At 67.4% G+C, this 54,591-nt stretch carries 60 protein-coding genes and 1 pseudogene (1 of these 61 only partly in view); 32 read left to right on the plus strand and 29 right to left on the minus strand.

What is annotated here, in order from left to right; all coding sequences use genetic code 11:
- Positions 1 to 173: 173 nt before the first annotated feature.
- Positions 174 to 731, minus strand: a complete 558-nt coding sequence (locus EJK91_RS12995; RefSeq protein ID WP_024441350.1) for a YceI family protein — start codon at positions 729 to 731, stop codon at positions 174 to 176.
- A 125-nt stretch (positions 732 to 856) separates the two neighbouring features.
- Between EJK91_RS12995 and EJK91_RS13000 the strand changes: the two genes are divergently transcribed.
- From EJK91_RS13000 to EJK91_RS13035, 8 genes are all read left to right on the plus strand, one after another.
- Positions 857 to 1,279: a hypothetical protein gene (locus tag EJK91_RS13000; RefSeq protein WP_024441349.1), complete on the plus strand. Its 423-nt coding sequence runs from the start codon at positions 857 to 859 to the stop codon at positions 1,277 to 1,279.
- A gap of 99 nt (positions 1,280 to 1,378) precedes the next feature.
- Positions 1,379 to 2,794: a glucose-6-phosphate dehydrogenase gene (locus EJK91_RS13005; RefSeq protein ID WP_125079169.1), complete on the plus strand. Its 1,416-nt coding sequence runs from the start codon at positions 1,379 to 1,381 to the stop codon at positions 2,792 to 2,794.
- 12 nt (positions 2,795 to 2,806) lie between these two features.
- On the plus strand, positions 2,807 to 3,826 hold the full coding sequence (gene gnd, locus EJK91_RS13010) for a phosphogluconate dehydrogenase (NAD(+)-dependent, decarboxylating) (RefSeq protein WP_125079134.1): 1,020 nt from the start codon (positions 2,807 to 2,809) through the stop codon (positions 3,824 to 3,826).
- Positions 3,827 to 3,945: 119 nt separating this feature from the next.
- A complete protein-coding gene (locus tag EJK91_RS13015; protein WP_125079135.1) occupies positions 3,946 to 4,887 on the plus strand; it encodes a DUF4129 domain-containing protein in 942 nt (313 codons plus the stop codon).
- The gene (locus tag EJK91_RS13020) at positions 4,884 to 5,372 is read left to right on the plus strand and encodes a hypothetical protein (RefSeq protein WP_125079136.1); all 489 of its coding nucleotides are present in this window, start codon (positions 4,884 to 4,886) and stop codon (positions 5,370 to 5,372) included. Before EJK91_RS13015 ends, EJK91_RS13020 begins: the two co-directional genes overlap by 4 nt.
- Positions 5,369 to 6,352, plus strand: a complete 984-nt coding sequence (locus EJK91_RS13025; protein WP_046301598.1) for an AAA family ATPase — start codon at positions 5,369 to 5,371, stop codon at positions 6,350 to 6,352. The genes EJK91_RS13020 and EJK91_RS13025 overlap by 4 nt, the downstream gene beginning before the upstream one ends.
- Positions 6,353 to 6,387: 35 nt before the next feature.
- On the plus strand, positions 6,388 to 7,623 hold the full coding sequence (locus EJK91_RS13030) for a DUF58 domain-containing protein (protein WP_125079170.1): 1,236 nt from the start codon (positions 6,388 to 6,390) through the stop codon (positions 7,621 to 7,623).
- Positions 7,620 to 8,087, plus strand: a complete 468-nt coding sequence (locus tag EJK91_RS13035) for a hypothetical protein (protein ID WP_046301597.1) — start codon at positions 7,620 to 7,622, stop codon at positions 8,085 to 8,087. The genes EJK91_RS13030 and EJK91_RS13035 overlap by 4 nt, the downstream gene beginning before the upstream one ends.
- Positions 8,088 to 8,091: 4 nt before the next feature.
- On the opposite strand, the gene EJK91_RS13040 is transcribed toward EJK91_RS13035, so the two are convergent.
- Both EJK91_RS13040 and EJK91_RS13045 read right to left on the minus strand, forming a co-directional pair.
- The gene (locus tag EJK91_RS13040) at positions 8,092 to 9,222 is read right to left on the minus strand and encodes a nitronate monooxygenase (RefSeq protein ID WP_024441341.1); all 1,131 of its coding nucleotides are present in this window, start codon (positions 9,220 to 9,222) and stop codon (positions 8,092 to 8,094) included.
- A gap of 143 nt (positions 9,223 to 9,365) precedes the next feature.
- The gene (locus EJK91_RS13045; RefSeq protein WP_046301596.1) at positions 9,366 to 10,157 is read right to left on the minus strand and encodes an HAD family hydrolase; all 792 of its coding nucleotides are present in this window, start codon (positions 10,155 to 10,157) and stop codon (positions 9,366 to 9,368) included.
- 117 nt (positions 10,158 to 10,274) lie between these two features.
- Here EJK91_RS13045 and EJK91_RS13050 point away from each other — a divergent pair, with 117 nt between their 5' ends.
- From EJK91_RS13050 to EJK91_RS13065, 4 genes are all read left to right on the plus strand, one after another.
- Positions 10,275 to 10,511 carry a hypothetical protein gene (locus EJK91_RS13050; RefSeq protein ID WP_036457435.1) on the plus strand — a complete coding sequence of 79 codons (237 nt, stop codon included), beginning with the start codon at positions 10,275 to 10,277 and terminating at the stop codon, positions 10,509 to 10,511.
- Positions 10,512 to 10,642: 131 nt separating this feature from the next.
- The gene (locus EJK91_RS13055; protein WP_125079137.1) at positions 10,643 to 11,140 is read left to right on the plus strand and encodes a hypothetical protein; all 498 of its coding nucleotides are present in this window, start codon (positions 10,643 to 10,645) and stop codon (positions 11,138 to 11,140) included.
- Between the two features lie 24 nt (positions 11,141 to 11,164).
- Positions 11,165 to 12,439, plus strand: a complete 1,275-nt coding sequence (locus tag EJK91_RS13060) for a competence/damage-inducible protein A (RefSeq protein WP_125079138.1) — start codon at positions 11,165 to 11,167, stop codon at positions 12,437 to 12,439.
- A 48-nt stretch (positions 12,440 to 12,487) separates the two neighbouring features.
- Positions 12,488 to 13,945, plus strand: a complete 1,458-nt coding sequence (locus tag EJK91_RS13065) for a lipase maturation factor family protein (RefSeq protein WP_125079139.1) — start codon at positions 12,488 to 12,490, stop codon at positions 13,943 to 13,945.
- 55 nt (positions 13,946 to 14,000) lie between these two features.
- On the opposite strand, the gene EJK91_RS13070 is transcribed toward EJK91_RS13065, so the two are convergent.
- Together EJK91_RS13070 and dtd are read right to left on the minus strand one after the other, a co-directional pair.
- Positions 14,001 to 14,426 carry a DUF2834 domain-containing protein gene (locus EJK91_RS13070; RefSeq protein WP_024441335.1) on the minus strand — a complete coding sequence of 142 codons (426 nt, stop codon included), beginning with the start codon at positions 14,424 to 14,426 and terminating at the stop codon, positions 14,001 to 14,003.
- A gap of 46 nt (positions 14,427 to 14,472) precedes the next feature.
- A complete protein-coding gene (gene dtd / locus EJK91_RS13075; protein WP_024441334.1) occupies positions 14,473 to 14,904 on the minus strand; it encodes a D-aminoacyl-tRNA deacylase in 432 nt (143 codons plus the stop codon).
- A gap of 53 nt (positions 14,905 to 14,957) precedes the next feature.
- On the opposite strand from dtd, the gene EJK91_RS13080 reads away from it, so the two are divergent.
- Positions 14,958 to 15,272 (plus strand): MTH1187 family thiamine-binding protein, encoded by a 315-nt coding sequence (locus tag EJK91_RS13080; protein ID WP_024441333.1) that lies wholly within the window; start codon positions 14,958 to 14,960, stop codon positions 15,270 to 15,272.
- Here EJK91_RS13080 and EJK91_RS13085 read toward each other — a convergent pair.
- From EJK91_RS13085 to EJK91_RS13105, 5 genes are all read right to left on the minus strand, one after another.
- A complete protein-coding gene (locus EJK91_RS13085) occupies positions 15,265 to 15,924 on the minus strand; it encodes a M15 family metallopeptidase (protein WP_125079140.1) in 660 nt (219 codons plus the stop codon). The genes EJK91_RS13080 and EJK91_RS13085 overlap by 8 nt on opposite strands.
- 17 nt (positions 15,925 to 15,941) lie before the next feature.
- Positions 15,942 to 16,688, minus strand: coding sequence for a peroxide stress protein YaaA (gene yaaA / locus EJK91_RS13090; RefSeq protein ID WP_125079141.1), 747 nt, complete (start codon positions 16,686 to 16,688; stop codon positions 15,942 to 15,944).
- A complete protein-coding gene (locus tag EJK91_RS13095; RefSeq protein WP_241178694.1) occupies positions 16,685 to 17,191 on the minus strand; it encodes a phosphatase PAP2 family protein in 507 nt (168 codons plus the stop codon). The genes yaaA and EJK91_RS13095 overlap by 4 nt, the downstream gene beginning before the upstream one ends.
- Before the next feature lie 61 nt (positions 17,192 to 17,252).
- Positions 17,253 to 17,699 carry an STAS domain-containing protein gene (locus tag EJK91_RS13100; RefSeq protein ID WP_125079143.1) on the minus strand — a complete coding sequence of 149 codons (447 nt, stop codon included), beginning with the start codon at positions 17,697 to 17,699 and terminating at the stop codon, positions 17,253 to 17,255.
- Positions 17,700 to 17,798: 99 nt separating this feature from the next.
- Positions 17,799 to 19,754: a neutral/alkaline non-lysosomal ceramidase N-terminal domain-containing protein gene (locus tag EJK91_RS13105; protein ID WP_125079144.1), complete on the minus strand. Its 1,956-nt coding sequence runs from the start codon at positions 19,752 to 19,754 to the stop codon at positions 17,799 to 17,801.
- Positions 19,755 to 19,948: 194 nt separating this feature from the next.
- Between EJK91_RS13105 and EJK91_RS13110 the strand changes: the two genes are divergently transcribed.
- From EJK91_RS13110 to EJK91_RS13125, 4 genes are all read left to right on the plus strand, one after another.
- Complete coding sequence (locus tag EJK91_RS13110) at positions 19,949 to 21,229, plus strand: acyltransferase family protein (protein WP_125079145.1); 1,281 nt, start codon at positions 19,949 to 19,951, stop codon at positions 21,227 to 21,229.
- Between the two features lie 22 nt (positions 21,230 to 21,251).
- On the plus strand, positions 21,252 to 21,965 hold the full coding sequence (locus EJK91_RS13115; protein ID WP_024441327.1) for an Rv0518 family GDSL lipase: 714 nt from the start codon (positions 21,252 to 21,254) through the stop codon (positions 21,963 to 21,965).
- Between the two features lie 53 nt (positions 21,966 to 22,018).
- Positions 22,019 to 22,996, plus strand: a complete 978-nt coding sequence (locus EJK91_RS13120; RefSeq protein ID WP_024441326.1) for an NAD-dependent epimerase/dehydratase family protein — start codon at positions 22,019 to 22,021, stop codon at positions 22,994 to 22,996.
- Between the two features lie 70 nt (positions 22,997 to 23,066).
- Positions 23,067 to 24,038, plus strand: coding sequence for a GlxA family transcriptional regulator (locus tag EJK91_RS13125; protein ID WP_024441325.1), 972 nt, complete (start codon positions 23,067 to 23,069; stop codon positions 24,036 to 24,038).
- 16 nt (positions 24,039 to 24,054) lie between these two features.
- Here EJK91_RS13125 and EJK91_RS13130 read toward each other — a convergent pair whose 3' ends face one another.
- Entirely contained in the window at positions 24,055 to 25,647 is a 1,593-nt protein-coding gene (locus tag EJK91_RS13130) for a UbiD family decarboxylase (RefSeq protein WP_046300423.1), read from the minus strand.
- Positions 25,644 to 26,285 carry a UbiX family flavin prenyltransferase gene (locus EJK91_RS13135; RefSeq protein WP_125079147.1) on the minus strand — a complete coding sequence of 214 codons (642 nt, stop codon included), beginning with the start codon at positions 26,283 to 26,285 and terminating at the stop codon, positions 25,644 to 25,646. Before EJK91_RS13135 ends, EJK91_RS13130 begins: the two co-directional genes overlap by 4 nt.
- A 249-nt stretch (positions 26,286 to 26,534) precedes the next feature.
- On the opposite strand from EJK91_RS13135, the gene EJK91_RS13140 reads away from it, so the two are divergent.
- Positions 26,535 to 27,251 carry an SDR family oxidoreductase gene (locus EJK91_RS13140; protein ID WP_036457404.1) on the plus strand — a complete coding sequence of 239 codons (717 nt, stop codon included), beginning with the start codon at positions 26,535 to 26,537 and terminating at the stop codon, positions 27,249 to 27,251.
- Positions 27,252 to 27,283: 32 nt separating this feature from the next.
- Positions 27,284 to 27,931 (plus strand): HD domain-containing protein, encoded by a 648-nt coding sequence (locus EJK91_RS13145; protein ID WP_024441321.1) that lies wholly within the window; start codon positions 27,284 to 27,286, stop codon positions 27,929 to 27,931.
- 31 nt (positions 27,932 to 27,962) lie between these two features.
- Here EJK91_RS13145 and aceA read toward each other — a convergent pair whose 3' ends face one another.
- Positions 27,963 to 30,263 carry an isocitrate lyase ICL2 gene (aceA, locus tag EJK91_RS13150; protein ID WP_125079148.1) on the minus strand — a complete coding sequence of 767 codons (2,301 nt, stop codon included), beginning with the start codon at positions 30,261 to 30,263 and terminating at the stop codon, positions 27,963 to 27,965.
- A 230-nt stretch (positions 30,264 to 30,493) separates the two neighbouring features.
- Here aceA and EJK91_RS13155 point away from each other — a divergent pair, with 230 nt between their 5' ends.
- A complete protein-coding gene (locus EJK91_RS13155; protein ID WP_241178695.1) occupies positions 30,494 to 30,859 on the plus strand; it encodes a hypothetical protein in 366 nt (121 codons plus the stop codon).
- An 86-nt stretch (positions 30,860 to 30,945) separates the two neighbouring features.
- The gene (locus EJK91_RS13160; protein WP_125079149.1) at positions 30,946 to 32,778 is read left to right on the plus strand and encodes a fatty acyl-AMP ligase; all 1,833 of its coding nucleotides are present in this window, start codon (positions 30,946 to 30,948) and stop codon (positions 32,776 to 32,778) included.
- Between the two features lie 68 nt (positions 32,779 to 32,846).
- On the opposite strand, the gene EJK91_RS13165 is transcribed toward EJK91_RS13160, so the two are convergent.
- The 3 genes from EJK91_RS13165 to EJK91_RS13175 all read right to left on the minus strand — a co-directional run bounded on the left by EJK91_RS13165 (position 32,847) and on the right by EJK91_RS13175 (position 36,865).
- On the minus strand, positions 32,847 to 35,720 hold the full coding sequence (locus EJK91_RS13165) for an MMPL/RND family transporter (protein ID WP_125079150.1): 2,874 nt from the start codon (positions 35,718 to 35,720) through the stop codon (positions 32,847 to 32,849).
- Positions 35,717 to 36,148 (minus strand): MmpS family transport accessory protein, encoded by a 432-nt coding sequence (locus EJK91_RS13170; protein ID WP_024441316.1) that lies wholly within the window; start codon positions 36,146 to 36,148, stop codon positions 35,717 to 35,719. Before EJK91_RS13170 ends, EJK91_RS13165 begins: the two co-directional genes overlap by 4 nt.
- Positions 36,149 to 36,253: 105 nt before the next feature.
- The gene (locus tag EJK91_RS13175) at positions 36,254 to 36,865 is read right to left on the minus strand and encodes a TetR/AcrR family transcriptional regulator (RefSeq protein ID WP_125079151.1); all 612 of its coding nucleotides are present in this window, start codon (positions 36,863 to 36,865) and stop codon (positions 36,254 to 36,256) included.
- A gap of 81 nt (positions 36,866 to 36,946) precedes the next feature.
- Here EJK91_RS13175 and EJK91_RS13180 point away from each other — a divergent pair, with 81 nt between their 5' ends.
- The 3 genes from EJK91_RS13180 to tpx are packed head-to-tail and all read left to right on the plus strand — an operon-like array spanning position 36,947 to position 39,573.
- Positions 36,947 to 37,873 (plus strand): metal-dependent hydrolase, encoded by a 927-nt coding sequence (locus tag EJK91_RS13180; protein WP_024441314.1) that lies wholly within the window; start codon positions 36,947 to 36,949, stop codon positions 37,871 to 37,873.
- Positions 37,873 to 39,018 (plus strand): hypothetical protein, encoded by a 1,146-nt coding sequence (locus tag EJK91_RS13185; protein WP_125079152.1) that lies wholly within the window; start codon positions 37,873 to 37,875, stop codon positions 39,016 to 39,018. The genes EJK91_RS13180 and EJK91_RS13185 overlap by 1 nt, the downstream gene beginning before the upstream one ends.
- A gap of 57 nt (positions 39,019 to 39,075) precedes the next feature.
- Positions 39,076 to 39,573, plus strand: coding sequence for a thiol peroxidase (gene tpx / locus EJK91_RS13190; protein WP_024441312.1), 498 nt, complete (start codon positions 39,076 to 39,078; stop codon positions 39,571 to 39,573).
- An 80-nt stretch (positions 39,574 to 39,653) separates the two neighbouring features.
- On the opposite strand, the gene EJK91_RS13195 is transcribed toward tpx, so the two are convergent.
- Positions 39,654 to 40,436, minus strand: coding sequence for an enoyl-CoA hydratase/isomerase family protein (locus tag EJK91_RS13195; protein ID WP_125079153.1), 783 nt, complete (start codon positions 40,434 to 40,436; stop codon positions 39,654 to 39,656).
- A 23-nt stretch (positions 40,437 to 40,459) separates the two neighbouring features.
- Here EJK91_RS13195 and EJK91_RS13200 point away from each other — a divergent pair, with 23 nt between their 5' ends.
- Complete coding sequence (locus EJK91_RS13200) at positions 40,460 to 40,834, plus strand: NYN domain-containing protein (protein ID WP_125079154.1); 375 nt, start codon at positions 40,460 to 40,462, stop codon at positions 40,832 to 40,834.
- Positions 40,834 to 41,220, plus strand: coding sequence for a hypothetical protein (locus tag EJK91_RS13205; protein ID WP_125079155.1), 387 nt, complete (start codon positions 40,834 to 40,836; stop codon positions 41,218 to 41,220). Before EJK91_RS13200 ends, EJK91_RS13205 begins: the two co-directional genes overlap by 1 nt.
- On the opposite strand, the gene EJK91_RS13210 is transcribed toward EJK91_RS13205, so the two are convergent.
- Positions 41,217 to 42,803, minus strand: coding sequence for an FAD-binding protein (locus tag EJK91_RS13210; RefSeq protein ID WP_125079156.1), 1,587 nt, complete (start codon positions 42,801 to 42,803; stop codon positions 41,217 to 41,219). The genes EJK91_RS13205 and EJK91_RS13210 overlap by 4 nt on opposite strands.
- Positions 42,804 to 43,048: 245 nt before the next feature.
- Between EJK91_RS13210 and EJK91_RS13215 the strand changes: the two genes are divergently transcribed.
- A complete protein-coding gene (locus tag EJK91_RS13215; protein ID WP_444850819.1) occupies positions 43,049 to 43,837 on the plus strand; it encodes a transglycosylase SLT domain-containing protein in 789 nt (262 codons plus the stop codon).
- 4 nt (positions 43,838 to 43,841) lie between these two features.
- Here EJK91_RS13215 and EJK91_RS13220 read toward each other — a convergent pair whose 3' ends face one another.
- The 5 genes from EJK91_RS13220 to EJK91_RS13240 form a co-directional block, all read right to left on the minus strand.
- Entirely contained in the window at positions 43,842 to 44,207 is a 366-nt protein-coding gene (locus EJK91_RS13220) for an RNA-binding S4 domain-containing protein (protein ID WP_125079158.1), read from the minus strand.
- 12 nt (positions 44,208 to 44,219) lie between these two features.
- On the minus strand, positions 44,220 to 44,822 hold the full coding sequence (locus EJK91_RS13225) for an FKBP-type peptidyl-prolyl cis-trans isomerase (protein ID WP_024441305.1): 603 nt from the start codon (positions 44,820 to 44,822) through the stop codon (positions 44,220 to 44,222).
- Positions 44,823 to 44,879: 57 nt separating this feature from the next.
- Positions 44,880 to 45,893 carry an NADP-dependent oxidoreductase gene (locus EJK91_RS13230; RefSeq protein ID WP_125079159.1) on the minus strand — a complete coding sequence of 338 codons (1,014 nt, stop codon included), beginning with the start codon at positions 45,891 to 45,893 and terminating at the stop codon, positions 44,880 to 44,882.
- Between the two features lie 74 nt (positions 45,894 to 45,967).
- Complete coding sequence (locus EJK91_RS13235; RefSeq protein WP_125079160.1) at positions 45,968 to 46,618, minus strand: maleylpyruvate isomerase family mycothiol-dependent enzyme; 651 nt, start codon at positions 46,616 to 46,618, stop codon at positions 45,968 to 45,970.
- A 6-nt stretch (positions 46,619 to 46,624) separates the two neighbouring features.
- Positions 46,625 to 47,164, minus strand: a complete 540-nt coding sequence (locus EJK91_RS13240) for an FKBP-type peptidyl-prolyl cis-trans isomerase (protein ID WP_125079171.1) — start codon at positions 47,162 to 47,164, stop codon at positions 46,625 to 46,627.
- A 113-nt stretch (positions 47,165 to 47,277) separates the two neighbouring features.
- Here EJK91_RS13240 and EJK91_RS13245 point away from each other — a divergent pair, with 113 nt between their 5' ends.
- Entirely contained in the window at positions 47,278 to 48,315 is a 1,038-nt protein-coding gene (locus EJK91_RS13245) for a TIGR03617 family F420-dependent LLM class oxidoreductase (protein WP_125079161.1), read from the plus strand.
- A gap of 11 nt (positions 48,316 to 48,326) precedes the next feature.
- Positions 48,327 to 49,214: a hypothetical protein gene (locus tag EJK91_RS13250; RefSeq protein ID WP_125079162.1), complete on the plus strand. Its 888-nt coding sequence runs from the start codon at positions 48,327 to 48,329 to the stop codon at positions 49,212 to 49,214.
- Here the strand turns inward: EJK91_RS13250 and EJK91_RS13255 are convergent.
- The 3 genes from EJK91_RS13255 to EJK91_RS13265 form a co-directional block, all read right to left on the minus strand.
- Positions 49,211 to 50,041: a DUF6498-containing protein gene (locus tag EJK91_RS13255; protein ID WP_346773467.1), complete on the minus strand. Its 831-nt coding sequence runs from the start codon at positions 50,039 to 50,041 to the stop codon at positions 49,211 to 49,213. The genes EJK91_RS13250 and EJK91_RS13255 overlap by 4 nt on opposite strands.
- Positions 50,042 to 50,111: 70 nt before the next feature.
- Complete coding sequence (locus tag EJK91_RS13260) at positions 50,112 to 51,035, minus strand: NAD(P)H-dependent flavin oxidoreductase (RefSeq protein ID WP_125079164.1); 924 nt, start codon at positions 51,033 to 51,035, stop codon at positions 50,112 to 50,114.
- 50 nt (positions 51,036 to 51,085) lie between these two features.
- Positions 51,086 to 51,886, minus strand: a complete 801-nt coding sequence (locus tag EJK91_RS13265; protein WP_024441298.1) for an alpha/beta fold hydrolase — start codon at positions 51,884 to 51,886, stop codon at positions 51,086 to 51,088.
- A 196-nt stretch (positions 51,887 to 52,082) separates the two neighbouring features.
- Between EJK91_RS13265 and EJK91_RS13270 the strand changes: the two genes are divergently transcribed.
- Entirely contained in the window at positions 52,083 to 52,511 is a 429-nt protein-coding gene (locus EJK91_RS13270) for a cellulose-binding domain-containing protein (protein WP_024441297.1), read from the plus strand.
- Positions 52,512 to 52,637: 126 nt separating this feature from the next.
- On the opposite strand, the gene EJK91_RS13275 is transcribed toward EJK91_RS13270, so the two are convergent.
- Entirely contained in the window at positions 52,638 to 53,204 is a 567-nt protein-coding gene (locus EJK91_RS13275) for a dihydrofolate reductase family protein (RefSeq protein ID WP_125079165.1), read from the minus strand.
- A 135-nt stretch (positions 53,205 to 53,339) separates the two neighbouring features.
- On the opposite strand from EJK91_RS13275, the pseudogene EJK91_RS13280 reads away from it, so the two are divergent.
- Positions 53,340 to 54,008, plus strand: a pseudogene (locus tag EJK91_RS13280) (aromatic alcohol reductase); the annotation flags it as partial.
- Between the two features lie 49 nt (positions 54,009 to 54,057).
- Positions 54,058 to 54,204 carry a hypothetical protein gene (locus tag EJK91_RS13285; RefSeq protein WP_125079167.1) on the plus strand — a complete coding sequence of 49 codons (147 nt, stop codon included), beginning with the start codon at positions 54,058 to 54,060 and terminating at the stop codon, positions 54,202 to 54,204.
- A 56-nt stretch (positions 54,205 to 54,260) separates the two neighbouring features.
- Here EJK91_RS13285 and EJK91_RS13290 read toward each other — a convergent pair whose 3' ends face one another.
- Both EJK91_RS13290 and EJK91_RS13295 read right to left on the minus strand, forming a co-directional pair.
- Positions 54,261 to 54,470, minus strand: a complete 210-nt coding sequence (locus tag EJK91_RS13290; protein ID WP_024441294.1) for a hypothetical protein — start codon at positions 54,468 to 54,470, stop codon at positions 54,261 to 54,263.
- A 69-nt stretch (positions 54,471 to 54,539) separates the two neighbouring features.
- Positions 54,540 to 54,591, minus strand: the 3' portion of a protein-coding gene (locus EJK91_RS13295) for a YaeQ family protein (RefSeq protein ID WP_125079168.1). 500 nt of this gene lie beyond the right edge of the window; only the last 52 of its 552 coding nucleotides appear in the window; the start codon falls outside the window, past its right edge; its stop codon occupies positions 54,540 to 54,542.

Consider the following 54,591-nt stretch of genomic DNA (forward strand, 5'->3'; position numbering starts at 1 on the left):
CCCTGCGGCCCCCGCGCTCCCGAACGAGACCCCGGAAGAGGCGCCCGCCGACCTCGGTTCGCTGTGGGATGCGCCGCTGGCCGGCCCGGACCTGCAGGAATCATCTCCGGACGGCGTCCCCTCGCGGCTGGAACGCGTGCGGCACCATCTTTACGGCCTGCCCGGCCGCTGAGTCAGGTCCGGTCGGCCGCGACGGTCGCCGCGAAGGACACCGTCACTTCGTCGGCGACCTGCATAGCCCCCATGAGCATCGAATAGCGCCGCACACCGAAGTCGCTGTGGAGCACCGTGCTGTCGCCGCTCAGCTGCCGCGTGCCACCGCCGGCGTCCGTCACCTCAAGCTCGACGACATGCGGCCTGCTTCGGCCGTGGACCTCCAGCTCGCCGGTGAGCCGATAGCCGTCGCCGGTGGGTTCGATGCTGCTGGACCCGAAACGGATCAGTCGATGCTTCTTGCTGTCGAGGCATTTGAGCGCGTTACTGCGGATCAGCGTCTTCTCCGGTGCGGTCAGCGGAGTCATCCCGCCGTCGCCCTGCAACACGCGCAGTGAATCGACCTCGACAACCAGCTCCACCGCGGTCGGTCGGTCACCGGACCACGAGACGGTTGCCTCCCAGCGTTCCATCACGATGGTGAGCCGATGGCCCATCTTTGCCGCGCGCCCCGCCACATCGGTGCGGACCAGCAGCTGGCCGTGCGATGCGTCGAGCTGCCACTGCGTTCCGGTCATCCGCGGCACTCTAGCGGGCCGGGCGCGCGGGGTTTCCACGGATTCGCGCTGACGTGCGACTACCACCCGTTAGGCTCTGACCCGTCGCCGATGGGTGGCCTGGATCGACAGACTGAGGGCGAAGAATGATTCGTGAACTAGCTGCAGCTGTTTTCGTCGCGGGAGCCGCGGGTGCAGTCGCTGTCAGCGCCGCACCGGACGCCGGTGCCTACCCCGGGGACGTGCCGGGCATGGTTGATGGCCAGCGTCAGGGCGACGCCTGCTTCAGCTGGGAGCGCTTCATCTACGGCCACGGCCCCAACGGCCAGGCGCTGGCTTGCCACTTCATCGCCAATCAGTGGCCGCCCAAGGACACCGGGTTCTGGCAGATCTCCTACCCGCTCTACGGGGTGCAGGAAATCGGTTCGCCGTGCCCGAACCCGCAGTCGGCCGCGCAGTCGCCCGACGGCCTGCCGCTGCTGTGCCTGGGCGCCCGAGGCTGGCAGCCCGGTATCTACACCGGAGGTATCGGTCCCTACTTCCCGCCGGGGATCGCCCAGGTCGGGTGATCGTCGCGGCGTGAGCCGCCCGCCCCATCCGGCAACCAGCGTTCGTTCAGGCAGGTCCACTAGCTTCGGTCGGGAAGCTACGTGGGGGAGGTGCCGGAGTTGGCCGGACAGGAGGCGGCGGCGACGGATTCGGTGGTGATCTTCGGGATAACCGGAGACCTGGCCCGCAAGATGACGTTCCGGGCGCTGTACCGGTTGGAGCGTCGCAAGCTGCTGGACTGCGCGATCCTGGGAGTGGCCGCCGACGACATCACGGTCGAGGAACTGATCGACCGGGCCGGTGAGGCCATCCGGGAGTCCGGCGAGCAGTTCGATGACGCGGTGTTTCGCCGGCTGGCGAATCGGTTGTCCTACCTGCATGGTGATGTCACCGATACCGCTCTCTACGAGCAGCTCGCCGAACGGGTCGGCGCCGAACGGCAGTGCCTGTACTACCTGGAGATGCCACCGTCACTTTTCGCTCCCATTGTGGAGAACCTGGGCCGGGCGGGCCTGTTGGAGCGGTCCCGAGTGGCGGTGGAGAAGCCGTTCGGCCACGATCTGGCCTCCGCGCGCGAGCTCAATGCCCGGCTGCGTGCCGTGCTGCGCGAGGACCAGATCCTGCGGGTGGACCACTTTCTGGGCAAGCAGCCGGTCGCCGACCTCGAGTATCTGCGATTCGCCAACACCACGCTCGCCGAGTTGTGGGATCGGAAGAGCATCGCCGAAATCCACATCACCATGGCCGAGAACTTCGGCGTCGAGGAGCGCGGCAGCTTTTATGACGCCGTCGGTGCGTTGCGCGACGTGGTGCAGAACCACCTGTTGCAGGTGCTGGCGCTGTTCGCGATGGAGCCACCGGTCGGTCCCGGCGAGGATGACCTCAACGACAAGAAGGTCGAGGTCTTCCGGGCGATGCCGCCGGCCGATCCGGCGAATTACGTGCGGGGCCAATACCGGGGTTACGCCGACGTCTCCGGGGTGGCCGACGGGTCGCGAACCGAGACGTTCGTCGCGCTGCGTCTGCAGATCGAGAATTGGCGCTGGGCCGGGGTGCCGATCTTCCTGCGGGCCGGAAAGGCACTGCCGCAACGGGTTACCGAGGTCCGGTTGTTCACCCGCCGGGTCCCGGCGCTGGGCTTTATGCCGCAACGCGAACGCGCCCAACGCAATCAGATCGTTTTGCGCATCGACCCCGATCCGGGACTGCGGTTGCACCTGGTGGCCCCGGACGATCAGAACGCGCACTCCTGGCGCGACGTGCACCTCGATTCTTCCTTCGCCCGTGACCTGGGCGAACCGATCCGGCCCTATGAGCGGTTGTTGCATGCCGCGATGATCGGCGATCGCCGGCTGTTCGCCCGGGAGGACAGCATCGAGGAGACCTGGCGCATCGTCGCGCCGCTGCTCGAACATCCAGGAAAGGTCCACCCCTACGAGCGCGGTTCGTGGGGTCCTGAGGCCGCGCAGGCGCTGGTGCGCGGCCATCGGAGTTGGCAGGAGCCATGGCTGCCCGACGGCGGCCCGCCAGGGTAGGAGAGGACAGTTATGCAACTGGGGATGATCGGCCTGGGCCGAATGGGCGCCAATCTCGTTCGCCGCATCGTCGACGGCGGTCACGAATGCGTTGTCTATGACCACAACGCCGACGCGGTCAGCGCTTTGGCCACCGAGGCCAACACCACCGGGGTGTCGTCGTTGGCCGAGCTCGCGGCCCAGTTGTCCGCACCGCGGGTGGTGTGGGTGATGGTGCCGGCCGGTGTCATCACCACGGGGGTGATCGAAGAACTCGCCGGCACCCTGTCGGCGGGCGACATCGTGATCGATGGCGGAAACTCTTACTACCGTGACGATATCGCGCACGCAAAGTTATTGGCCAACAAGGGTATTCATCTTCTCGACTGCGGTACCAGCGGTGGGGTGTGGGGCCGCGAACGGGGCTACTGCCTCATGGTCGGTGGGGATCGGGCGGCGTTCGACCAAGCCGAGCCGATCTTTGCGACCGTGGCTCCGGGGGTGGACGCGGCGCCTCGCACCCCGGGCCGCGAGGGTGAGATCTCGCAGGCCGAGAACGGCTATCTGTACTGCGGTCCGTCGGGGGCCGGGCACTTCGTGAAGATGGTGCACAACGGTATCGAGTACGGGATGATGGCCTCGATCGCCGAGGGGCTGAACATCCTGCACCACGCCAACATCGGCAAGCAGGACCAGCAGGGTGATGCCGAGACCGCACCGTTGAGCAATCCCGAGTTCTATCGGTACGACATCGACATCGAGCAGGTCACCGAAGTTTGGCGGCGGGGCAGCGTAATCGGCTCCTGGTTGCTGGATCTGACCGCCGGTGCGTTGCAGAAGTCGCCGGCGTTGGAGGAATTCGCCGGCCGGGTCTCCGATTCGGGCGAGGGCCGGTGGACCGTTATCGCGGCCATCGATGAGGGCGTTCCCGCCCCGGTGCTCACCACCGCGCTGTACGCGCGATTCGCCTCGCGCCAGCTGTTCGAGTTCGGTGCGAAGGTGCTCTCGGCCATGCGCAAGCAGTTCGGCGGCCACGACGAGAAGTCCGGGTGACCGGCCCGGCCTGAACGACGCCGGCCGTCCGCGCGATCCTGGCCGCTTCCAGCCTTAGCGTGCCAGGATGGGGAATGCCGCGGCGACGGCGGGAAACCCGGGTAACTGATGCTCCGGTGATGGCCGGTAGCGACAGGGCGACCGTGCGAGTGATCGCCCTGGGCGCGCTGCTGCTCGCGGCCGGCGCCACCACCCGCGGGTACCTTCCCGGTGCCCCGCCCGAGCAGCGCCGCATGAGCGCCGCAAGCACGCTGGAGCCGATTGTGTTGGCGGCGCTGTTGGCGGTGTCGGGCACGATCATCGCCGTCGCTGTCGTGCATCGGGCACGGCATCAACGCGTAGGGCCCGGAAGTGTCGGCCAGTTGTCCCTGACCGCTGGAGCACGAGGAGGACCGGTCTGGCGCGCGGTGCTGATCGTCGCGGCGGCGCTGGTGTTGTGGCTGCTGACGGTCCTGATGCTGGCGAAGCTCGGTGGCGGGCTCCGCGTCGAGCTCGCCACAGAGGTGCCCGGGACGGGTGAGACGCCGCCGGGCACGCCGGGAGCACCGGCCGCGCCGCCGCCGGGCGCACCGGGCGGACTGGCCGGTGGCGGACCCGTCTATCTGCTGGCCGTTGCCACCCTGCTGCTGGCTCTGCTGGCGACCGCGGTCGTTGCCGCGCGCGCCCGGCGCCCCCAGTACACAGCTACCGAGGCCAGCGTGATTCCGGCGGCGGCGGACGAACCCGATGCCGGTGAAAACCTGGTTCGTGCGGCCGAACTCGGCCTGGCCCGCATCGTCGATCCCAGTCGTGAGCCACGAGCGGCGATCATCGCCTGTTACGCAGTCATGGAGCGCCACCTGGGCGCCGTTCCCGATATCGCACCCCGCGCCTTCGACACCCCCACCGAAGTGCTGGCACGAGCAGTCGAACACCACGCCCTGCCCGCCGCCAACGCTACCCGGTTGGTGGAACTGTTCACCGAGGCGCGCTTCAGCGCCCACCTGATGTCCGAGCATGATCGTGCCGATGCGATCGCGGCGCTGCAGCAGGTTCTGCAGGAATTGCGGAATCAACGATGAAAACGATTGCGCTGCAGGGTGTCCTGCTGATAGTTGCCGCCGAGCTGGTCGCTTTGATGACCCATCAGCGTCAGCTGTTGTTCGCGACGGCGGGCCTCGCGCTCGCGCTGCCGGTATTCGGCATCCGGCGCCTGCTGACCACCGGAGGTTCCGTACCATCCGCAGACCCGGCGGCTACCGACGAGCCCGGTGAGGAGCTACGCCGGTGGCGCTCGGGCACTGAAGCCCGAATCCGTTGGTCGGAATCGACCAGAGCTGACTGGGATCGGCGCTGGCGACCGATCCTGGCGCGGCGGTTCGAGGTCTCCACCGGGCAGGGGAGGGCGAAGGATCCCGCTGCGTTCGCCGCCACCGGGGCGCTGTTGTTCGGGGACGTGTTATGGCCGTGGGTCGATCCCGGCAACGTCGCGCCCACCGGCGACAGCGGGTCCGGCCCCGGACGTGCTGTGCTGGAAGAGATTCTGTGTCGCCTGGAGCAGCGATGAGCACCGGACTCCCGGGTGCGGCGGCCACCACCGGGGAACGCTGCACCGCGGTGCTCGACGAGATCGAACGGGCCGTCGTGGGCAAGCGTTCCGCGCTCACCCTGATTCTGACCACGGTGCTCGCCGGCGGGCACGTGCTCATCGAGGACTTGCCGGGCCTGGGCAAGACCTTGATCGCGCGGTCGTTCGCGGCCGCGCTCGGACTGGATTTCATCCGGGTGCAGTTCACCCCCGACCTGCTGCCCGCCGACCTGCTCGGCACGACTGTCTACGACATGTCCTCGGGTCGTTTCGAGTTCCGGCGCGGGCCGATCTTCACCAACCTGGTGCTGGCCGACGAGATCAACCGGACGCCGCCCAAGACCCAGGCGGCCCTGCTGGAGGCGATGGCCGAAGGTCAGGTCAGCATCGACGGATACACGCATCGGTTGCCGTCGCCGTTCATCGTGCTCGCCACCGACAACCCGATCGAGTACGAGGGCACCTATCCGCTGCCGGAGGCGCAACTCGACCGGTTCGCGATCAGGCTGCGCCTGGGCTATCTCTCCGAGCAGGGGGAGGCGGCCATGTTGCGCCGCCGCCTGGACCGCGGCGCCGCGCTGCCGACGGTGCGCAAGGTGGTTGACGCCGACGACCTGGTGGCGATGCGGGAGGCGGTGGAACAGGTCAGTGTGCACGACGACGTGCTGCGCTACGTCGTGTCGCTGGCCACCGGAACCCGGCGCCATCCGCAGGTGGCGGTGGGGGCCAGTCCGCGGTCGGAACTCGACCTGGTCCAGCTCGCCCGGGCCCGCGCCCTGCTGCTCGGCCGCGACTACGTGATCCCCGAGGACGTCAAGGCCTTGGCCACGTCGGCGATCGCGCACCGGATCACACTGCGACCCGAGATGTGGGTGCGCCGAGTTCAGGGGGCCGACGTGGTGGAGGAGCTGCTGCGGCGGCTGCCGGTGCCGCGAGCCCCGGAGGCGACACCGACGTGACGCACGACCCCGATCTCTACGAGGCGGATGTTGTGATGCATTGGCGGGCATCCCCGTTCGCCAAGGCGGTGGCCACCGGTGCCGCGCTGGCCCTGGTGCTGGCAGTGGGTGCGTCACGCTGGCAACTGATCGCGTTTGCCGCACCGTTGCTGGCCGTCTTGTGCTCGTTGGGCAGTCAGCGGCCGGTTCCGGGCTTGCGGGTACATGCCACGCCGTCGATACAACGCTGCTTCGAGACCGAGTCGGTCGAATTGACTGTCGGCGCAACGGTATCGGATGCCGACATGGTTCGCGTGGGTCTGGCGGTGTCGGCGCATCCGGCGCTGAGCCTGGAGATCACCGAGTCCAGCGCCGCGGCCGGGAGCCGTAAAGCGGTCACCGCCGTCACCGGGCGCTGGGGCCGGTATCCGATCCGTGCCACCGTGCACGCCGTGGCCCGCGGCGGTCTACTGGCCGGGACCGGAACCGTCGATGTCGCCGAACTCACCGTGTTCCCACTGGCGCCGCCGCAGCCCACGCCGATCCCGCACAGCGACCTGCTCGACCGGGTCGGGACCCATCTGACCCGGCATCCGGGCCGTGGAGTGGAGTACGCCGACATCCGCGCCTACGTTCCCGGCGATCCACTGCGCAACGTGAACTGGCCGGTCAGCGCACGACGCGGCAGCCTGCATGTCACCCAGCGCCTCACCGATCGTGGCGCCGACGTGGTGGTGCTGATCGATGCCTATCCGCAGCCGGCCGGCCCGGCGACCGAGGCGACCGAGCGGTCCGTGCTCGGCGCGGCGCAGGTGGTGCAGACCGCGCTGCGCAATGGCGATCGAGCCGGGGTCGTCGTCCTTGGGGGTCGCCAGCCGCGGTGGGTCGGTGCGGAGATCGGGCAGCGCCAGTTCTACCGCATCGTCGACGCGGTCCTGGGTGCCGGACAGGGAGTCGAGTCGACCACGGGAACGCTGGCGCCCCGGGCCGCGGTCCCGGCCGGCGCCTTGATCTTCGCGTTCTCCACGCTGCTGGACACCGAATTCGCGCTGGCGCTGACCGATCTGCGGAAACGGGGCCACGTGGTGCTCGCGGTGGACGTGCTGGGCGGCTCGCCGTTCGAGGACGACCTGGACCCGCTGGTGGCCCGGCTGTGGACGCTGCAGCGCAGTGCCATGTATGGCGACATGGCCACCATCGGCGTCGATGTCGCCCCTTGGCCGTACGAACAGCCGCTGGAACAGGCGATGCGCGTGGTGACGCAGCGGCGCAGACCTGCGGCGCCGCGATGACGCTTGCACCCGGACTCGACACGCGCCTGTCGCCGGCGCTGTCCGGCGGGTGCGGTCTGGCCGGCCTGTCGATGGCCGCGGTCGCCGGCTCAGGCGCCGCGGGGACAACGAGGATCGTGGCGCTGTTGTCCGCCGGTGCGGTGCTACTCGGGCTGCGGTGGCGCGGGGCGGCGACGATGGCGGTGGTGCTCGCGGTCGTCGGTATCGGCCTGGCCGATCTATCCAACGTGGCGGCGGCGGTGGCCGGTCTGGCCGCGGTCTGCTACCTCGCGCTGCGGCACCTCGGGACGGTGAGTCCACCGACGATGATCTTTGCCCTCGGGTTCACCGTCGCGGGGTTGGTCGCGACGGTGTTCCCGTGGCAGCTGCCATGGCTACCGCTATTGGCGCCGTTCGCGGTGTTCGGCCTTTATGCCGTTGCCGTACAACCGTTCCTGAGCACGTCTTTGAGCGCCGAGCGTTAGCCGATCAGACGCCCGATGCCTCGTTGAGTGCCTCCAGGGTGCCGGTGGCCTCCAGGTACTCCTGAATCCACCGCTCGATGACCGTCGCGGTCTTCTCTACCTTGGTGAACTGGCCGACGACCTGGCCGACCGGGTTGAACGCGACGTCGACGCTCTCGTTCGGGTACTTGTTCGTGGCCCGCACGGCCATGCCGGAGACCATGTACTGCAGCGGCATGCCCAGCGGCTTCGGGTTCTCCGGAGCTTCCCAGGCCTCGGTCCAGTCGTTGCGCAGCATCCGGGCCGGCTTGCCGGTGAAGGAGCGGCTGCGCACGGTGTCGCGGCTGCCCGCCTTGATGTATGCCGCGTGCTGAGCCTCGGTGTTCGACGACTCCTCGACCATCAGCCACTGCGAACCGGTCCACGCGCCCTGTGCGCCCAGCGCGAGGGCCGCGGCGATCTGCTGGCCGCTGCCGATGCCGCCCGCCGCGAGCACCGGTACGGGTGCGACCGCCTTGACGACCTCGGGCCACAGCACGATCGAGCCCACCTCGCCGCAGTGTCCGCCGGCTTCGCCGCCCTGGGCGATGATGATGTCCACGCCGGCCGCGGCGTGCTTCTGCGCCTGGCGCGCGGAGCCGCACAGCGCGGCAACCTTGCGGCCCGCCTCGTGGATGTGCTTGATCATGTCCGCCGGGGGAGTCCCGAGCGCGTTGGCGATCATCGTCACCTTCGGGTGCTGTAGCGCGACCTCGACCTGCGGGGTGGCGGTCGCCTCGGTCCAGCCGAGCAGCTGCAGGCTGTCGGCGTCGGCGCCCTCAACGGGCACGCCATGGTCGGCGAGTAGCTTCTTGCCGAAGTCGAGGTGCTGCTGGGGGACCAGCTTGCGCAGCGATTCGGCGAGTTCCTCGGCGGACTGCCCGGAGTCCATGCCCTCGTATTTGTTCGGGATGACGATGTCCACGCCGTATGGGTGGTCGCCGATGTTCTCGTCGATCCACTTGAGCTCGATCTCGAGCTGCTCGGGGGTGAAGCCCACCGCGCCCAGCACCCCGAAACCGCCGGCCTTACTCACCGCGACGACCACGTCGCGACAGTGGGTAAAAGCGAAGATCGGGAACTCGATGCCGAGTTCGTCGCAGAGGGGAGTGTGCATGACGGACTCCTTCAGGGGGCCTGGGATCGAAATGAAACGTGTTCTAATTAAGTACCAGACGAGGCATCATGAGGCCAGTCGGGCCTAGGTGCGCTGGTGAAACCTAACACTACCGGCAATCGTGTCCTTGGGCGTCGGGTGGTTCAGCGAGTGGAAAAAGCGCGCAGCACCGCCACCCCGAAGCCGGCGGCGCGTCGGAACGATCGCCCGTCGGTGCGGTCGGGGCCGGTGATGCGCAGCACCGGCCACCCGTGTTCGGCGGCCAGCGCGGCCAGCTGGGGCCGGGGGTTGACCGGCCGTGGTCGGCCTACCAGCGCCATCAGCGCGGCATCCTCGTCGCCGTCGGCATAGAAGAAGCTCTGCGTGAGGTCGACCCCGTTGGCCGTGCAGAAATCCTGCACGGTCGCCGCCTTCTGCGCACCCCACACCACGGGTTTGACGATGTCACCGGTAAGGATGCCCCGCTCGTCGAGCTCGAAGCGGTTGCACAGCACCTGCGCGATGCCCAGGAACCGCGCCACCGGTTCGGCGTGGATGGTCAATGCCGAGGAGCTCAGGACCACGGTGTGGCCGCGCTGCTGATGCGCCCGCACGATCTCGTGCATGTGCGGGTAGATCCGGCTGGCGATGTGGTCGGCGAACAGTCGTGCGCCGACGTCGTCGAGTTCGCTGATCGACTCGCCGCGCAGGTAGCCCGCCGCCCGCACCAGCAACCGTTCGAATTGCATACGCCCCAGGCGATACCGCAGAGCGGCCTCGACGACGCCGAACACCTCACCTGCGCGAGCCTGGCGCCGGCGGATCCGGTCGCCGGCATGTGCGGTGGCGGTGAAACCGGAGACCAACGTGCCGTCCAGGTCGAAGAACGCTCCGATTCGCGCGCCCGATTCGGTGCCGGCGACGTCGGCGATCGGATCACTCGGTACTGCGGTCATCGCCGTCGATGTTACGTCGGGCGCCGGCGGGCCGGGGTGGTCGCGCGCCGCGCCACAGGAGAACGTATCTGGGCAGCTGATAGCGTGTTTGGCCTATGCGAAAAGAGGGTCGGCTTCATGACCAGTGAGACAACCGCGACCGACACGAGGGAACCTTTGTCGGAAAAGGCAGAGCAGCAGGGGTGGCAACGTACTCAGCGTGAGCGTGTCGACGTCTACAGCCGCGGGATCTACCAAGTTCACGCGATCTGGCGCGACAGCACCATCCTCAACGGCGGGGCCCATTACGAGGACGGCGTGCTGCTGGCCTACACCACCGAGCTCGCGAAGATTCAGAGTTGGTTGGCTCGCTGAAACCGGCTCGGTAACTGCCGCGGCTCCGGTTCGCAACGGTTGCATAAACGCCCCTCGTGTCACACAGGCATCAGTTTTCACACGGCTAACTTCGGTCCCGACCTTGTAGTTGTTGGGATTGGGGAGAAGCCATGTCACGAATCCGTAAGTACCTGACCGTCGCGGCCGGCGCCGCCGCCGGTCTGTTCCTCACCGCGCTGGCGTCCAGCGCCACCGCGAACGCCGACACCGCGCCGATCAACCCGGGGTTGTCCGGCGTGGTCGAGCAGATGGTCGCGTCCTCGACGAGCCTGCCGCAGCAGTTGCTGCAGACCACGACGGGGGCGCTGAGCGGCACCACCTTCGCGCCGCCCGCGACGCCCGGGCACGCACCGCTGGCCACCGCGACCTTCAACGTGCCGCCGTCGCCGAGCGCGATGCCCCAGCAGCAGGCAGCCACCGGGCTGCCCGGACTGGGGAACCTTCCGGCCAGCCTGAGCTCGGTGCTGCCGTTCCCGCTGCCGAACTTCGGTGGTTCGGCCCCGGTGCCTGCGGCACCGACGGCGTTCGCTCCCACCGGCTACCTGCCGAGCGTTCCGGTTGCTCCGGTGACGCCGATGGAGGTCATGCTGATTCCGGGCTTGCCCTGACGCTGACTGCGTAATCTCGGACCGGTGAGCGCACGCGCAGGAATCGTCGTCACCGGTACCGAGGTACTCACCGGACGTGTGACCGACCGGAACGGACCGTGGTTGGCCGACCGACTCTTGGAACTGGGAGTCGAGTTGGCGCACATCACGATCTGTGGCGACCGGCCCAGGGACATCGAGAGTCAGCTGCGGTTCCTGGCCGCCGAGGGTGTGGACTTGATCATCACCAGCGGCGGCCTGGGGCCGACAGCTGACGACCTGACGGTCGAGACCGTCGCCAGGTTCTGCGGCCGTGACGTGGTGCTCGACGACGAGCTGGAAGCCCGGATCGCCGAGATCATCAAACCGATGATGGCGCGCTACACGGGCCCGGGCGCGCCGGATTTCGCGACGGTCCGGGCGGCCAACCGCAAACAGGCGATGGTTCCGGCCGGCGCGACAATCCTGGACCCGGTGGGCACCGCGCCCGGAGTCGTGGTGCCCGGCTCGCCGACGGTCGTGGTGCTGCCGGGGCCGCCTCGTGAGCTGCAACCGATGTGGCACAAGGCAATAGAGACCGCCGCGGTGCAGGAGGCCTTGGCCGGCCGGACTCACTACGAGCAGCAGATGATCCGGATGTACGGCTTGCCTGAATCCGGCCTGGCCGACACGCTGCGGCATGCGCAAGACGTCATCGGCGATTTCCACCGGCTGGAGATCACCACCTGCCTGCGCCGCGGCGAACTGGAGATCGTCACCCGCTACGAACCGGACGCCGCCGGCGCCTACAAGGAACTGCTGGCATTGCTTCGCGAACGGCATTCCCGGGCGATCTTTTCCGAGGACGGTTCGCAGATCGATGATCTGGTGGCGGCGCTGTTGGCCGGCCGACAGATCGCGACCGCCGAATCCTGCACCGCGGGCCTGCTGGCGGGTCGGTTGGCCGACCCGCCCGGCGCCTCGAACTACCTGGCGGGCGGGGTGGTGTCCTACTCCAACGAGGCGAAGATCGAACTACTCGGTGTCGATCCGGAATTGATCGCCGAGCACGGCGCGGTGTCCGAGCCGGTGGCCGAGGCGATGGCCGCGGGTGCACTGCGCCGCTTCGGCGCCGACACCGCCGTGGCGATCACCGGCATTGCCGGACCTGGCGGCGGAACGCCGGACAAACCGGTGGGCACGGTGTGTTTCTGTGTGGCGCTTGGTGATGGCCGGAAAACCACGCGGACCATCCGACTGCCGGGGGAGCGGGCCGATGTCCGGGAACGCTCGACGACGGTGGCCATGCATCTGCTGTACCGAGCACTGTCAACCGGCTGACTCCTGCCCCCGCCGGTGGTATGAACATCACACCGAGGAGTTGCAGGTGTGAACACACAGTGGGCGTGGCTGAGCGGTTCCGGATATTGGCTGGGGCGGCTGGTCCTCGAACGCGGGATCGCGGCCGTCTACCTGATCGCCTTTGTCGCGGCCGCCCGGCAGTTCCGCGCCCTGATCGGCGAACACGGCATGACGCCGGTGCCGCAGTACGTGCGGCGCCGCCCGTTTCGGCTGACGCCCAGCATCTTTCATCTGCACTATTCGGATCGCTTCTTCGCGTTCGTGTGCTGGCTGGGTGCGGGTCTGGCCGCGGCGCTGGTGGTGGGCGCCGGTGAGTTGGTGCCGCTATGGGCGGTGATGGCGATCTGGCTGCTGCTGTGGGCGCTGTATCTGTCGATCGTCAACGTCGGCCAGACCTGGTATGCGTTCGGCTGGGAATCGATTCTGCTGGAAGCCGGGCTGCTGGCCGTCTTCTTGGGCAACGACCGCGTCGCGCCGCCGGTGCTGGTCATGTGGCTTGCTCGTTGGCTGCTGTTCCGCATCGAGTTCGGCGCGGGGCTGATCAAGTTGCGCGGCGACTCTTGCTGGCGCGACCTGACCTGCCTGTACTACCACCACGAGACCCAGCCGATGCCGGGGCCGCTGAGCTGGTTCTTCCACCACCTGCCCAGACCGTTGCACCGAATAGAGGCAGCGGGAAACCATGTCGCCCAACTGGTGGTCCCGTTCGGGTTGTTCGCCCCGCAGCCCGTCGCCGGTGTGGCCGCCGGGATCATCATCATCACCCAGTTGTGGCTGGTCGCCTCCGGCAATTTCGCCTGGCTGAACTGGATCACCATTGTGTTGGCTGCCGCCGCACTCGACCAATCCTGGCTGACCGGAACGGTTTCGGGCCTGCAACCGCCGGACATGCCGCAGGCGCCGATGTGGTTCGCCGTGCTGGTGATGGGGTACGCGGCGGCGGTCGTGGTACTGAGCTACTGGCCGGTGCGAAACTTGGCGTCACGTAATCAGCGCATGAATGCCAGCTTCAATCCGCTTCACCTGGTGAACAGCTACGGGGCGTTCGGGACTGTCGGGCGTTCCCGTCGGGAGCTGGTGATCGAAGGTACTGCGGCGGCGGAGCTCACCGAGCGAACGCCCTGGCGCGAATACCAGTTCAAAGGTAAACCCGGCGCGGTGGATCGACTTCCAAGTCAATGGGCGCCATATCATCTGCGGCTGGACTGGCTGATGTGGTTCGCCGCGCTCTCGCCGCGGTACGGGCTGCCGTGGCGTGACGCGCTGCTGCAGCGGCTACTGCGCAACGACCGGGACACGCTATGTCTGTTGCGCTACAACCCGTTTCCGGACACCCCGCCGCGCTTTGTGCGGATCCTGCTCTACGAGTACCGCTTCACCACCCGGGCCGAGCGGCAACGAGACGGAGCCTGGTGGCATCGCCGCCTGGTCGGCGTCTACCTGTCGCCGGTAGCGGCCGGCGGGTCACCCCAGATACCCGAGTAGTCACCGGTGAAACGCCCTGGACGGTGCCGACCGGAACGATTGGGCCGGGGCGGGGCTACCGGGTATCGACCCACAGGGTGAAGCCCGCCAGCACCAGTGCGACCACGGCCAGCAGTGCCACATCGAGGCCACCCAGCCGCGGTGCCTCCGATCCCTCGGCGGCCAGTCGTCGTTCGCGGGCGATCAGGAACAACGGAAACGTGAAACTGATCGCCGTGAGGAATCCGCCGAAGATATAGGCCCAGACGAACCGCACGTTGTGCTTGCGGGCTTCGGTGATCATCAAGACCGCCGCCGACAGGAACAGCATCAGGATGTCTGCGGTGATCGAGCGCGACGCGGGTGTCACCGCGGTGTCCGGCAGGAACCGGGAAAGAAAGGCTGATCCGTCGTAGGCCAGATTCTGACTCCAGGTGGCGATGAGCGCAGCGACGGCGATCGCGGCGTACACCCCGCAGCGGACCTTGGCAGCTGTATTCATCCGGCCACGTTAGCGTCCACGATCCTGGCGTAGGCGGGGTTTCGCCTCAAAGCTCGAGCAGCACCGTCACCGGGCCGTCATTGACCAGTTCCACCTGCATATGCGCCCCGAACTGTCCGGTCGCCACCTGGGCGCCCAACCCTCGCAGCGCCTCGGCGAACTCGGCGACCAGGGGTTCGGCGACCGGACCCGGTGCGGCAGCATTCCACGATGGCCGCCGCCCCTTGGCGGTGTCGGCATAGAGCGTGAACTGGCTGACCACCAGAATCGGCGCACCCACATCCGCAGCCGACTTCTGGTTGTCGAGAATCCGCAACTGCCACAGCTTTTCGGCCAGCCGCTGGGCCTTGGCGGAATCGTCGGCGTGGGTCACGCCGACCAGGGCGAGCAGGCCCTGGCCGTCCGGCTCGATCGCGCCGACGGTCTGACCGTCCACTTTGACGCAGGCCGATGAGACACGCTGGACCAGGACTCGCACGGACTCGATGCTAAGTAGGCTTGCCGTGGTGCCTTCCGGGAGGGGTGAGTCGCGTGTCGGTCTTGGTTGCGTTCTCGGTTACGCCGCTCGGCGTGGGGGAGGGGGTTGGCGAGATCGTCGCCGAGGCGGTCCGGGTCGTCCGGGAGTCGGGTCTGCCCAATCGCACCGATTCCATGTTCACCGTGATCGAGAGCGACAGCTGGGCCGAAGCGATGGCCGTGGTGCAACGGGCGGTGGAAGCGGTGGCGGCCCGCTCACCCCGGGTCAGCACGGTGATCAAAGCTGACTGGCGAGACGGCGCGACCGACGCCATGCACACCAAGGTCGAATCGGTCGAACGGCACCTGGCAGCACCGCCGGCTAATTGACCGGCACGTCGAGGATCGGGCGTCCCACGTCGGCGCCGGGGCCGTTGAAATGCCACCATTCCCCGGCGTAGTAGGCCAGGCCACCGGCGCTCATCGCGTCGCGCAGGGCGGCACGCTCGGCTGCGGCACGGGCGCTGATTCCGTCGGCGAATGCCGTTGCGGTCGGCGAGAAGTCATCGAATCCGGTGCCCATCTCCGATAGTCGCCCATTCGAGTCGGCGGTCGTGACGTCGACCGACCGCCCGGTCTCGTGGCTGCGGGCCAGCGAACCCGGCCGGGCCACCCAGTTCGGGTTCGGCACCACCTGGAACATCCGCACCTGCACGTTGTGTGGCCGGTAGCAGTCCCAGAACACCAGAGTCCGGCCTCGGCCGCGCAGTGTGGCGGCCGCGGTCGCCAAACCCGGTGCCAGCGACTCGTGCACGAGGCACCGAGCGTTCGATGGGTAGAGCTGTTCGCCCACGAAGTTGTTCGGGGTGGCATATCGCAGGTCGATGATCGCGTCCGGCACCGCGCTGCGCACGTCGACGAACCCGGCCGCGCGCGCCGGCTCCGACAGCGCCGGCACATCCGATCCCGGCGCGGCGGCCGCGGTACCGGACGTTCCGGCGAGCAGCAGCGCAACAACAAATACGATCCGCAGACTCGGCATCTGCCCATTGTCGCCTGTCAGGCGGCAACCACGATCGTCAGCCGGCTGCCGTCGCGTTCCAGCCGCATACCGGCCCGCCGAGCGACGGCGGCCACCGCGGCGGCATCGTCAGGTTCGGCCCTGGTGGTGGCCAGGGCCCGCGCCAGCTGCCCTTTGTGCGCTTTGTTGAAGTGGCTCACCGAGACTCGCCGGCCATCGGGGTGCTCGGCGACCACATCGACGCGAACCGATCCCGGAACGGCGGCCAGCGCCGCATAGGAGCCGGATCTCAGGTCGACGACCAGCTCGGCTGCGGCGATCTCGGCCAGCACCGGTTCCAGCACCGGCCGCCAGCGTTTTGTTAATCCCGGTTGTCCCGGCAGCTTGGAGGAGGCCGAGAGGCGGTATGCCGGCACCGGATCCGTTGCCCGCAGCAGCCCGAACAAGGCGGAGCCGACGGCGAGGCGGGCGCCGGCCCGGGCGGCCGCGGCACCGCGCAGCGAGTCGACGTCCAGCGCCTCGTACAACACACCGGTGTAGCGGTTGATCGCCGGCGCGGTGGGAGCGGTACGCAGTGCGGCGTTGCGCTCGATCTCAGCATCCTGCGACGCCGACAGCCCCAGTGCGCCGCGGCTGGCCTCCCGATCAGCCGCCAAAGCCACCAGATCGTCGACCAGCTCCGTCCTCAGACCGGTCAGTTGTGGGCACGACAATGCATCCAGGCGCAGTGGTGGTCCGTCGCCGCCGGCGCGTTTGGTCTCCGACGGGGGCAGCAGCACGATCACAGCGCAGACGTTAACCGAGCCGTTCCACACACCAGCGCGGTGGCGAGCATCGCCGCACCGACGGTGTCGGTGGCGTAGTGGTAGCCGCAGGCCACCAACCCGAGCATGCCCAGCAGGCTTACCAGCGTGGCTGCGGTCAGGGCCCAGCCCCGAGCCAGTTTCGAACCGGCTACCACGACCATCATTCCCAGCACCGCGACCAGCAGCGCGGTATGGCCGCTGGGGTACTCCAGGTAGGGCCCGTTACGCCGGTCGAAGAGGTGCTTGAGCGCCATGGTGATGGCGGTGACGGCGAACGGGCAGGCCAGCACCGCGGCTGCCAGCGCCCACTGCCTGCGAGATACGGCCACCACCAGGCAGGCCACGGTGACCGCCAGCACCAGCCAGCCGCTGGTGAAGATCAACAGCCACCGGGGTTGCGCGCCGATCAGGGTGCGGGCGGCGTCACCGAACCAGTTGTCGATCGGTGTCGAGCCGCGGCCCACCGCCCAACCAAGAACCAATGTCGCCAGCACACCGACCAGCGGCCACCAGCGCAGGAAGGTGGCGAGGCCTCGACCTATCTCAGGCCGACTTCTTGAACAACGGCAGCAGCATCTGGCGGCGCTGGTCGTTGCCGTCGGCGAGAGCGTGCAGGGCCTGGTCCACCGAGCGCGACGTGGGGAACATAGCGTCCTCGTCGAAGTCGCCGAGAAGTTCGTGCACCGACGAGCTCTCGATAAGGGTCCACTCCACGCCTGCGGCACGGCAGTCACCGTCGAGGACGCACAGCAACCAGATTCCGGCGGCGGCGAACGACGTGACCCCGCTCAGGTCGAGCACCAGCGGTTCCTTGGCAAGGACGAAGCGCCGGGCATGTTCGCTGAGCTGGTCCACGTTGGTGGCATCGATCCGGCCCCGGATGGCGACCACCGTCGCGAGGTGACGGTAGTGCGCCCGAATCTGCGCCCCGCCGCACTCGATGACCGGGTTGATCCGAGCAGTGCCTCGTGTGGTGATCTCGATTGCCATGCCAGCCCCCGCCTTCCATGTCGATCGCTGTCGGCAGCTGTGCCAACCTCGATGTTTCCCGACGTTATGCGGCGAAGTTAAGGCCTCTTGGGCGTCCGATTAACGCTTTGGTGAGATATCGAACGGCTCGGTCGCTCCGGTGAACGCGCTGATCCGGCCGTCGCGGTCGCGGGCGTCGCCGTCATAGCGAAGCCGGTATCGCCCGGCAGCGGTGTTTTCCGGAATCGCCCAGGTCACGGTGATGGTCGATCCGCGCCGGCCGGCGCGTCGCCAGCGGAACATCGTCGACCAGTCGCTGTCGTCGGCCACGGTGCGCCACTGGCCACCGGTTTGGTGCTCCACCCGCACATAGGTGCCGCCGCGGTGCAGGTCATTGTTCGGGTACGCGCCGGCGAACACCGCCGACACCGTGGCGCCCGGCTGGTACGCCGGCAGGGGGGCTTCTAAGACATCGCCGAACTGCTGGCCGCCGACCGGCGCATCCGGCTTCGCCCGGCGCCGCGAGCGTCGCCGACGGGACGGCTCAGCGGGACGCGTGCCCGGGGGCGCCGGCCGTCGATCGCGCATCGCGGAGGCCAGCTCAGCCACCACCTGCTGCAGTGCCGGCAGCTCCCAGCGGCCGAACAGGGTGCTGCCACCCTCGTAGCGCTGTTCGTCGTATTCCTCCGGCGTCGTCACGTAGTGCAGGTAGCCGTTGCTGTAGCCGGCCACCAGCACATCGCGCAGTTCGGCCCCGACGATCTGCGCCACCGTGCGGCGCAACCGCAGGCCCGCCACGATGGTCACTTCGGCCGGAATGCCGATCAGGTACAGCTGCCCGATGCGCAGCAGCTGCACCGGGCCGCCCTCGGGCATCAGCATCGACAGCGCCTTGTTCAGCCGGATGCCGGGACCCACCGCTCCCTTGGGCGCCTGCGCGTCACGCAGGCGCGGGGAGAGCCGGTACACCGTATTGGCGATCAAACTGTCGAATAACCGGTTGCGGCCCTGCTTGAACACCGGGTATGCCGGACCGAAACCTTCGTCGGTGCCGGCCAGGCAGGAGGCACCCGCGATTGCGGGGCCGGTGCGATGGGCCCGGCCGTCGCCGGTGAACTCGGGCCGCACCTCGAAATCGGTCAGGTCGACGTAGGTGGCGCGGGCGTCGAGACCCCCGGTGACCTCGGTGCCGTGTCCCAGGGTCAGTTCGGTGGCCGCAACGGCTTGGCGGGATCCGATGATCCGGGTGTTCTCGAATTCGTCGTCGGTGGGTCCGCTGCCGGGCCGCTGCCCGATATTGGGTGACATGTCCCCGGAGTTGGTCTGGGCGAAGGCCGCGATGAAGTCCGGTGGCGTGGCGGCCAGGTAGTCGACACCGTGGTCCAGGCGCTCGCACTGATAGGCGGCGTAACCCTTGTTATCCCCGCTGATCAACGTGTTGCGGTTGGTCATGGACGTGCCGTGGGTGGCGAACCAGTTCACCGCGCCGACCAGCCGGCCGTCGCGTTCGATGCGCAGCAAGGTGGTCTGCGGGTCGATCTTGTCGGGGAAGTGGGCGCGCTCGGCTTCGGGGTTGCGGGCGAACGACGACGGGGAACGGTTGCTGCTGGCGTCGTGCAACCGGCCCACGGCAAGGCTCAGGCTGGCGGGAGCCAGGTCGGCATGCGCTCTATCGACGGCTTCGCAGATCCCGTCGACGATCGCGTTGAACGTCTGGTGCCGGAACCCGTTGGTGTTGGAGTTGTAGAGCCGGTGGTCGGAGTAGCCACCGGGGCCGCAATGGGTGTGCGTCGCCGTCAACATCACGTTGTGGAACGTGTACAGCTCGCCATAGGTGGCGGCCAGGCGTCCGAGCACCTCATGGTGCACGCTTTCCAGCAGCAGCGGTATCTCGCAGACCACCAGCAGCAGCCGGGTTCCGGTGGCCGGATCGGCGATGACGAATGCCCGCGCGCGCAGCCGGTTGTGCAGTCCATCGGTCTGCTGTTTGGCCACGCCGTAGCCGAGCATTCCGCACTCGGCCGGCTCGCCGGTGATGTCGGCGATTCCGCGCCCAACCTGATAGTCGTCTGGCATCGCTACAGTATTCACAACGGCCCCGTCGGTATCGCCGCCGACGTGCCCGGCTGGTTACTTCACCGGGGACAGGCCCGCTGCTAGTCTTCGATGGCTGCCGGCAACCGGGTTGCGGCTGTCGATCGCCGTGGCGTCGCGGCGGGCCCGCACCCGAGGCAGCCGTGACATGCGATGCCCACCGGCGAAAGAGTGTTGTGCGCAGCGGAGAGATCAAGGCCCTGACCGGGCTTCGCATCATCGCCGCAGTATGGGTGGTGCTGTTTCATTTCCGGCCCCTGTTGCGACTGGCGTCCCCGGAGCTCAGCGATGCGCTCGCCCCGGTGCTCGACCGAGGCGCCCAGGGTGTCGATCTGTTCTTCATCCTCAGCGGTTTTGTGCTGACCTGGAACTACCTGGAGCGCATGGGGGAGACGTTCTCCCTGCGTGCCACGGTGCACTTTCTGTGGTTGCGTCTGGCCCGGGTCTGGCCGATCTACCTGGTCACCATGCACCTGGCGCTGCTGTGGGTGATCTTCACGTTGCATGTCGGGCACGTCCCGACCGAGGACCTGAGCCGGATCACCGCGATCAGCTATGTGCGGCAGGTCCTGCTGGTGCAGTTGTGGTTCGAGCCGTTCTTCGACGGGTCGAGTTGGGACGGGCCGGCCTGGTCGATCAGTGCCGAGTGGCTGGCCTACCTGTTGTTCGGGGTGCTGGTGCTGGCGGTCTATCGGATCATGCGGGTGACCTCGGCGCGCGGGCTGGCGGTGCTGGCGATCATCGCCTCACTCCCGCCGCTGCTGCTGTTGCTGGCGACCGGTCAGTTCTACAGCCCATGGAGCTGGCTGCCGCGCATCGTCATGCAGTTCACCGCGGGCGCACTGGCCTGCGCCGCGGTCCGCAAGATCAGTCCCGCCGACTCGGCCCGTCGCGCCGCAGGGTATTGCGCCGCGCTGCTCATCGCCGCGATGATCGGTGTCCTCTACTACTTCGACAGCCATCCGATCTCGGGGCTCTACGACAGCGGCGGCCTGGTCGATGTGCTGTTCGTGCCGTTGGTGATGGCCCTGGCGATCGGTATCGGCAGCCTTCCCGCGCTGCTGTCCACCCGCGTGATGGTCTATGGCGGGCAGATCTCGTTCTGCCTGTACATGGTCCACGAGCTGGTGCACACGTCCTGGAATTGGGCGGCCAAGCAGTTCGAGATCGTGCTCGAGGAGGGGGCGACCGCGGCCAAGTGGACGGTGTGCAGCCTCGTGGTGGCGGCGACCCTGCTGTCAATGTTGCTGTTCCACGCTGTTGAAGAGCCCGGGCGGCACTGGATGCGCAAGATGATCGGCGCCCGGCCCGACTCGGCCCAGGTGACGCCGACCGAAGATCCTTTGGCGGTCGAACCGGCAGAGCCGGACAACTCGGATCCTGCCAACCATTCGACCGCCTCGGACGACGGTGTCCTCAACGAACCCAAGGTCGCGGTTCCGGCTAGTCTTCGCTGAAGTTGATTGGGGGGAGGTAGCCGTGAGTCGGGTGATGACGTTCGCCGTCGTGATGGTGGCCGGGGTCGTCGCGGTGGTCGCGGGAACCGGTTACTTGGCGCGCGAGCACGAATCGCCGCGCCACTACGAGACGGTGCCGCTGAGTTCCTCGCCTAATCGGATCGCGGTGATCGGTGACTCCTACACCGCCGGCTACGAGGACACCGGCCGCGGCGCGGCGAACTGGACCGAGCGGGCCTGGCAGAACCTGGCCGGACGCGGTGTCTACGTCAGCGCCGACGTGGCGGCCGAGGGCGGTGCGGGTTACGGGGTGCGAGGCAACCGTGGCGGCCTGTTCGGCGACCTGACCCGCCGCGTGGTGCAGCCCGATGACGCCCTGGTGGTGTTCTTCGGTTCGCGCAACGACCAGGACGTCGAGCCGGGCGAACTGGGCCGACTGATCGCCGACACCCTGGGCTTGGCCCGCCGTACCGCGCCGGGGGCGCGGATGCTGGTGGTCGGCCCGCCATGGCCCACCGCCGATGTCCCGGGCAGCGTGTGGCGGATCCGCGATGTCCTCAGCATCCAGGCGCGCGTCGTCGGCGCCGAGTTCGTCGACCCGCTCGCGGAGCGGTGGTTCGTCGGCCTGCCCGACCTCATCGGACCGGACGGGGTACACCCCACCGACGCCGGTCACGCCTACATGGCAGACAAGATCGCACCGCTGATCGCGGGACAGCTTCCCAAACGGACTTAGCGCAAAACCGGACGAAACCGGGCTAGCCTCAGCAGTATTGGCGCATGGACACCATGCGCGTACTGATCACCGGTGGAACCGGATTCGTTGGCGGCTGGACCGCCAAAGCGATCGCCGATGCCGGGCACCGGCCGCGGTTTCTGGTCCGCAACCCGGCGGGCCTGCACAGCAGCGTGGAGCGGCTGGGTGTCGATGTGTCCGACTACGTCGTCGGTGACATCACCGACGCGGAGTCGGTGCGCGAGGCTCTGCGCGGCTGCGACGCGGTTGTGCACGCCGCCGCGGTGGTGGCCACCGATCCACGCCAGACGGAGCAGATGCTGGCCACCAACTCGGCCGGCGCCCATAACGTGCTCGGTACAGCGGTTGAACTGGGCCTGGACCCGATCATTCACGTCTCCAGCTTCACCGCGCTGTTTCATCCGGGCCTGACGACGTTGCGTGCGGACCTGCCGGTGGCCGGCGGCGCCGACGGCTACGGCCGGTCGAAAGCCCGGGAAGACCTCTACGCGCGCGGGCTGCAGGACGCCGGCGCCCCCGTCAACATCACCTATCCGGGCATGGTGCTGGGGCCTCCGGTCGGAGACCGGCTCGGGGAGGCCGGCGAAGGAGTACGGACGGCGCTGCAAATGCATGTCATTCCCGGGCGTGGCAGTGCGTGGCTGGTGATCGACGTTCGCGACCTCGCGGCAATGCACCTGGCGCTGCTGGAGCCGGGCCGTGGCCCACGCCGCTACATGGCCGGTGGTCGGCGGGTACCACCGGGAGAGTTGGCGAGCCTGCTGCAAGAGCTGTCGGGTTCGCCCATGCTCGCGCTGCCGGTACCGGATATCGCCCTGCGGTGGGCGGGCCGCGTCCTGGATCAGGTCGAGCGCGCGCTTCCGATCTCGACTCCGTTCACCGAGGCCGGGATGCAGTACTACACCCAGATGCCCGAATCCGATGACACTCCCGCCGAGCGCGACCTCGGCATCGTGTTCCGGACCCCCCGGGAAACGCTGGCCGACACCATTGCCGGCATCCGCGGCTAGCCGCCCACCCGGCCCGCTCCGGCCAGGAGTTTGTTGAGGATCGGTGCAGCAGTCGCGACATAATGGCAGCGTGACTGACGCCGGCGCCGGGGCACGGTTGGTGGTGATCGTCGTCTTCGACGAGGTGACGATGCTCGATGTCGCAGGGGCAGCCGAAGTATTCGTCGAAGCCACGCGGTTCGGCGCGAACTACGTGGTCAAGATCGCCTCGGTGGACGGCCGTGACGTGACGAGCTCGATCGGTGCACGGCTGGGTGTCACCGACAGCCTTGCCGCCATCGAGTCCGCCGACACCGTCTTGGTCGCCGGCGGCGACTATCTGCCCCGGCAGCCCATCGATCCCGCACTTGTTGAGGCCGTCAGGTCGCTGGCCGGCCGCACACGGCGGCTGGCGTCCATCTGCACCGGGTCGTTCATCCTGGCGCAGGCCGGCATGCTCAGCGGCCGTCGTGCCACCACGCACTGGCACGACGCCCGGTTGCTCGCGCGGGCATTCCCCGACATCTCGGTCGAGCCGGACGCCATCTTCATCCGGGACGGCGACGTCTACACCTCGGCCGGCGTGTCAGCCGGTATCGATCTTGCGCTGGCGCTGGTCGAAATGGATCACGGCAGCAAGCTGGTTCGCGAGGTCGCGCGATGGCTGGTGGTCTATCTGAAACGCGCAGGCGGACAGTCGCAATTCTCGGCGCTGGTCGAGGCCGATCCGCCTCCGGAGTCTGCGCTGCGCAAGGTCACCGATGCGATCGCGGCTGACCCGGCCGCCGACCACAGCGTGACCGCTCTCGCCCGGCGCGCCGCCTTGAGCAGCCGTCAACTGACGAGGCTGTTTCAGGCCGAGCTCGGGACCACCCCGGCACGTTACGTCGAAACGGTACGTATCGATGCCGCCCGTGCCGCGCTCGATGCCGGCCACAGCGTCACCGAGTCCGCGCATCGAGCAGGTTTCGGCAGTCCCGAAACTCTGCGTCGGGTATTCACCGACCACTTAGGTGTGTCGCCGAAGGCCTACCGGGATCGGTTCCGCACGACGGTCCGTTGAGGCCGTTGCCACGGTTCTACACCGCCGGAAACCGCCTGCTCAGCTTCGCCAGGGTCAGCATTTCGCGACCCTTGTCGTCCAGGTAGGGGATACCGATCCCATACTCTGCCCACCGGGCTGCGATTCGGGCCTCCAGTTCGGGAGCAAGCCGGTCGGTCGGCGGGAACCGGCGCCCACCCCACACTTCCCGGGGCTCGATCTCCCAGCTGCGGGTGGCGTCGACGAGCACCCGGGTCCATTCGCCCGCGCCGTACTTGTTGGCGTCGTTGCGTTCCGGTGGAGTCGACGGATCCAAGGAGGACCCGAATCCTGGTCCGAAGAACGCGATATCGCCCAGACCGGCATTGACCCGGTATGACATGGCCCAGTCCAGCGCCACCGGGTCATGCAGATCGATGTCCTCCTCGACGACCACGACGTTCTTGTGGAACCACACCGCACCGCCGGTTCCCCACAACGCGGCGGCGATCTGTTGCGGATGGCCCCGGTAGCGCTTTTGGATCTGCACCAGGGTGTTCTGACCGTTGGTGACCTCTGTCATCCATAGGTCGGTGATGCCGCCGATCCCGATGTCGTCGAGCGCGTTCCAGGTGATTGCCGATCGTGCGAAGTTGAGGATGCTGTCCTCGTTCAGCATTCCGGGCCGGATGCCCTCGAGGGTTCCGCGTAGCAGCGGATCGTTGCGGTGAGTGATGCGGGTGACCCGCAAGACCGGTGCGGGTGCGGCATCGCCGATGAAGCCCGGGTACTCGGCGAACGGTCCCTCCATGGCGAAGTTCGCCGGGTCGGGATCGATATACCCTTCGACCACGATCTCCGCCGATGCCGGTACGTGCAGGGGAACCGACTCGCAGGCGACCAGATCGACCGGGCGACCGAGTAAGGCGCCCATCATGTCCCATTCGCAGATGCTCTTCGGGAACGGGCTGCCGGCGCAGAACGGCAGCACGTCATGCCAACCGTAGACGACGGCAACCGGCATCGGCTCGGGCTTGTACTCCGCCATATGGCCGCCCCAACCCTGGCTCGGCACCAGGAGTTTGGCGATCTTGTCGCGGTCGATGATCATGCCCCGGTACAGGCCGATGTTGTCGCGGCCCGTGACTTTGTCTTGGGTGACCACACCGCAGTAGGTGTCGATGTAGCGGCCACCGTCTTCGCCATGCCACTTCGGTACCGGGAGCTCATTCAGATCTATGGCGGCGCCCTCAACGATGTTCTCCTTGACTGGACCCGTCTGAACCACGCGCGGTGGAATGGGGTTCTTGAAGGCATCTCGAAGATGCGCCACGATCTGCGAATCACTGGTGCCCTCGGGCAGCCCCAACATCAGCAGGATCTGGCGCCGGCTGCCGAGCGCCGACGTCACGAGCTTGGTGCATCGGGTGTTGTTGTGTCCGATGATGTTTTCGAACAGCAACGCGGGCCCGCCCAGGGAGAGGTTGGCACGGGTGATCGCTCCGATCTCCTCGTTCCAGTCGACCGGAGCGGTGATGCGACGTAATTGGTCCGCAGCCTCCAGGGTGGCGAGCCAGCTGCGCATATCCGGACCGCTATCGCCCGGTGCAGCGATGTCGGTGCGACTGGGAAGCCCTGTGGCGGATGTCATTTCGCTCTCCTCACTATCGTCAGCCGAGCTGCCGCCTCGTCGGATTCACCGCTCGCAGCGTCGCCGTTCGCGGTCGGGTGCGGTCCGTCCTTCCAGCGGTTTATCAGCGAGTGTTCTATTCCGAGCTGATCGATGACGCGACCGACCACGTAGTCGGTCACCTCGTCGACGGAGCTGGGCCGGCTGTAATAGGCGACGGTCGGCGGGAAGATCACCGTGCCCGCACGCGCCAGGTAATGCATGTTCTCCAGGTGAATCTCGCTCAGTGGCGCTTCCCGCGCGACCAGAACCAGCTTGCGTCGCTCCTTGAGCGTGACATCGGCGGCACGGGTGATCAGGTTGTCGCTGAAGCCGATTCGGATGGCGCTCAATGTCTTCATGCTGCACGGGCACACGACCATGCCGTCGGTGCGGAAGGACCCGCTGGAAATGGCTGCCGCCAGATCCCTGGCGCTGTAGCTGTGGGTCGCCAGTGCGCGGACCTCGGCCACGGTGGCATCGGTCTCGATTTTGATCGTCGCGCGTGCCCACTCGCTGAGGATCAGGTGCGTCTCCACCCCCAACTCGCCCAGCGTTTCCAGAAGTCGGATGCCCAAGGCGGCGCCGGTTGCTCCGGTCAGAGCGACTACTAGGCGCATCGCTGTCCTCCTCCCACTCGATCGCCCGGCCCCAACGCGGCGGGGAACCACCTGGGCGAACTGCCGCCAGTCTGGTGCGGTCGCCAAGCTGTCGCGACGGCCAAATCCGCCGTGAATCCCACAGATTCAGCCACGTGTTCCGAGCCGACGTTTGTCTGAATCTGTGGGATCTGCGGCAGATCAGCCACGGCTGGTTCACCTGCTCACCACCCAGAATGGATGGCGAGTGGCGAGCGGAGAGGAACCCCGATGCCTGAGACCAGACGGCGAATGTTGATCACCGGTGCATCCCGGGGCATCGGGCGGGCAGTGGCCGACCGCCTGGCGGCCACCGGCGTCGAACCGATCGGTATCGCCCGCACGGCACCCCGCGACTTCTCGGGAGCGTTCTATTCGGTAGACCTGGCTGACCGCTCGGCCACCGCGAGCGCCCTGGAGACGATCCTCGCCGACGGCACGGTCGATGCGGTCGTGAACAACGTGGGCTTCGCGCGCTTCGGCCGGATCGGCTCGGTGGACCTCGATCACCTGTTTGAGACCTACGACCTGAATGTTCGCAGTGCCGTACAGGTGGTTCAGGCGGTGTTGCCCGGCATGCTCGACCGCGGCTGGGGCCGCATCGTCAATGTCACCAGCCTGACCACGCGGGGCACTCCGGAACGTACGCCGTATGCGGCGGCCAAGGCGGCGCTGGAAACCTGTACGCGGATATGGGCGCGGGAACTCGCCCAGACCGGAATCACGGTGAACGCGGTGGCGCCCGGCCCCACGGAGACCGAGATGTACCGCGAGCGCAGCCCGGTCGGGTCAGAGCGGGAAAGTGCACTCCTGCAGAACATTCCGATGCGTCGCGTCGGAAAGCCGGCCGAGATCGCCCATGCGATCTGCTTTTTGTTGGACGAAGACGCCGGATACATCACCGGGCAGACCATCGGAGTAGACGGCGGCGGAAGTCTCGCCGGATAAGCACCTGTCGTGAAATGAAAGGAACCAGATCAATGACCAGAGCAGTTGACACCATCGCCGGCGTTGCGATTCCCGACACTGCGCTGGTGCGGGAGACCACCGAGTACATCCGCGACGTCGAAAGCGACCTGCTGTTTCATCATTCCCGCCGGGTTTTCCTCTTTGGGGCGCTGCACGGCCGCCTACGCGGTCTGACACCCGACTTGGAACTGCTGTACGTGGGGGCGATGTTTCACGATTTGGGCTTGACCGAGCGCTATCGCGATTCGCAACTGCGCTTCGAGGTGGACAGTGCCAACGCCGCCCGCGGCTTCCTGCTGGAGCGCGGCATCGACGAGTCCGATGCTCGCAAAGTCTGGTTGGGTATCGCGTTGCACACCACCCCGGGTGTGCCCGAGTTTTTGGATCCAGAGATCGCACTGGTCACCGCCGGCGTCGAAACCGATGTGCTCGGCATCGGCCGCGCCGAGCTGCCGGCGCATCTGCGCGACGCGGTGACCGATGCGCACCCGCGGCCGGACTTCAAACGCCGGATCCTGCAGGCCTTCACCGAAGGTGTCCGGCACCGCCCGGACAGCACTTTCGGCACGGTGAACGCCGACGTGCTCGCGCACTTCGACCCGTCTTTCGTCCGCGGCGATTTCGTGGAGACCATCCTGGGCAACGGTTGGCCGGAGTAGTGCGGGCAACCGCATTACCGAGGGGCGGGCGCTAGTCCTTTTTGCTGATCAACTTGCCCAGTGCCGCCCGGTCGGATGCCAGCAGCTCGTCGATGCGTGGCTGGTTCACATCCGCGACGATGATCTCGCCGACCTCCTGATTGACGCTGCTGAAGATGCCGTGCTCCTTCATCTTCTCGGTCTGATACAGGTTGTCCTGAGTGGGCGTGACGTAGTGCACCGCCGCAGCCTTGAACCGGTGAATCAGCCACACGTGCGTCAGATCCATCAACCGCTTCTGGCGCAGCTTCTCGGAGAAGGTGTTCTGGTCGCGGACCGTCAAGATGCTACGACCGTGCCGATCCTTGATCGGGTCGACGATCACGTTGGCGAGCTTCTCTTCGCCCTCGCCGTAGATACCCAGTTCCAGCACATCGGATCCGGGACGGGTGGGGCGCAGGTGCACACGCAGCTTCTCGCCGAGCTGATAGTGCTCGGCCCACAGCGCCAGCCAATCCTCCAGCAGCTTCTTGGGCACCTCGGTCTGCACCAAATGCTGATGTTGGGTGGATCCGGCGCCCATCGCCTTGGTGGTGGCGGTGCGGCCCGACGACGCGGCCAGCGCGGCATCGCTGCGCGGCCCGCCGACCAGGGTCTGCGGTGTGCGGTAGGGCGACTCCACCAGTCGCATCTTGCGCTGCAGGCGGGCCAGCGCCAGCATGCCGTCCTGCAACAGGGTGGCCGCGAACTCCTCGGAGGCCACCCCGTCGACCTGGTGGCCGCCGTAGGTGATGAAGTTGAAGACGAAGCCCATCTTGCCGAGCTCGGCGGGGAAGGCCCGCATCTGCTCGTCCGTCATGCCGGTGGTGTCCCAGTTGAACGAGGGGGACAGGTTGTAGGCCAGCATCTGGTCGGGGTATTGGGCGTGGATCGCCTCGGCGAATTCGCGGGCGTCGGCGAGGTCGGCGGTCTTGGTCTCCATCCACAACAGGTCGGCGAAGGGGGCGGCGGCCAGCGACTTGGCGATCGCGTAGGGAATGCCGCCGCGCACCTGGAAGTAACCTTCGGGAGTCTTGGCCCGTTCGCAGTCCCAGCCGGGGTCGGCGTTGAGCTCCGCGGCCCGCTGCCGGGCGGTGTAAAGCGGTGCCCGGGCGGCGAATTCCCGCCACTGCGCCGCGCTCATCTCTTTGGGCTCGCCTTCACGCTCAGCGAACTCGAGCATCTCGGCGACGGCGTCGCCGAACGTCATCAACCCGGCGTCGTTCTGCCACGCTTCGACGAACTTCGATTCGATGTCGTCGAAGAGGCCGTCCACCGAGGTGCGCCCATCACCGCGCCACCCTTCGGCGGCCGTGGTGATCAACGCCGTGATGCCGTTACGTTCCAGCCAGGCGTCCGCGGCGGCGTACTCGCCCTCGGGCAGGGCGTAGAGCAGGTGACCGTTGATCTCGGTGATGCCGGAGTTGTAGAACTGCCGCGTCATCGCCAGGAAACAGGACTTGTAGGACGGGATCGTCAGGTTCGTGGTGCCCAGGATGAACGGCTGATCACGTTCGTCGCCCCGGCTCTCGACCAGGTTCGCCGCCTCCGCGTCGGTGCGCGCGACGATGATGCCGGGCACGCCCATCAGGTCCAACTGGAATCGGGCGGTGTTCAGCCGCTTGATCTGCTCGTCAGACGGCACCAGCACTTTGCCGCCCTGGTGGCCGCACTTCTTGGTGCCGGGACGCTGATCCTCGATGTGGTAACCCGGGACACCGGCCTCGACGAAGCGCCGGATCAGGTTGCGCACGTGCGGATCACCGCCGTGCCCGGTGTCGGCGTCGGCAATGATGAACGGCCGGTAGTCCACGGCCGGAGTGGCGGCGCGCTGCTCGTCGGTCATTTTCAGGCGCAGGTACTGCTGGTTGCGGTCGGCGGTGAGCAGGGCACGTACCAGTCCGGCCGCCTCGTCGGGAACCTGACTGAGGGGGTAGCTGGCCAGGTCTGGACCCGGGTCTTCGGTGATGGAGCCCTTCGCCGAGGTGGCCCAGCCGCCGAGGTAGATGCCCTCGATGCCGACTCGCTTCATCACCACGGCCTGGCCGGGCGAGTAGGGGCCGAAGGTGGTGATGCTCTTCTTCGCGGCGAACAGCTCACGTAACCGCGCGTAGAACGCGGTCGCTGCTTCGCGCGCCACTATGTAGTCGGAGGGGATGGTGCCGCGTTGTTCGACGACTTGTCGGGCGCTGTAGAGACGGGTGATGCCTTCGAATCGGGGGCTGTCGAAGTATTTCTGCACCGCTGCGACGTCGGCGTCGACATCGCGTTCGACCGGTGTGCTCGCCGTCGGGTTCGTTTCGATCGTCGTCATGGAAATTCGCTCCCTTTCACCCGATTGGACGCGGCGGTCCCAGCTTCGCCTTTCCTTCGTTGAGGCTTGCTGAACCACCGGTTGATGCGCGTGCTTCCTCCTCGTATTGTGCCGCCGCACGCTGAGCGATAGTTCGGTTTTGTCTACATCTTCAGCACTGCGCCGCTGATGCCGCTGAACTCGCCCGAAGGCAGCGGATCAGACGGCCGAAGTGGCTAAACTCAGGGTTCATGACGTACCGGTCGGACCGGTGGGCAGAACACTGTGAGCAGGCGCCGCGGACCGCGGTGGTCGGCCGCTGGGCGGCCCGTCGGATGAGCCGGCGCTTCGCCGGGGTGGGCGTCCGCATTCCGCCCGCTCGGCTTCGTCAGATGGCGGTCGGCGCGCCGCTGGCGTCCGCGGAATCGGTCGACTACGCGTTCGCGCTCGCTGCCACCGAGATCAAGCACGAGCTGCGACTGGCCCGGGCGCGGCGCAACCGGCGACGCCTGATGAACGCGCTCATCGTGGCCGGCCTGATGATCGCTTCACTGAATCTGCTGATCTGCATGGGCTACCTGTTCATCAGCCTGGCGCTGCGCGAACCCGCTATGTGACCCATCACCGCACCAACTCCATTGTGGTGGAGTTCCTTTGACGTCCAAGCGCTTCGCCGAACGACTCGGAGACTTAGACTGCGGGCATGACGCGGTCGCAGCGCTCGACGGCCCCTAAGGGACTGGTTCAGATCGAGGAGTGCCTGGACTCCGATGGCGGCATCGTGCTCCCTCCGGGCGACACTTTGATCTCGCTGATCGACCGCAATATCGCCAACGTGGGCGACGCGGTGGCGTTCCGCTACCTCGACTACGCCGGTCCGGTGGAGGGCCAGGAGCTGGAGCTGACCTGGACGCAACTCGGCGAGCGACTGCGCGCCATCGGTGCCCGCCTGCAAGATCGCACGGTTCCCGGCGACCGGGTGGCGATCCTGGCGCCGCAGGGACTCGATTACATCACCGGGTTCTATGCGGCCGTCAAATGCGGAACCGTCGCGGTGCCGCTGTTCGCTCCCGAACTTCCCGGGCACGCCGAGCGGCTCGACACCGCCTTGCGCGACTCCGCTCCGACGGTGGTGCTGACCACGACCGCGGTGCGCGCGGTGGTCGAGGAGTTCCTGGGCCGGTTGCCACGGTCGTTGCGGCCCGGCGTCGTGGTGATCGACGAGATCCCCAACTCGGCCGGGGAGGCTTTCCTAGACGTCGCCATCGACGTCGACGGGGTGTCACACCTGCAGTACACCTCGGGCACCACGCGGCCACCGATCGGTGTGCAGGTAACGCACCGCTCGGTGGGCACCAACCTGCTGCAGATGATCTTGTCGATCGACATGCTGGACCGAAACACGCACGGCCTCAGCTGGTTACCGCTCTATCACGACATGGGGCTGTCGATGATCGGATTTCCGGCGGTCTACGGGGGACACTCCACGCTGATCTCGCCGACGGCATTCATCCGCCGGCCGCAGCGCTGGATCCAGGCGCTGTCGGACGCTTCGCGGCGCGGCCGGGTGGTCACCGCTGCACCGAACTTCGCCTATGAGCTGACCGCGGCGCGGGGCCTGCCGGCGCCGGGCGCCGACATCGACCTGTCGAACGTCGTGATGATCATCGGATCCGAACCGGTGAACATGGCGGCGATCACCACGTTCAACGAGGCGTTCGCGCCCTACGGGTTGCCGGCCACGGCCATCAAGCCGTCCTACGGGATCGCCGAGGCCACCCTGTTCGTGGCCACCATCGCTCCCGATGCGGAGCCGAGCGTGCTGTACCTGGACCGCGATCACCTCGGTGCCGGCCGCGCGGTGCCGGTGGCCGCCGATGCCCCGGGCGCGGTGGCCCAGGTGTCGTGCGGGCAGGTGGCCCGCAGTCTGTCGGCGGTGATCGTCGACGCCGAGGCCGGTGCCGAATTGCCGGACGCCCAGATCGGCGAGATCTGGCTGCATGGCGACAACGTGACCGCCGGCTACTGGGGCCGGCCCGAGGAGACCCGGCACACATTCGGCGCCCGCCTGCGGTCTCGGCTGGACCGCGGCAGCCACGCCGGGGCGACCCCGGCCGACGGCAGGTGGCTGCGCACCGGTGACCTGGGCTTCTATTTCGACGGTGAGCTCTACGTGACCGGCCGCACGGTGGATCTGATGACTTTTGCAGGTCGCGGTCACTATCCGCAGGACATCGAGGCCACGGTGGCGGCGGCCTCCCCGATGGTTCGTGACGGTTATGCGGTCGCGTTCGCGGTGCCGGCCGAGACCGCCGACCAGTTGGTGATCGTCGCCGAGCGCGCGACCGGCACCGGCCGCAAGGATCCCGCGCCGGCGATCGCGGCCATCCGCGCGGAGGTGCAGCGCGTGCATGGGGTGAGCGCCGCCGATGTTCGTTTCGTCCCTGCCGGGGCCATCCCACGCACCACCAGCGGCAAGCTTGGCCGCACCGCGTGCCGCGAACAGTATGTGGCGGGCACGCTCGGTGTGCACTGAAACCGCAGTGTGGGGACCGGCGTCTTGGTTGGGTGCCGGCGGCTCGGCCACCCAGTACGACTTTCGGCCTACGGTGATCCCACGGTCACCGGCAGCGGGTTAGTAGCCGAATCGGTTTCGACGGGCGCGGGCCGGGTCGGCGCCGACCGCGCCCGCCGGATGTTTTGCGGCCACCAGAACCATGGGCCCAGCAGCGCCGCGATCGAGGGCGTCAAGAACGAGCGCACGATCAGGGTGTCGAACAGCAGGCCGAGCCCGATCGTACTGCCGGCCTGACCGATCGAGTACAGGTCGCTGGCCGCCATCGACATCATCGTGAAGGCGAACACCAGGCCCGCGGCGGTGACCACCGAGCCGGTGCCGCCGATCGAGCGAATGATCCCGGTCTTGATCCCCGCGCCGATCTCCTCCTGGAACCGGGAGACCAGCAACAAGTTGTAGTCCGAGCCGACCGCCAGCAGGATGATCACCCCGAACACCGGGGCGATCCAGTTCAACGGGAGTCCCAGGATGTGCTGCCAGACCACCACGGTCAGGCCGAATGCCGCGCTCAGCGACAGCAGCACCGTCCCGACGATCACCGCGGAGGCCACCAGTGCCCGGGTGATCAGCAGCATCACGATGAAGATCAGCGTCACCGCCGCCGCGCCGACGATCAGGATGTCGTAGGTCGAGCCGACCTGGATGTCCTTGTACACCGCCGCGGTTCCGGTGAGGTAGAACTTGGCGCCGGTCAGCGGCGTGCCCTTCACCGCGTCGTGCGCGGCGGCCAGCATCGGTTCGACGAAGGCGATGCCCTTCGGCGTGGCCGGGTCGGCGTCGTAGGTGACGATGAACCGCGCCGCCTTACCGTCGGGGGACAGGAACAGCTTGAGGCCCTTCTGGAAATCGGCATTGTCGAAGGCCTCCGGCGGCAGATAGAAGTAGTCGTCGGACTTGGAGGCGTCGAAGGCCCGGCCCATCTCGGTGGCCGTGTCGGTCATCCGCGACATCTGGTTCACCAGGCCGGCGAAGCTCGAATGCATGGTGAGCAGGCTGCCCTGCATGGATTTCGCCACCGCGATCATCGGCTCGAACTGCCCGACCATCTGCGGCATCACCGTGTTCACCTCGGCCATGTCGGCCAGCAGCGGCCGCATGTCCTCGCTGAACTTGTCCATGCCGTCGTAGGCGTCGAAGACCGAGCGGATCGCGTCGCACGCGGGAATGTTCAGGCAGTGCTGCTCCCAATAGAAGTAGTTGCGGATCGGACGCACGACATCGTCGAAATCTGCGATGTGGTCCCGGATCTCGTCGACCGTCGCGGTCACCGTCGCCATGTCGACGCTCATCTTGTCGGTGGCGCTGCTCATCTGGTTGACCAGGTCGCGCAGCCGCACCATGGAGTCGACGGTGGCGCCCAGGTCGTCGCTCATCCTGAGCATGTCGGACAGCCGGTCGTTCATGAACTGCAGGTTCTCCTGGATCGGGACGGCCTGCATGCTGATCTGGAACGGTATCGAGGTGTGGTCGATCGGGCTGCCAAGTGGCCGCGTGATGCTTTGCACGCGTTCCACTCCGCGGGTCGCAAAGATGTTCTTGGCGATCCGGTCCAAGATGATCATGTCAGCAGGATTGCGCAGGTCGTGGTCGCTTTCGACCATCAGGACATCGGGGTTCATCCGGGCGGCGCTGAAGTGCCGTTCGGCGGCGTCGTAGCCGACATTCGCGGGCAGGCTCGCGGGGATGTAGTAGCGGTCGTTGAAGCTGATCTTCATGCCGGGGACCGCCAGCATGCCGGCCAGGGTGACCAACAGCGCCGCCACGAAAACCGCACCGGGCCAACGAACATTGGCGGTTCCGATCCGTCGCCAGCCGCGGCCCTCGGCCCGCCTGGGCTCGAGCAGGCCATGTCGGGTGGCGATCGCGACGATGGCCGGGGCCACGGTGAGCGCACCGGCGATGACCACCAGCAGGCCCAGCGCCGAGGGGACGCCCAGGGCTTTGAAGTAGGACAGCCGGGCGAAATGCAGACACAGTGACGCGCCGGCGATCGTCAGTCCCGAGCCCAAGATGACATGCCAGGTACCGCGAAACATCGTGTACCAGGCGGTCTCGGGGTCTTCGCCGGCATTGCGGGCTTCGTGGTAGCGCCCGATCAGGAAGATCGCATAATCGGTGCCGGCCGCGATCGCCAGCGACGACAGCATCGCAACCACGAACGTCGAAAAGCCTAGTAGGCCATGGTGTCCGAGCAACGCGACCAGGCCGCGTGCGCTGCCCATTTCGAAGCCCACCATCACCAGTGCGAGTGCCACGGTGGCGGCGGAACGGTAGACGATGGCCAGCATGACGATGATGACCACACCGGTCACGGCCATCATCTTGAGCATGCTCTTGTCGGCTGCTTCGGTCATATCAGTGGTCAGTGCCGCTTGTCCCGTGACGTAGGCCTTGACCCCGGCCGGTGCGGGCACCGAGGCGACGATCGCGCGGACCGCGGCCACCGATTGGTTGCCCAACGTGCTGCCCTGATCGCCCGCGGTGTTGATCTGCGCGTAGGCGGCTTTGCCGTCGGTGCTTTGCACGCCCGCGGCGGTGATCGGGTCGCCCCACAGGTCCGCGATGTGCTGGACATGCTCGTGATCGGCGGCCAGTTTGGCGATCACGGTGTCGTAGTAGTGGTGCGCCTCGGGGCCCAGCTCGGTCTCGCCCTCGAGCACCAGCATGACCATGGCGTCGGCGTCGAATTCGTCGAACGTGGCGCCGATGTGCTTGGCGGCGATCATCGACGGCGCGTCCTGCGGCGACATGGTCACCGCGTTCTCGCGGGCCACCGACTCGATCGGCGGAACCAGCACGTTGAGCCCCACGGTCAACAGCAGCCAGAAGATCACCAACGGCCAGGCCAGCCGGCGAACCGCCCGCATATACCCCGGGCGAAGGGTGCCGTGGCCGCTCATGCGCCTTTGACCAGACAGAACACCTGGGCGTGATGCCCGGTGGCCACCTGCTCGTCTTTGACGGCGCCGTTGACCGTGATCCGGCAGCCGATCGCCTCGCCGTCGCCTTGAGCGACCAGGTTGCCGATGACCGACGGACTCGTGGTGGTGATGGTGTGGCTCCAGGGCAGGCCGCTGAACGTCGCCTGCGCGGGCTGGACTTCCCGGTCCAGGTAACTCACCGAACCCGCGACGGTGCCGGCGCCGAAAACCTCATAACGGACTTGCTTTTCGTTGATCGAGTTGATCACCTGCGAGCCGCTGCCGTCCCAGCGGAAGATCTCGTCGGCGCCGAAGACGCTGCGCAGGTTCACGACCGCAAGCGCTCCGACGATCGCCGCCGACGCGACCACGGCCGGCACCCAGGCTCGGCTGACAAACGCGCGCATGCCCATCACCTCTCGATTCCCTGCACTGGCAACTCTTCGTGAATACTATACCCCGTAGGGTATATGAATATTCCTGAAGTACCCGAGGGGGTATGGGGAAGGTGGTCAGTTCACGGCGTGCCGCGCCTGCGCGGCGACGGCTTCGCCGAGCCACCGACGCAGGAAACGGCGCAGCTCGTCGGGGGATCGATCTGGGTCGTTGGGCGCCACGACGAACGAGAGCATGATCCGCAGGGTGAACTCCACGAGTTCGCGCAGCGCGGCTTGGTCGTAGCCGTACTGCTTCCAGTCGACGTCGAACCGCTCGATCATTCGCATCCCGAAGACGCGGGCCTCCTCGGAGGCCATCTCCCGGTTGTGTGCCGAAGACGACGACAACATGGCGCCCAGGTGCGGGGAGCGGGCCACCGCATCCAGGGTGTAGACGGCGCCTTCGGTCAGCGCGTCGGCGGGGTCGCCGATGCCGTGCACGTGGTCGGTGAGCCGGTCGAGGAAGTCATCGACGGAGGCGATGGCCACCGCGCGCATCAGTGCATCGGCGGTGGGGAAGTAGCGATACACCGTCTGGCGGATCACCCCGAGTGAGGCGGCGACGTCGGCCAGCGACACCGCCGAACCGGTCTTGGCGACCAGCTCAACGGCCGCGGCGATGATCCGTCGTCCGGCTTCCTCGTCGGTGTGCGGCGGGTTGCCGCCCCAGCCGCGGCGGCGTGCCATCAGTGACCTGCTTGACAAGCTTGGAGCATCGAACAATCATACGCGAAGACGTCCAGTTGTATGTTTTGAGTTGAGGTGGCGATGACCGACCTGATCGTGCGCAAACTGCGGTTCGCGTTCGCCGAGTACCCCGTCCCGTTCTTGTGGAACGAAGCGAACCCGGCGTTCTCGTCGATGGCCAACGCTGTCTCGCTGCTGGCGATCGGCTTCGAGAAGATGATCGGCGGCATGATCGCCGAGGCGATGCCACTGATCACCGACCCCGTTGTCGCCGAAGAGGCCGACGCGTTCGTGCGCCAGGAGGGTCAGCACTCGATGGCCCACCGCGGCCATGCCAAGGCGCTGGTCAGGGCCTACCCGGGACTCAAGGAAACCGTCGACGAATGCAACGCCATGTTCGACAAGATGGCCGCCGAGAAATCACTGGACTACCGGCTGGCCTACACCGCCGACCTCGAGGCCACCTTCACGCCGGTCTTCAAGCTGATGCTCGACCACGACAACACCCTCTTCGCTCCGGGCGACGACCGGGTGGCGTCACTGTTCTTGTGGCACTTCGTGGAGGAGGTCGAGCACCGCAGCTCCGCGCTGATCATCTACGACCACGTCATCAACGACCCCTGGTACCGGATGCGGATGGCGCCGTCGATCTTCAAACACGTGATGAGTGTGATCAAGGTGGCGTGCGAGGGCTTCAATCGCCACGTTCCCTTGGAAGACCGCAAGGTTGACGCGCTGTCACTGTTCAGCACCTACCGCGCCAAGCAGGCCTGGCGGCGGCGGGTTCCGTTCGGCTGGCCCGCGAAGGAGGGCCCGGTCGCCGATGCCTTCAAACATCTGCCGAAGCGCGAAATGGTCACCGCCGTAACCGGTATCATCCGCAGCCAGCTGCCCAATCACAAACCGGCTCACGAAAAGATCCCGGTCCTGGCCAACGAGTGGTTCGCCCGTTATGACGACGGCTACGACGTGACCAAGTGGTACACCGCTGAGGAGAAGAGCGCCTGATGCCCGACTTGTGTACCCCGACATTCGAGCGCCTCGCCGAGTCGCTGGGCTTCTCCTGCGGTGAGGCCGGCGGATTGCTGGAATTCCGCAACCCCTTGCAGCTGGAGAATTGGACGCTGCCGGTTCTGGAGATCACCGTGATCACCGGGGCCGTGCTGGCGCTGATCTACGCAATCATCCGGTACCGCCGCGGCGATGCCACCAACTTGGCGCTGTGGTTCGGGGCGATCGCCTACCTGCTGATCATCGAACCGCCGCTGTATTTCCCGGGCGCGTTCGGCATCGCCGATCATGTCGACACGATGTTCGCGCACAACCTGTTCACCGTCGAGTTCATGTGGGGCCGGCTCCCGCTGTACATCGTCGCGATCTATCCGATGATGGCCACCATCTCTTTCGAGATCGTCCGGATCCTGGGCGTGTTCCGCCGCTACGGAACGATCGTCGGGGCCATCTGCGTGGGCTTCGTCCACCACGCGTTCTACGAGATCTTCGACCACCTCGGCCCGCAGCTGCGCTGGTGGGAATGGTCGGTGGACAACCCGCTGAACCAACCCATGTTCACCTCGGTGCCGATGGGCAGCGTCGTGGTGTTCGCGGCGCTCTGGCCGGCCTCGCTGGCCTTCTGTGTCCAACTGCTGGTCGGTCGCCAGGTCGATCACGGCCGGAGATTCGCCTGCCTGCAGGTGTTGTGGCGAACGATCGTCATCGGCGTCCTGGCCTCGCTCGGTACCGGCATCCTGCCGCTGCCGGCGACCCTGCTTGGTGCCGCTACCGGCGGCAGGCTGATCGGGATCGCTTACGCCGTAGAGCTTCTCGTCATCGCCGCGGTGGCCATTCCGGTGTTGATCATTCAGTGGCGGCGCTTGCGGCTGAATTCTTCTGCCGCCGGCCGCTACGACAACCCGCTGATGGTCCGCTACGCCGCGGCGTATCTGTCCGTCATGACGGTGCTGTGGTTGACGGCCCTGCCGGCCTACCTGGATGCCTCGGGCGGGGTGACCGCTAACGGCGACCCGGTGGGATGCCTGTGGTACGTGGTGCTGTGTTTCGTGGTGGCCTCCTTGAGCGTGGTGGCCGCAGCGACCGTCCCGCCGGTCCTGGAGCCGCACCAGGAGCCCGAGCCGGTGGTCGCCGGGCGCTGAGCTCGGCGACTGCGGCCCGCCGTGGACGCTGATTGACGCGCTTGGCAGACTGTTGCCATGGCGCAGATCACGTTAAAGGGAAACCAGATCAACACCGTAGGCGAGTTGCCGGCCGTCGGTTCGGCAGCACCGGCGTTCAGCTTGACCGGAACCGACCTTAGCGTGGTGGACAGCGGGCAGTTCGCCGGCAAGCCGGTCCTGCTGAACATCTTCCCGTCGGTCGACACCCCGGTCTGTGCGACCAGCGTGCGGACCTTCAACGAGCGGGCGGCCGCCGGTGGGGCCGTACTGTGCGTCTCCAACGACCTGCCGTTCGCCCTGAAGCGGTTCTGCGGTGCCGAGGGCATCGAGAACGTCACCAGTGCCTCGGGCTTCCGGGATAGCTTCGGTGCCGACTACGGGATCACCATCGCCGATGGCCCACTGGCCGGCCTGCTGGGCCGGGCGATCGTGGTGATCGGCGCAGACGGCAACGTCGCCTACACCGAACTGGTGCCGGAGATCGGCCAGGAGCCGAACTACGACGCGGCGCTGGCCGCGCTGACCGGGGCCTGAGCCCCGCCCGGCGGTTCAGCGAGCCTCGACGGAGAAGAGGCGAAGCTGGGACCGCCGCATGGACCCAGCCGCTCGGGAGGTCAGCGGCCCCGCCACTGCGGCGGCCGCTGCTCCCGCCAGGCCTGTAGTCCCTCGGCCACGTCGTCGGTCGCTGCGGCGACCTTGCGCATCGTTTCGCCGAACCGCACGGCGTCGATCCAGCTCATGTCGGTGCTGCGCCACGCCACTTCCTTGGTGGCTCGCTGGGCCAGGGGAGCGGCCTTGGTGAGGGTGCGTGCCCAAGCTCGGGCCGTCCCCTGCACAGCGCCGGGCTCGACGAGTTTCCACACCAGGCCGATGTCCTTGGCGTGTTGCGCGCTCATCGGCTCCCCGGTCAACAGCAGCTCCATCGCGTTGGCCCAGCCCACCCGCTGCGGCAGCCGGATCGCCCCGACGATGGTCGGCACGCCGAGGGTCACCTCCGGGAACCGGAAGACCGCATCGGTGCCGGCGATGATGAAGTCGCAGAACAACAGTCCGGTGAGGCCGTATCCCACGCACGGGCCGTGCACGGCGGCGATGGTCGGCTTGAAGAGTTCCATACCGGATTCGAACGAGTTGATCGTGGGCTTCTCCCAGAACGTGCCGGGAAAGGTGCCGACCGCGCCCGCCGAGTCCTTGAGATCGGCGCCGGCGCAGAACACGTCGCCTTCGGCGGTGAGAATCCCGACCCAGGCGTCCTCGTCGGCGCGAAACCGGTCCCAGGCGGCGTTGAGATCGGTGCGCATCGCCCCATTGATGGCATTGCGGGCCTCGGGCCGGTTCAGGGTGATGGTCGCGATGTGATCGTGGCACTCATAGGTGACCAGGGGCGTGGCGCGCATTTCTGCACCGTACCGTCGGAGGGGTGCGATGGATTGTCGACGCGATGAACGTGATCGGTGCGCGTCCGGACGGCTGGTGGAAAGACCGCCACGCCGCCATGGCCCGTCTGACCCGACAGCTGGAATCTTGGGCGCCGGCGCAAGACGGGCAGGTCACGGTGGTCTTCGAAAAGCCGCCGTCGCCGCCCATCGAATCGGACGTCATCACGATCGCAGCGGCGCCGCGACCCGGGGTCAACTCCGCCGACGATGAGATCGTGCGGCTGGTCCGGGCCGACGACCGAACGCAGGACATCACCGTGGCGACCTCCGATCTCGCCCTGGTGGAGCGAGTCACTTCGGCGGGCGCGGCCACCTTCCCGGCGGCACGTTTCCGCAGGCTCATCGAGGAGCGGTGATGCACCGCACCGGAGAAGCCGTGGCCAGCACCGGAATCCTGGTCGCCGCGATCCGGGCCAAAGAATCCGCGCGCGATGACGCGCTGTTCGCCGATCCGTTTGCGGACAAGCTGGCACCCGGCTCGGTGCTGTTGTACGACGTGGTCGGCAAGTCGCTGCAGGAAGCGCCGTCGATGGCGCCGTTGCTGCAGTCCATGGCGCAGCAGGGCTCACCGTGGCTGTTCGGCACCGACGCTCCCGGAGAGCTCGCCGAACGACACGGTTGGTCGGCGGTGGTGACCGATGTGGCCGAGCCCGGCAATATGTGGAACCGCTGGTTTCCGTCGGTCACCGCAGGGGCTGGGCCGGACGCGCCGCGCGGCTACTTCGTGGAAGCGCAGCGCTAGCCGGCCGCGCTGGCCCCCGCGCGGCGTCCGGCGAACACACAGTCCGCGATGGACAACCCGCTGACGTAGGACTGCGAGGCAATGCCGATCGCGGTGCGGCCGGCGCTGTAGAGCCCCGGGATCGGATTGCCCACGGCATCGACCACCTCGCCGGTGTCCTCTGAGACCCGGACGCCACCGAGGGTGAGCATCGGGGTGGGGCGTAAGACGTTGGTCCGCACCGAGATATCCATCAGAGTGAACGGCCCCTGATCGATGCGCCGGCAAAAATCGGCGGGTTTGCCGGCCGGGTCTTCGGAGCCGGAGTCGATCGCCTCGTTGTGCGCCGTGACGGTGGCCTGCAGGCCCTCGGCGTCGATGCCGGCGGCGCGAGCCACCTCGGCCAGCGTGGCGCCCCGCACCGCCGCACCGAAGATCAGCGCGGCGCCCTGCGCCCGCTGGAACCACAGCGTCTGGGTCAACAGTTGGCGGCGGGCCTCCGACATCAGGCGGGCGTCGGCCAGGATCCAGCCCTGACCGCCGTGGTTCTTCACCATCGCCTGTCCGACCGCGGCGCCGTAGCGGGACTCGTCGATCACCCGCCGGCCGTCGGCGTCGACGATGATCGCGGAGATGAAGGCGCTCGGGGGTGTGATGAATTTCCACACCGAGACGTTGTCCATCCGGTCGGTCACCGCGCCGACGCTCTGGGCCAGCGCGATACCGCTGCCGTCATCGCCGCTGGTGCCCAGGGGCAGGCCGCCGTCGAACTCCGGCGCGTAGCGTTTGCGCCACTCGGTGTTCGCGATGAAACCGCCGGCGCAGAGGATCACCCCGCGGCGCGCGATGATCTCGACGGTCTGGCCGTAGCGCTGTTGCAGCTTGGCCAGTCGCCGGTCCATCGCCGCGCGCAGCGGCGGGTAGTAGACACCCGGTTTCGACGAGAGCGCCGCCAGGCGGGCGTAGCGGCGCTGGATCCGGCGGGGCGCCTGACCCATGGTGGTGGCTCGCACGCCGGTCACCCGGCCGGACGGATCTTGCAGCAGTTCGGTGACTTCTGTGTGCGGGCGGAAGTCCACACCGAGCTTGCGGGCCGCCTCGGCCAGTGGCGCATAGATCTTCTTGCCGGACGTGCCTTTTCCGTAGGCGCGGTGACCGCGCTGCACCGGCGGGGTGTGGGCGCGGAAGGCCCCGGCGTTCTCACTGCCCGAGTGGTACAGGTAGTAGCGGTTGTTCGGAAAGGACGTCTTGTAGGGGCACAGCCCGGAGTTGAACGGCACCCCGCGAGCTTGCAGCCAGTCGATCATCTCCGGGCTGCCGTCGACGAAGCGCTTCAGCGTCTCCGGACGGACCGCGTCGCCGACCTCCAGACGCAGATAGTCCAGCATCTGTTCGGCGGTGTCGTGCACCCCGGCGTCCTTCTGGACCGACGTGCCGCCGCCGGCGTAGATGATCCCGCCGGAGATCGCGGTGGCACCGCCGCCGTTGGCACGGTCGACGGCGATGACTTCGGCGCCCAGTTCGCGGGCAGTGATCGCGGCCGAGGTACCGGCCGCGCCGTACCCGACGATGACGACGTCGGTCGTCACGCTGGTGCTGGTCATGCGCTCTCCCTTGATGACGTGAGCTGAACGGTCCTCAATCTAACAGTCGCTAGTCCGCCGCTTACTCAGGTGACCAGCAGTGATCGGTCGGCCCACGTGCCAAAGCGAAACGTGTTCTAGGTGACCTGGGACGCTCCGATCGGCCGCCCTGCGCGGTTCGCGGCGGCTCACGGGAGAAGATGAACGGCATGGCTGTTCGGTTGCGGCGCCTGGCCGCCTCGCTGGTTGTCACGTTCGGCTGTGCGATGACGGCGGCGCTACCTGCCGGCGCGGCACCGGGGGCCGATCCGGCGGCGTTGGCCGCCGACCTGGTCGCGGCCGATCAGGCGTTGCGGAATACGTCGTCGCCCGAGCAGGTGCTGGCGGCCGCGGCCCGCCGCCAACAGGTCGCCTACCGCACCCTCGGCGCGCACCCGGAGTGGGATGCGATCGCCCGGCCGCAGATCCCGGCGGCGCTGCTCGACGTCTACGACCGCAACATCGATGCCCGCCGGCAACTCATGGCGCTCACCGACCCGAAGCCCACCATGCCGCCCTGGCGGGTGGTCCCGCCGGTCCCGGCGAACGAATTGCTGGCCAGCTACCGGGCGGCCGAGGCCGCATCCGGGGTGCCGTGGAACTACCTGGCGGCGATCAACTTCGTCGAGACCGGCTTCGGCCGCATCAACGGGGTCAGCGATGACGCCGCCCAGGGACCGATGCAGTTCCTGCCGTCGACGTTCGCGGCCTACGGCAACGGGGGAGACATCCACTCTCCGCGCGATGCCATCATGGCGGCCGGTCGTCTGTTGGCCGCCAACGGTTTTGCCACCAATCGGGACAAGGCGATCTGGAATTACAACCATTCCGACCACTACGTGCGGGCGGTCAACGACTACGCCGCGGTCATCGGCGGTGATCCGGCCGGGTTCGCCAGCTACTACCGCTGGGATACCTACTACCGGACCACCGCCGGCGATCTGCTGCTGCCGATCGGCTATGTCTCGACGTCGCGGATTCCGGTGGCGGAGTATCTGGCTGCGCACCCGCAGTGATCGCTCAGCGCTGTTGGGCCCGCCACTTGTCCAGCTCCCGGCGATCCCGTTTGGTCGGCCGTCCGGCGCCGCGGTCCCGGGTGGCCATCGCGGTGGCGGATTCCGGTGGGGGCGGCGGAGTCCGATCCTGGTAGCAGGTCACCGCGTCGGCCGCACCGACCCGCTTCTGAATCACCCGCAGCACCTCGACAATTCGGGTGCGATCGCCCACCACAGCGCTAACCACGTCGCCGGGTGAGACCGCGGTCGCCGGCTTGGCCGGGCGGTTGTTCACCCGCACATGTCCGCCGCGGCATGCCGCCGCGGCGTCCGGCCGGGTCTTGGTGATCCGCACCGCCCACAGCCACCGGTCCACCCGGCTCGATTCCATGGCGTCCCGGGCTCAGCGTGAGGCGTTGAGGATCTTGATCGCGAAGACGAGCGTGTCGCCGGGAAGGATGCCGGCGGCAGGCTGGCCCTCGGGGTAGCCGTCGGCGGGCACCATCGCGACCGCCACGGTCGAGCCGATCTTCTGGCCCGCAATGGCCTTCTGGAATCCCGGGACCACGCGGTCCAATCCGAAGTCGACCGGTTTGCCTCGTTCGTAGCTGCTGTCGAACACCGACCCGTCACGTCCGTTGACGCCCATGTAGCAGACCGAGACCGTCGCGTGGTCACCGACGACGCGACCGTCGCCAGCGTGCAGCGTGTGCACCTCGGTCTGGGCCACCTTGAACGGCCCCTTCACGACGACGCTCGGCGCGGCCGAGTTCGTGGAGCCGGTCACCGCGACGCTGCCGGTGACACCTTTCAACGTCCAGTCCGCGGCCACGTCTTCAGCCGGTGGCGTGGAGGGGCAGGCGGTGACGGTTTCGCCGTTCGGGGGCAGGAACAGGTCGGTGACCGACGACGTCTTCGACGACGAGGTGCTGTCCGAGCCGCCGCAACCGGCGAGCGCCGCCGCCACCGAGGCGATACCGGCGGCGAGTACGACGAATCGAGGCATACGCGAATTCACCTTGGCCACGCTACAGCCCGGCCTGGTGGCGTGGGCCCGGCGGCGTTATCCGGCGATCTTCACCACGAGCTTGCCGACGTTCTTGCCGTCGAACAGCATGTTGATCGCGGTCGGCAGCTGCTCGAAGCCCTCGACGACGGTCTCCAGCGGGGTGAGCTTGCCGGCGGCGATCAGCTCGGAGATCTCGGCGTTGGCCTCCGGTGCCTGAAGGAAGTGATCGAGGACGATGAAGCCCTTGAGGGTGGCGCGCTGGATCAGCAGGTTGCCGAACGCGCGCGGTCCGGGCGGAGGATCGGTCTCGTTGTAACCCGAGATCAGCCCGCAGAGCGCGATCCGCGCGCCGACGTTCACCCGGGCGAAGATCGCATCCATGATCTCGCCGCCGACGTTCTCAAAGTCGACGTCGATGCCGTCGGGCGTCGCGGCGGCAAGCTGGCGGGCCCAGTCGTCGGCGCGGTAGTCCACCGCCGCGTCAAAACCGAGTTGATCGGTGAGCAGCGCGCATTTCTCCGGTCCGCCGGCGATCCCGACGACCCGGGCGCCGCCGGCCTTGGCGAGCTGTCCGGCGACCGAACCGACCGCGCCGGCCGCCGCTGAGACGACGACGGTCTCACCGGGCTTCGGCTTGCCGATGTCGCGGATCCCGACCCACGCGGTGAGCCCGGTCATGCCCAGGGCGCCCAGGTAGGCGCTGGGGGAGACGCCGTCGGCAACCTCGACCGGGAACAACGGCATGGTGTCGGAGACGACCACGTACTCCTGCCAGCCGGTCAGGCCCTGAACGGTCTGGCCGACCGGATAATTCGGGTTGTTCGACGCGATGACGACGCCGAGGCCGGCCGCGCGCATCACCTCGCCGATGCCGACCGGCGGCAGGTACGACGGAGTGTCGTTGATCCACATCCGGTTGGTCGGGTCCAGTGAGATCCAGTTGACCCGCACCAGCGCCTCGCCGTCGCCGATCTCCGGCACCGCCTGCTGGCTGAGTTCGAAGGTGTCCGGGCCGATGCGGCCGGTTGGGCGTTCGCGGAGAAGGAAGCGGCGATTGCGATCGGTCATGAGCGCACGCTACCGGATGCGGACGACCCCTGGCAATAATTGCTAAATCAGTTGGGGGACAACGCAAGACAACTTCATATGTTGCCTGCGAACGTTCGCAGTCCCTGCACCTGGGCGGCGGGACCGGTCAGCTCGACGTCGGCTCGGGCCTGGCGTCCCGCCAGCCAGCGAACCAGGTTGGCCGGCGTACCGTGCACCAGCACCGCCTGGTGCGTCCGGGGGCCCACGTATGCCAGGACGTCGCCAGCGTCGGTGCTGGCTCTGATCGTCGTGCCCGCGGGCAGTTTTGCGTGCTGATAGCGCAGCAGTGGGGCAATGGCCTGTCGTAGTGATTCCGGCGCCGGATGGTCGGCGCCGTTGGCGGCGGCCAGGTCATCGTGATGGGTCCAGTACTCGAACAGCGTGAGCGGCGCCACCCGTGATCGCAGCAGCAGTCGCGGCAGTGGCTGTCGCAGCCGGTCGATCAGCTCGGTGAAGCCGTAGCGGTGCTCACGGCGAATTGCGAACTCCACCAACCGCGGTGGCGCCGGAACCGCGATTCCGCGCGCTACCAGCGACCGCGCGATGAACGTCGAGAAGCCCCCCAGGCGTTCCTCGGCGGCCAGGTGAGCCGCAAGGTCTCGCGCGGTCCACGACCCGCACCCGGAGTGCGCCGAGGCCCCGGCTGCACTCAACGAGTTCGTGAGTGCCGCCCGTTCCGCCTCGATGTCCTCGGCGAGCGCCACCGCCGATCAGCCTGAGGCGCCCAGGATCTTGATCGCGAACACGAGGGTGTCGCCCTGCCGGATCCCGGCGCTGGGCTGGCCGTCGGGGTAGCCGTCGGCAGAGGTCATGGCCACCGCGACGGTGGATCCGACCGTTTGGCCGGCGATCGCCTTCTGGAATCCGGGGATGACGCCGTCGAGCGGGAAGTCCACCGGAGCGCCGCGCTTGTAGCTGCTGTCGAACACCGACCCGTCGCGTCCGTTGACGCCCATGTAGCAGACGGACACCTTGGCCGTGGCCGGGACCACCGGGCCGCTGCCTGCTTGCAAGGTGTGCACTTGGGTTGAGGTCACGCTGAACGGCGCCGCGACGTCCACCCGGGGCGCGGCCGTTTCGGTCGATCCGGTGACTGCGACGCTGCCGGTGGCCCCGGTCAGGGTCCACTCCGGCGCGCCGCCGACCGGTGCGGCGGTGGGGCAGGTGTCGGCGGCGACGGCCGTTCCTGCTGCCGCGAAGGGCAGGGCGATGGCCGCGATACTGGCCGCAACAGCAACGACTGAGTGCATCCGAGTGGGTTTCACGCCCGCCACGTTACAGGCCGCGTCGGGCACGACCTGCGACCCGATGACAGACGCAAAGTAGCCCCGTCAGCAGGGACTCGGCACGTAGTCTCAGCCACGTGCACATTGACGTCATGGCCCTGCCCCAGCCGTTGGCCAAGGCCTGCGACCTGGCCCGCAACACCCAAAAGGCGGGTTTCTCCGGTCTGCTGTTCACCGAAGCCGGTCGCACGGCGTATCTGAATGCCGCGATCGCATCTCAGTCCGCTCCTGGGCTTGAGCTGTCGACCGGTGTCGCGGTGGCCTTTCCCCGCAGTCCGTTCGTCACGGCGGCCACAGCCTGGGAGCTGCAGGAGGCGACCGGCGGCAACTTCCGGCTGGGGCTCGGCACCCAGGTGCGTACCCATGTGGTGCGGCGTTACGGCGCGGCATTCGACCGTCCCGGTCCACGGCTGCGCGACTACGTGCTCGCGGTCAAGGCGTGCTTCGCCGCCTTCCGAACCGGAAAGCTGGATCATCACGGAGACTTCTACGAGCTGGATTTCATCACTCCGCAGTGGAGTGCGGGGCCGATCGATGCACCCGACCCCAAAGTCGATGTCGCGGCGGTGAATCCGTGGATGCTGCGGATGGCCGGCGAGGTGGCTGACGGCGTGCACGTTCACCCGCTCGGCGAGCCCGGCTACCTGGCGCGTCACGTGGTGCCGAAGCTGGCCGAAGGCGCCGCGAAGGCCGGCCGCTCCCCGTCGGAGGTCGCCGTGATCGTTCCCGCGATGACGATCGTCGGCGACAGCGATGAAGAGCGGCACAAGGAGCGGGAACTGGTGCGGGCCAGTCTGAGCTTCTACGGGAGCACCCCGAATTACGCCTTCATCTGGGATGAGGCCGGGTTCGACGGCACCACCGCCCGGATCCGTGAAAAGCAGAAGGCCGGCGACGTCGCCGGGATGGCCGCGCAGATCAGCGACGAACACCTTGCCGCGTTCGCCACCGAGTCGACGTGGGATGAGTTGGCAGACAAGCTGATCGGCAAGTATGGGGGTGTCGCGACGCGCCTGGTGCTCTACAACGCGCTCGGCGATCCGGAGCGCTTCGAGCGATACGGTGAGATCGCCCAGCGGATTTCGGCCGGGCCGCACACCCTTCGGGAGCGTTGAGAGGTAGTGCCGTGCTGATCGGGGTGGCCGCAGCGCTGTTGGCCTGTTTCGGCTATGGGGTTGCCTCGGTCCTGCAGGCCTATGGCGCACGTAGTTCTGCTGCGCGGCAGGGCGCCGCCGCCACCGCAGACGGTCGGCCGACCCTGCGCTCGACCGCCAACGCGGTGCTTACCACCGCGTTCATCGCCGGGATGGCCCTCGACGTCATCGGTTTCGTCGGCAACATCGTCGCGGCGCGGCTGATACCGCTGTTTCTGTCGCAGACCATCATCAGCGCCAATCTGGTCGTCACCGCGGTGGTCGGCATAGCCGTGCTCGGCGTTCGCCTCCGCCGCCGCGATTGGGTGGCGATCGCGACGGTGATTGTGTCACTGTGCGTCTTGGGGTTAAGCGCTGGTCAGGCCGGTACAGACACGTCGGGATCCGGGCTGCACTGGGCGCTGATGTTGCTGGCGATGCTGATCGCCGTGCTCGGGGTTGGTCTCATGCGCCTGCTGGGAGCCCGCGTCGCCATCGCCGCCGGATTGGTCGCCGGTGTCCTCTATGGCGTGATGGCCATCGCGGTGCGGGTGGTCGACGGCGTCGATCCGCTGAACGTGCCAGTGCTGCTGAAGGACCCGGCGTTCTGGGCGATCGCCATTGCCGGAGCCGGGGGCTTCTACCTGTTTACCGTTGCTTTGCAGCTGGGTTCGGTGAACGGCGCCGTTGCCGCTCTGGTCGTCGGCGAGACGGTGATGCCCGGCGTCGTCGGCGTGCTACTGCTCGGGGATACCGCACGAGCCGGGCTGGGCTGGCTGGTGGCGTTGGGGTTCTGCACCGCGGTCGCAGGTGCGGTGGCCGTCGCCATATTCGGTGCGGCGGCCCATGGGGAGGCGACCAATCCGGCCGAACGCCGTTAGGGCCTGGCGGTCTTCCAGGGCTGCTCGTTGCGCCGCTGCCGCTCTCGCTCGTTGGCTTGGTCCTTTACCCAGAAGTCCTCGAATCGTTCTCCGGGGTGCACGTTCGGCAGTCGATTCATCAGGTTGGACAGTCCGCGTGGGGGTCTCGCCGGCTCCCATTGGGGAACCACCACGCTGAGCGCCGCAAGGCTCTTCAGCACGACGAATACCGTGAACAAGGTCCCCGGGGCGTTCGTCGCGGCGATCCCGGCGAATCCGAGCAGCAGGGTCATATGCACGACCATGACGCGACCCAGGCCGACGTTGGCAGCGGTCTCGATATCCCGGAAGGACCAATGGCGCAGGTCGACCAGATCGGTGAGGAATTCCATCGTCAGGAACAGCAATACGCCCAGGCATCCCCAGCCGACGCTGCGCCAATCCAGATCGATCATCGCGAGCTCGGGCGCACGGTTGTGAATCAGTAGCGCGAGGATGGCCGCCAGAAACACGCCATGGGCTGTGCAGAACGCCAGGCTGATCAGGGCGAAGCCGCTCAAGAACGACGAATTGGAGGGCCCGCCGGCGCCTGGGCCGCGGTAGCGGAAGTGCCCGTACTTGGGGTTCAGGCGTTGGTGCACAGCGATGCGGGCTATCACCAGCAGACACATCGTGACGTTCTCGAACCAGTACACGACCACCGTCGTTGCGCCCGACCAATGTTGGCCGAACCAGCCGAACGCCGGGACCGCGATGACGCCGAGGACGGCGAACAGATGCAAGGCCGAGAATTTAGATCGCCGCCGCGAATGCTGCCCCGATTCGGGGCCCGACTCAGGCAGGGTCACGCCTCGACCGTCCGACGCTGGCGAACCATTGCATGATCATGGTCGCTGCGAGCTCATCTGCGGGCGAGGTTCACAAACTTTCGGCTCGTGCTCGTGCGCCGTCCAGCACCGCTTCGATCTCGTCCCAGGTGCCACGGATGATCTCGGCCACCGGCAGAAGATCGATGATCCGCGACGACACCTGGCCGGTGTTGGCGACGCTGGCCTCCATGTCGCCGTCGAAGTACAGGTCGGTGATCTTTCCCAGCAGTCGGGAATCCGGTTCGTGTGCAGCGACTCTGGCGGCCAGCCCGGTACGCAGCACCCGCATGGTCGGATTTCCGGGAACGTCGAGCAGCACAGTGCCCGAATCGTTTGCGGCCACGATCGCGTCCTTGAAGTTCGCGTGCACCGCGGATTCGTGGCTGGCCAGCATCCGGGTGCCCATCTGCACGCCCTCGGCGCCCAGCACCAGCGCCGCCGCAGCCGAGCGCGCATCGCAGATGCCGCCGGCGGCGATGATCGGCAGGTCAACGTTTTCGGCGACAAGGGGGAGCAGCACCATGGTCGAGGCGCCCAGCAGTGACTTGAAGCCGCCGCCTTCGACGCCCTCGACCACCAGCGCGTCGACACCGGCGTCGGCGGCCTTGAGAGCGCCCTTGAGAGAGCCGACCACGTGGACCACCGTCATACCGGCGTCGTGCAGCGCTTTGGTGAACAAAGCCGGGTCGCCGGCGGAGGTGAAGACGTGGCGCACGCCGGCTTCGGTCAGGGTCTCGACAATCGACAGGTCGCTCTTCCAGCCCTGGATCATGAGGTTGGCCGCCACCGGTTTGTCGGTGAGCTCACGCACCCGCTGTAGGTCGGCACGGCCTTCGGGGGTGAGGGTCTCGATCACACCGAGCCCGCCCGCCTCGGAAACCGCCGCGGCGAGTTCGGCGCGCGCGATGTAGGTCATCGGGGCCTGGACGACGGGGTAGGCAACCCCGAGCAGGGATTGGATGCGGTTGGCCACGGCCTATTCAAGCACCCGCGCCGGCCGCACCGTGGATCACCAGGAGCGTGCTATGAAGCCTCGGCCCGCGCGTTGGGAGCGCTGCCCTCCAGCAGGACCCGTGCGACGAGCTCGGGGTCGTCGGCCATGGGCACGTGACCGCACCCGGGCAGTCGAATGTGGCGGGCCTGGGGGAGCCGCTTCTCGGCGATGCGCGCTTGGTAGGGCAGCAGGATCCGGTCACGTGCGGCCCATGCGACGGTGACCGGAATGTCGGCCGGGATCGCCCGGTCGAACACTTTGGCTGCCGGGAAGATCTTCTTCATGGCGGGAATGGCCCGCCGCATGCCGTTGAGGTCGCCCACGAATTCGTCGGCCGGGATCCGCTCGGGGTGGGCGGAGACCACCCCGCCCATCATGTGCCTCGCCCGCGGCGAACGCGCGAGCCTCGGCACCACGGGTGCCAGCAGGCGGGCGCTGGTCGTCAGGCAGGTGAAGACCAGCCGGATGTAGGCGAAGTCGAGGGCGTTGTGCCAGTACGCCGCGGGGGACAACACCGTCGCACTCGAGACCAGGTTGTCTGCGGCGGCCTCCATCGCGATCCGGCCGCCCAGAGAGTTGCCGGCGATGTGCGGACGCTCGAGCCCCAGCTGGTCCAAGAGCCCGACCAGTTCTTCGCGCAGGGTTCCCTGTACGTCGTCGTTGCGCACCACAAAGTCATGCGATTCGCCGTGGCCGGGCAGATCGAAGAGCACGACGGTGCGGTGATCGGTCAGGTGCTCCAGCACCGGATACCAGGCCTGCCTGCGGTGCGTGATCCCGTGGACCAGCACCAAGGGCTCACCGGTTCCATGGATCTCGTACTTCAACATGTCGGTGCTCCTTGTCGCGGACGGCGATCTCGCCCCTGCGCAACGGTAACCCTCTTGGAGGTCCGGTGGGGACCGGGGACGGAATCTGTGACGACGTCGAGCGACGTCACGTGACGGTTTCAGTTGAGCAAAGGTCCTGCAGGCTACCGGCGGCGACAGGGACGACGATGCCCGTTCGGCTTTAGTGTTGGCTGCTATGGCCGTATTCCGCAGTCACGTGAAGCGCTGGTGCACAGCGCTTCACCTTGCTGTGGCGGCAGCGATGGTGGTCATCCTCGGATTCGCTACCACCGCCGTGGCTCATGCGGCTGCGGCCACCGCGACGTTGTCGGTGACTTCGACATGGCAGACCGGCTTCATCGCCCGCTTCACCATCACCAACTGGAGTGCGGTGCCGATGACCGATTGGCGCCTTGAATTCGATCTGCCGGCCAATGAATCGATCTCGCACGCGTGGAGCAGCACCGTTGGCCGATCCGGCACGCACTATGTGCTGGCGCCGGTGAATTGGAATCGGATCATCGCGCCGGGCGGATCCGCTACCGGTGGCTTCCGAGGCGTGCTGTCCGGGACGTACTCACCACCGGTGAATTGCATGCTCAACAGGCAGTTTCGCTGCACCTAGCGGACTGCGCACGCACTCGCGGCTGATCTAGTGGTTGGTGGTTGGTGGGGGTCTGACAAGTCTCCGGAGACAACGGCAGTGGGTAATGCCGGTGGCGGTGGGCCTAGCGGCGATTCTTCGATCCGTTCAGTCGTGCTTCGCCTCGTAGCGCAGCAGGACCGTGCCACCGGGGAAGGTGCGGTTTTCCAGCAGCCGCAGCGAGACCCACGATGGCAGGCCCGGGAAGAACGGCGTCCCGCCGCCCACGGCGGTGGGGGCGATCAGGATCCGGTACTCGTCCACCAGTCCGGCCTGCACGATCGGTGCGGCCAGCGTCGCGCCGGCCACTTCCAAGTTGCCGTCGGTTTGGGCCTTCAGCTTCGTCACCACCTCGACCGGGTCGCCGCGCTCCAGTCGGGAATTCCAGTCGACTGACTCCAGGGTCCGTGAGAACACGACCTTGGGCATGGCGCGCCAGATGTGGGCGAAGTCGACGATCAACGGTGGAGCGTCCGGGTCCTCGTCGGCGGTCGGCCAGTAGGCGGACATCAGTTCGTAGAGCCGCCGTCCGTAGAACGACAGCGCGGTTTCTCGCTCGAAGTCGTTCCAGTACTGGTGCAGTTCGTCGCTCGGTTCGCTCCAGTCGATGCTGCCTTGCGCGTCAGCGATGTAGCCGTCCACCGACACGGTGAAGCCGTAGATGAGTCTGCCCATGGGGATCAGTGTGCACCGGGGCGCTACTCATGGCGACGCGCCGGAGCCCGCCAGCGGTTAGCCGGGAATGCTGCGCCGTAGCGGGTTGTTATGGCGAGGCGTTCGCATTCGCGAACGGATCTGCGCCGCGGAGGGGTGGTGAGCTGCATCGGTTTCGCGGCGGGAGCGGGGACCCAGCGCAAGATCACCGAGGCCGCGTTGGCGGCGCGGGTTCCGCGATACTTCCCGTGGCAGTTCGGCGCCGACTACGACGCCATCGGACGCGGCAGCCCCCAAGACCTGTTCGACGAGCAACTCGACGTGCGCGACATGCTGCGCGCCCAGAGCGCCACCGAATGGGTGATCGTGTCGACCGGCATGTTCACCAGCTTCCTGTTCGAACCCGATTTCGGAGTCGTCGACCTCACCACCAATACCGTTAACGCGCTGGGCAATTGGGACACCGAAGTCACCGTCACCACTCCGGAGGACATCGGCGCACTCACCGCGGAGATCATCCAGGCCCGCCCGCGTATCGCGAACCAGGTCGTCTACGTCGCCGGCGACACGATCACCTACCGCGAACTCGCCGAGATCGTCGGACGGACTACGGGAGCCCCCGTGACCGGCAATGAATGGACCGGCGCGCAGCTACTGCACGACCGCGACCGAAACCCCGACGACGGGTTACGGAAGTATCGTGCGGTGTTCGCTCAGGGCAAAGGCGTCGCGTGGCCGAAGGACGGTACGTTCAACGCCACCCGCGGTATCCCGACCACGACCACTGAGGAGTGGGCGCGGCAACACCTCATCGCGAAAGAGTAGAGCTGAAGATATCGCCTCATATCGCCTGGGCCAGGGGGAGAATTGCTGCATGTCGCTGGCGCTGTGGATCATCGTTGCCCTCCTTGCCGTAGGGACGATCACCGGCGGGTTGCTACGGATGCGGGTGTGGCTGCAGAGGCCGGTACCGCCAGAGGTGATCGAGGCCGCGCACCGTGACGATGCTGAGGACGAGTAGCCGGGAATCAGGGCGGGACCGGCGGAGCCGAGACGCGTGCGCCACGGCCGCCAGGTTCACGCGATGCTGCTGAAAATCGCCGCAACCAGCCCGCCCAGGATGAGTATCCCAACCGTCACCGCGGAGTAGATCGTGCGGCGTCGTCGGTGTCGGCGGGCGCTGTCGATCGCCACCGCGATGCTGACGAGCATCAACGCCGCATAGACCGACAGTCCCACTGTCAGCGTCGCGGCTTCTGCGGCGCCGGCCAGAGTCACTTCGTGCATGCAGCGAGCCTACGGGGGGCAGGATCACAGCCCGAGAGACGGCAGGCCGTCTACGTGCCTGCGGCTCGTTCACTCCAACGGTTCGGGCGTGAAGGTGACGTCGACACCGCACACGGTCATC

Source organism: Mycobacterium sp. P7213 (assembly GCF_900604305.1).
Taxonomy (GTDB): domain Bacteria; phylum Actinomycetota; class Actinomycetes; order Mycobacteriales; family Mycobacteriaceae; genus Mycobacterium.

Bases quoted from the DNA above. Each gene is read 5' to 3' on its own strand.
- EJK91_RS12995 (WP_024441350.1), bottom strand. From the start codon at position 731: ATGACCGGAACGCAGTGGCAGCTCGACGCATCGCACGGCCAGCTGCTG.
- EJK91_RS13000 (WP_024441349.1), top strand. From the start codon at position 857: ATGATTCGTGAACTAGCTGCAGCTGTTTTCGTCGCGGGAGCCGCGGGT.
- gnd (WP_125079134.1), top strand. From the start codon at position 2,807: ATGCAACTGGGGATGATCGGCCTGGGCCGAATGGGCGCCAATCTCGTT.
- EJK91_RS13015 (WP_125079135.1), top strand. From the start codon at position 3,946: ATGGCCGGTAGCGACAGGGCGACCGTGCGAGTGATCGCCCTGGGCGCG.
- EJK91_RS13020 (WP_125079136.1), top strand. From the start codon at position 4,884: ATGAAAACGATTGCGCTGCAGGGTGTCCTGCTGATAGTTGCCGCCGAG.
- EJK91_RS13025 (WP_046301598.1), top strand. From the start codon at position 5,369: ATGAGCACCGGACTCCCGGGTGCGGCGGCCACCACCGGGGAACGCTGC.
- EJK91_RS13030 (WP_125079170.1), top strand. From the start codon at position 6,388: ATGCATTGGCGGGCATCCCCGTTCGCCAAGGCGGTGGCCACCGGTGCC.
- EJK91_RS13035 (WP_046301597.1), top strand. From the start codon at position 7,620: ATGACGCTTGCACCCGGACTCGACACGCGCCTGTCGCCGGCGCTGTCC.
- EJK91_RS13040 (WP_024441341.1), bottom strand. From the start codon at position 9,222: ATGCACACTCCCCTCTGCGACGAACTCGGCATCGAGTTCCCGATCTTC.
- EJK91_RS13045 (WP_046301596.1), bottom strand. From the start codon at position 10,157: ATGACCGCAGTACCGAGTGATCCGATCGCCGACGTCGCCGGCACCGAA.
- EJK91_RS13050 (WP_036457435.1), top strand. From the start codon at position 10,275: ATGACCAGTGAGACAACCGCGACCGACACGAGGGAACCTTTGTCGGAA.
- EJK91_RS13055 (WP_125079137.1), top strand. From the start codon at position 10,643: ATGTCACGAATCCGTAAGTACCTGACCGTCGCGGCCGGCGCCGCCGCC.
- EJK91_RS13070 (WP_024441335.1), bottom strand. From the start codon at position 14,426: ATGAATACAGCTGCCAAGGTCCGCTGCGGGGTGTACGCCGCGATCGCC.
- EJK91_RS13085 (WP_125079140.1), bottom strand. From the start codon at position 15,924: ATGCCGAGTCTGCGGATCGTATTTGTTGTTGCGCTGCTGCTCGCCGGA.
- EJK91_RS13100 (WP_125079143.1), bottom strand. From the start codon at position 17,699: ATGGCAATCGAGATCACCACACGAGGCACTGCTCGGATCAACCCGGTC.
- EJK91_RS13105 (WP_125079144.1), bottom strand. From the start codon at position 19,754: ATGCCAGACGACTATCAGGTTGGGCGCGGAATCGCCGACATCACCGGC.
- EJK91_RS13120 (WP_024441326.1), top strand. From the start codon at position 22,019: ATGCGCGTACTGATCACCGGTGGAACCGGATTCGTTGGCGGCTGGACC.
- EJK91_RS13130 (WP_046300423.1), bottom strand. From the start codon at position 25,647: ATGACATCCGCCACAGGGCTTCCCAGTCGCACCGACATCGCTGCACCG.
- EJK91_RS13135 (WP_125079147.1), bottom strand. From the start codon at position 26,285: ATGCGCCTAGTAGTCGCTCTGACCGGAGCAACCGGCGCCGCCTTGGGC.
- EJK91_RS13140 (WP_036457404.1), top strand. From the start codon at position 26,535: ATGCCTGAGACCAGACGGCGAATGTTGATCACCGGTGCATCCCGGGGC.
- EJK91_RS13145 (WP_024441321.1), top strand. From the start codon at position 27,284: ATGACCAGAGCAGTTGACACCATCGCCGGCGTTGCGATTCCCGACACT.
- aceA (WP_125079148.1), bottom strand. From the start codon at position 30,263: ATGACGACGATCGAAACGAACCCGACGGCGAGCACACCGGTCGAACGC.
- EJK91_RS13155 (WP_241178695.1), top strand. From the start codon at position 30,494: ATGACGTACCGGTCGGACCGGTGGGCAGAACACTGTGAGCAGGCGCCG.
- EJK91_RS13160 (WP_125079149.1), top strand. From the start codon at position 30,946: ATGACGCGGTCGCAGCGCTCGACGGCCCCTAAGGGACTGGTTCAGATC.
- EJK91_RS13165 (WP_125079150.1), bottom strand. From the start codon at position 35,720: ATGAGCGGCCACGGCACCCTTCGCCCGGGGTATATGCGGGCGGTTCGC.
- EJK91_RS13170 (WP_024441316.1), bottom strand. From the start codon at position 36,148: ATGCGCGCGTTTGTCAGCCGAGCCTGGGTGCCGGCCGTGGTCGCGTCG.
- EJK91_RS13175 (WP_125079151.1), bottom strand. From the start codon at position 36,865: ATGGCACGCCGCCGCGGCTGGGGCGGCAACCCGCCGCACACCGACGAG.
- EJK91_RS13180 (WP_024441314.1), top strand. From the start codon at position 36,947: ATGACCGACCTGATCGTGCGCAAACTGCGGTTCGCGTTCGCCGAGTAC.
- EJK91_RS13185 (WP_125079152.1), top strand. From the start codon at position 37,873: ATGCCCGACTTGTGTACCCCGACATTCGAGCGCCTCGCCGAGTCGCTG.
- tpx (WP_024441312.1), top strand. From the start codon at position 39,076: ATGGCGCAGATCACGTTAAAGGGAAACCAGATCAACACCGTAGGCGAG.
- EJK91_RS13195 (WP_125079153.1), bottom strand. From the start codon at position 40,436: ATGCGCGCCACGCCCCTGGTCACCTATGAGTGCCACGATCACATCGCG.
- EJK91_RS13205 (WP_125079155.1), top strand. From the start codon at position 40,834: ATGCACCGCACCGGAGAAGCCGTGGCCAGCACCGGAATCCTGGTCGCC.
- EJK91_RS13210 (WP_125079156.1), bottom strand. From the start codon at position 42,803: ATGACCAGCACCAGCGTGACGACCGACGTCGTCATCGTCGGGTACGGC.
- EJK91_RS13215 (WP_444850819.1), top strand. From the start codon at position 43,049: ATGACGGCGGCGCTACCTGCCGGCGCGGCACCGGGGGCCGATCCGGCG.
- EJK91_RS13220 (WP_125079158.1), bottom strand. From the start codon at position 44,207: ATGGAATCGAGCCGGGTGGACCGGTGGCTGTGGGCGGTGCGGATCACC.
- EJK91_RS13225 (WP_024441305.1), bottom strand. From the start codon at position 44,822: ATGCCTCGATTCGTCGTACTCGCCGCCGGTATCGCCTCGGTGGCGGCG.
- EJK91_RS13230 (WP_125079159.1), bottom strand. From the start codon at position 45,893: ATGACCGATCGCAATCGCCGCTTCCTTCTCCGCGAACGCCCAACCGGC.
- EJK91_RS13240 (WP_125079171.1), bottom strand. From the start codon at position 47,164: ATGCACTCAGTCGTTGCTGTTGCGGCCAGTATCGCGGCCATCGCCCTG.
- EJK91_RS13265 (WP_024441298.1), bottom strand. From the start codon at position 51,886: ATGTTGAAGTACGAGATCCATGGAACCGGTGAGCCCTTGGTGCTGGTC.
- EJK91_RS13270 (WP_024441297.1), top strand. From the start codon at position 52,083: ATGGCCGTATTCCGCAGTCACGTGAAGCGCTGGTGCACAGCGCTTCAC.
- EJK91_RS13275 (WP_125079165.1), bottom strand. From the start codon at position 53,204: ATGGGCAGACTCATCTACGGCTTCACCGTGTCGGTGGACGGCTACATC.
- EJK91_RS13285 (WP_125079167.1), top strand. From the start codon at position 54,058: ATGTCGCTGGCGCTGTGGATCATCGTTGCCCTCCTTGCCGTAGGGACG.
- EJK91_RS13290 (WP_024441294.1), bottom strand. From the start codon at position 54,470: ATGCACGAAGTGACTCTGGCCGGCGCCGCAGAAGCCGCGACGCTGACA.